Origin of the sequence: Paraburkholderia sp. GAS32, from assembly GCF_050434225.1 — a bacterium.
GTDB lineage: Bacteria > Pseudomonadota > Gammaproteobacteria > Burkholderiales > Burkholderiaceae > Paraburkholderia > Paraburkholderia madseniana.
This window is the reverse complement of sequence record NZ_JBNPVS010000028.1, coordinates 56,900-113,300: the sequence shown is the minus strand read 5'-3', so window position 1 is coordinate 113,300 and position 56,401 is coordinate 56,900. Positions and strand designations below refer to the sequence as shown.

The 56,401-nt window shown below is 61.3% G+C and carries 53 protein-coding genes (2 of these 53 cut by a window edge); 25 read left to right on the top strand and 28 right to left on the bottom strand.

Features of this window, described 5'->3' with window-relative positions; genetic code table 11:
• The 5 genes from P3T25_RS29525 to P3T25_RS29505 all read left to right on the top strand — a co-directional run.
• A protein-coding gene (locus tag P3T25_RS29525) for a RidA family protein (RefSeq protein WP_429360394.1) crosses the window boundary here: on the top strand, window positions 1-23 show its 3' end. 373 nt of this gene lie to the left of the window's left edge; 23 of the gene's 396 nt are visible here — the last part of the coding sequence; its start codon lies off the left edge, out of view; it ends in the stop codon at window positions 21-23.
• Between the two features lie 76 nt (window positions 24-99).
• Window positions 100-1,740, top strand: a complete 1,641-nt coding sequence (locus P3T25_RS29520; protein WP_429360392.1) for an AMP-binding protein — start codon at window positions 100-102, stop codon at window positions 1,738-1,740.
• A 165-nt stretch (window positions 1,741-1,905) separates the two neighbouring features.
• Window positions 1,906-2,583 (top strand): glutathione S-transferase family protein, encoded by a 678-nt coding sequence (locus P3T25_RS29515; RefSeq protein ID WP_429360390.1) that lies wholly within the window; start codon window positions 1,906-1,908, stop codon window positions 2,581-2,583.
• Between the two features lie 209 nt (window positions 2,584-2,792).
• Window positions 2,793-4,301: a DHA2 family efflux MFS transporter permease subunit gene (locus tag P3T25_RS29510; RefSeq protein WP_429360388.1), complete on the top strand. Its 1,509-nt coding sequence runs from the start codon at window positions 2,793-2,795 to the stop codon at window positions 4,299-4,301.
• A 123-nt stretch (window positions 4,302-4,424) separates the two neighbouring features.
• Window positions 4,425-5,258, top strand: coding sequence for an AraC family transcriptional regulator (locus P3T25_RS29505; RefSeq protein WP_429360386.1), 834 nt, complete (start codon window positions 4,425-4,427; stop codon window positions 5,256-5,258).
• Between the two features lie 29 nt (window positions 5,259-5,287).
• On the opposite strand, the gene msrA is transcribed toward P3T25_RS29505, so the two are convergent.
• On the bottom strand, window positions 5,288-6,028 hold the full coding sequence (msrA, locus tag P3T25_RS29500; RefSeq protein ID WP_429360384.1) for a peptide-methionine (S)-S-oxide reductase MsrA: 741 nt from the start codon (window positions 6,026-6,028) through the stop codon (window positions 5,288-5,290).
• A gap of 48 nt (window positions 6,029-6,076) precedes the next feature.
• Window positions 6,077-7,939 (bottom strand): cytochrome c biogenesis protein DipZ, encoded by a 1,863-nt coding sequence (locus tag P3T25_RS29495; RefSeq protein ID WP_429360382.1) that lies wholly within the window; start codon window positions 7,937-7,939, stop codon window positions 6,077-6,079.
• 242 nt (window positions 7,940-8,181) lie between these two features.
• Here P3T25_RS29495 and P3T25_RS29490 point away from each other — a divergent pair, with 242 nt between their 5' ends.
• From P3T25_RS29490 to P3T25_RS29475, 4 genes are all read left to right on the top strand, one after another.
• Window positions 8,182-8,937: a response regulator transcription factor gene (locus P3T25_RS29490; RefSeq protein ID WP_154561096.1), complete on the top strand. Its 756-nt coding sequence runs from the start codon at window positions 8,182-8,184 to the stop codon at window positions 8,935-8,937.
• On the top strand, window positions 8,934-10,427 hold the full coding sequence (locus P3T25_RS29485) for a sensor histidine kinase (protein ID WP_168435732.1): 1,494 nt from the start codon (window positions 8,934-8,936) through the stop codon (window positions 10,425-10,427). Before P3T25_RS29490 ends, P3T25_RS29485 begins: the two co-directional genes overlap by 4 nt.
• A gap of 369 nt (window positions 10,428-10,796) precedes the next feature.
• Window positions 10,797-11,453: a peroxiredoxin gene (locus P3T25_RS29480; protein WP_154561098.1), complete on the top strand. Its 657-nt coding sequence runs from the start codon at window positions 10,797-10,799 to the stop codon at window positions 11,451-11,453.
• Window positions 11,454-11,646: 193 nt separating this feature from the next.
• Window positions 11,647-12,717: a rhodanese-like domain-containing protein gene (locus tag P3T25_RS29475; protein ID WP_429360424.1), complete on the top strand. Its 1,071-nt coding sequence runs from the start codon at window positions 11,647-11,649 to the stop codon at window positions 12,715-12,717.
• Window positions 12,718-12,778: 61 nt separating this feature from the next.
• Here the strand turns inward: P3T25_RS29475 and P3T25_RS29470 are convergent, their stop codons facing one another.
• Window positions 12,779-14,014 carry an NADH:flavin oxidoreductase/NADH oxidase family protein gene (locus P3T25_RS29470; RefSeq protein ID WP_429360378.1) on the bottom strand — a complete coding sequence of 412 codons (1,236 nt, stop codon included), beginning with the start codon at window positions 14,012-14,014 and terminating at the stop codon, window positions 12,779-12,781.
• A gap of 70 nt (window positions 14,015-14,084) precedes the next feature.
• Here P3T25_RS29470 and P3T25_RS29465 point away from each other — a divergent pair, with 70 nt between their 5' ends.
• Complete coding sequence (locus tag P3T25_RS29465) at window positions 14,085-14,522, top strand: MerR family transcriptional regulator (RefSeq protein ID WP_154561100.1); 438 nt, start codon at window positions 14,085-14,087, stop codon at window positions 14,520-14,522.
• Window positions 14,523-14,552: 30 nt separating this feature from the next.
• Here P3T25_RS29465 and P3T25_RS29460 read toward each other — a convergent pair whose 3' ends face one another.
• Complete coding sequence (locus P3T25_RS29460) at window positions 14,553-14,975, bottom strand: hypothetical protein (protein ID WP_429360376.1); 423 nt, start codon at window positions 14,973-14,975, stop codon at window positions 14,553-14,555.
• A gap of 292 nt (window positions 14,976-15,267) precedes the next feature.
• Here P3T25_RS29460 and P3T25_RS29455 point away from each other — a divergent pair, with 292 nt between their 5' ends.
• The gene (locus tag P3T25_RS29455; protein ID WP_429360374.1) at window positions 15,268-16,935 is read left to right on the top strand and encodes an alkaline phosphatase family protein; all 1,668 of its coding nucleotides are present in this window, start codon (window positions 15,268-15,270) and stop codon (window positions 16,933-16,935) included.
• Window positions 16,936-17,014: 79 nt separating this feature from the next.
• On the opposite strand, the gene P3T25_RS29450 is transcribed toward P3T25_RS29455, so the two are convergent.
• From P3T25_RS29450 to P3T25_RS29440, 3 genes are all read right to left on the bottom strand, one after another.
• The gene (locus P3T25_RS29450; protein ID WP_154561106.1) at window positions 17,015-17,218 is read right to left on the bottom strand and encodes a hypothetical protein; all 204 of its coding nucleotides are present in this window, start codon (window positions 17,216-17,218) and stop codon (window positions 17,015-17,017) included.
• Between the two features lie 64 nt (window positions 17,219-17,282).
• A complete protein-coding gene (locus P3T25_RS29445) occupies window positions 17,283-17,615 on the bottom strand; it encodes a hypothetical protein (protein WP_233464891.1) in 333 nt (110 codons plus the stop codon).
• A gap of 118 nt (window positions 17,616-17,733) precedes the next feature.
• Window positions 17,734-18,477, bottom strand: a complete 744-nt coding sequence (locus P3T25_RS29440) for an SDR family oxidoreductase (protein ID WP_429360372.1) — start codon at window positions 18,475-18,477, stop codon at window positions 17,734-17,736.
• Window positions 18,478-18,577: 100 nt separating this feature from the next.
• Here P3T25_RS29440 and P3T25_RS29435 point away from each other — a divergent pair, with 100 nt between their 5' ends.
• Window positions 18,578-19,495, top strand: coding sequence for a cupin domain-containing protein (locus P3T25_RS29435; RefSeq protein ID WP_429360370.1), 918 nt, complete (start codon window positions 18,578-18,580; stop codon window positions 19,493-19,495).
• A gap of 218 nt (window positions 19,496-19,713) precedes the next feature.
• Window positions 19,714-20,751 (top strand): methyl-accepting chemotaxis protein, encoded by a 1,038-nt coding sequence (locus P3T25_RS29430; RefSeq protein WP_301717647.1) that lies wholly within the window; start codon window positions 19,714-19,716, stop codon window positions 20,749-20,751.
• A gap of 70 nt (window positions 20,752-20,821) precedes the next feature.
• Here P3T25_RS29430 and P3T25_RS29425 read toward each other — a convergent pair whose 3' ends face one another.
• Window positions 20,822-21,586 carry an SDR family oxidoreductase gene (locus P3T25_RS29425; RefSeq protein WP_429360368.1) on the bottom strand — a complete coding sequence of 255 codons (765 nt, stop codon included), beginning with the start codon at window positions 21,584-21,586 and terminating at the stop codon, window positions 20,822-20,824.
• Window positions 21,587-21,725: 139 nt separating this feature from the next.
• On the opposite strand from P3T25_RS29425, the gene P3T25_RS29420 reads away from it, so the two are divergent.
• Entirely contained in the window at window positions 21,726-22,643 is a 918-nt protein-coding gene (locus P3T25_RS29420) for a LysR family transcriptional regulator (RefSeq protein ID WP_266240688.1), read from the top strand.
• Between the two features lie 118 nt (window positions 22,644-22,761).
• Here P3T25_RS29420 and P3T25_RS29415 read toward each other — a convergent pair whose 3' ends face one another.
• Together P3T25_RS29415 and P3T25_RS29410 are read right to left on the bottom strand one after the other, a co-directional pair.
• A complete protein-coding gene (locus P3T25_RS29415) occupies window positions 22,762-23,517 on the bottom strand; it encodes an SDR family oxidoreductase (RefSeq protein WP_429360365.1) in 756 nt (251 codons plus the stop codon).
• Window positions 23,518-23,565: 48 nt separating this feature from the next.
• The gene (locus P3T25_RS29410) at window positions 23,566-23,967 is read right to left on the bottom strand and encodes a nuclear transport factor 2 family protein (RefSeq protein WP_429360363.1); all 402 of its coding nucleotides are present in this window, start codon (window positions 23,965-23,967) and stop codon (window positions 23,566-23,568) included.
• 228 nt (window positions 23,968-24,195) lie between these two features.
• Here P3T25_RS29410 and P3T25_RS29405 point away from each other — a divergent pair, with 228 nt between their 5' ends.
• The gene (locus P3T25_RS29405) at window positions 24,196-24,834 is read left to right on the top strand and encodes a TetR/AcrR family transcriptional regulator (protein WP_429360422.1); all 639 of its coding nucleotides are present in this window, start codon (window positions 24,196-24,198) and stop codon (window positions 24,832-24,834) included.
• An 82-nt stretch (window positions 24,835-24,916) separates the two neighbouring features.
• On the opposite strand, the gene P3T25_RS29400 is transcribed toward P3T25_RS29405, so the two are convergent.
• Complete coding sequence (locus P3T25_RS29400; RefSeq protein WP_429360361.1) at window positions 24,917-25,579, bottom strand: FMN-binding negative transcriptional regulator; 663 nt, start codon at window positions 25,577-25,579, stop codon at window positions 24,917-24,919.
• A gap of 140 nt (window positions 25,580-25,719) precedes the next feature.
• Between P3T25_RS29400 and P3T25_RS29395 the strand changes: the two genes are divergently transcribed.
• The gene (locus tag P3T25_RS29395; RefSeq protein WP_429360359.1) at window positions 25,720-27,243 is read left to right on the top strand and encodes a PLP-dependent aminotransferase family protein; all 1,524 of its coding nucleotides are present in this window, start codon (window positions 25,720-25,722) and stop codon (window positions 27,241-27,243) included.
• A 100-nt stretch (window positions 27,244-27,343) separates the two neighbouring features.
• Here the strand turns inward: P3T25_RS29395 and P3T25_RS29390 are convergent, their stop codons facing one another.
• A complete protein-coding gene (locus P3T25_RS29390; protein ID WP_429360357.1) occupies window positions 27,344-28,129 on the bottom strand; it encodes an alpha/beta fold hydrolase in 786 nt (261 codons plus the stop codon).
• A gap of 98 nt (window positions 28,130-28,227) precedes the next feature.
• Here P3T25_RS29390 and P3T25_RS29385 point away from each other — a divergent pair, with 98 nt between their 5' ends.
• Window positions 28,228-29,973 (top strand): winged helix-turn-helix domain-containing tetratricopeptide repeat protein, encoded by a 1,746-nt coding sequence (locus tag P3T25_RS29385; protein WP_429360355.1) that lies wholly within the window; start codon window positions 28,228-28,230, stop codon window positions 29,971-29,973.
• 15 nt (window positions 29,974-29,988) lie between these two features.
• Here P3T25_RS29385 and P3T25_RS29380 read toward each other — a convergent pair whose 3' ends face one another.
• From P3T25_RS29380 to P3T25_RS29370, 3 genes are read right to left on the bottom strand one after another with little or no spacing between them, the layout of a single operon-like run.
• Window positions 29,989-31,458 carry an efflux transporter outer membrane subunit gene (locus P3T25_RS29380; RefSeq protein ID WP_429360420.1) on the bottom strand — a complete coding sequence of 490 codons (1,470 nt, stop codon included), beginning with the start codon at window positions 31,456-31,458 and terminating at the stop codon, window positions 29,989-29,991.
• Between the two features lie 17 nt (window positions 31,459-31,475).
• Window positions 31,476-33,086, bottom strand: a complete 1,611-nt coding sequence (locus tag P3T25_RS29375; RefSeq protein WP_429360418.1) for an MDR family MFS transporter — start codon at window positions 33,084-33,086, stop codon at window positions 31,476-31,478.
• The gene (locus P3T25_RS29370) at window positions 33,079-34,221 is read right to left on the bottom strand and encodes an HlyD family secretion protein (RefSeq protein ID WP_266259809.1); all 1,143 of its coding nucleotides are present in this window, start codon (window positions 34,219-34,221) and stop codon (window positions 33,079-33,081) included. The genes P3T25_RS29375 and P3T25_RS29370 overlap by 8 nt, the downstream gene beginning before the upstream one ends.
• Window positions 34,222-34,330: 109 nt before the next feature.
• On the opposite strand from P3T25_RS29370, the gene P3T25_RS29365 reads away from it, so the two are divergent.
• Together P3T25_RS29365 and P3T25_RS29360 are read left to right on the top strand one after the other, a co-directional pair.
• Window positions 34,331-35,101, top strand: a complete 771-nt coding sequence (locus P3T25_RS29365; RefSeq protein ID WP_429360353.1) for a CerR family C-terminal domain-containing protein — start codon at window positions 34,331-34,333, stop codon at window positions 35,099-35,101.
• A 93-nt stretch (window positions 35,102-35,194) separates the two neighbouring features.
• Window positions 35,195-35,596, top strand: a complete 402-nt coding sequence (locus P3T25_RS29360; protein ID WP_154561132.1) for a hypothetical protein — start codon at window positions 35,195-35,197, stop codon at window positions 35,594-35,596.
• A 94-nt stretch (window positions 35,597-35,690) separates the two neighbouring features.
• Here P3T25_RS29360 and P3T25_RS29355 read toward each other — a convergent pair whose 3' ends face one another.
• Both P3T25_RS29355 and dctA read right to left on the bottom strand, forming a co-directional pair.
• Window positions 35,691-36,062 (bottom strand): hypothetical protein, encoded by a 372-nt coding sequence (locus tag P3T25_RS29355; protein ID WP_054033757.1) that lies wholly within the window; start codon window positions 36,060-36,062, stop codon window positions 35,691-35,693.
• 472 nt (window positions 36,063-36,534) lie between these two features.
• Complete coding sequence (gene dctA, locus P3T25_RS29350; RefSeq protein ID WP_429360351.1) at window positions 36,535-37,890, bottom strand: C4-dicarboxylate transporter DctA; 1,356 nt, start codon at window positions 37,888-37,890, stop codon at window positions 36,535-36,537.
• Between dctA and P3T25_RS29345 the strand changes: the two genes are divergently transcribed.
• The gene (locus tag P3T25_RS29345; protein WP_429360349.1) at window positions 37,889-38,050 is read left to right on the top strand and encodes a hypothetical protein; all 162 of its coding nucleotides are present in this window, start codon (window positions 37,889-37,891) and stop codon (window positions 38,048-38,050) included. The two genes, dctA and P3T25_RS29345, sit on opposite strands and share 2 nt — an antisense overlap.
• A 4-nt stretch (window positions 38,051-38,054) precedes the next feature.
• Here P3T25_RS29345 and P3T25_RS29340 read toward each other — a convergent pair whose 3' ends face one another.
• Window positions 38,055-39,221, bottom strand: a complete 1,167-nt coding sequence (locus P3T25_RS29340; protein ID WP_429360347.1) for a mandelate racemase/muconate lactonizing enzyme family protein — start codon at window positions 39,219-39,221, stop codon at window positions 38,055-38,057.
• 130 nt (window positions 39,222-39,351) lie between these two features.
• Here P3T25_RS29340 and P3T25_RS29335 point away from each other — a divergent pair, with 130 nt between their 5' ends.
• The gene (locus tag P3T25_RS29335; RefSeq protein ID WP_429360345.1) at window positions 39,352-40,311 is read left to right on the top strand and encodes a LysR family transcriptional regulator; all 960 of its coding nucleotides are present in this window, start codon (window positions 39,352-39,354) and stop codon (window positions 40,309-40,311) included.
• A 1-nt stretch (window position 40,312) separates the two neighbouring features.
• Here P3T25_RS29335 and P3T25_RS29330 read toward each other — a convergent pair whose 3' ends face one another.
• Entirely contained in the window at window positions 40,313-41,212 is a 900-nt protein-coding gene (locus tag P3T25_RS29330; protein ID WP_429360343.1) for a LysR substrate-binding domain-containing protein, read from the bottom strand.
• Between the two features lie 121 nt (window positions 41,213-41,333).
• Between P3T25_RS29330 and P3T25_RS29325 the strand changes: the two genes are divergently transcribed.
• Both P3T25_RS29325 and P3T25_RS29320 read left to right on the top strand, forming a co-directional pair.
• The gene (locus tag P3T25_RS29325) at window positions 41,334-42,116 is read left to right on the top strand and encodes a glucose 1-dehydrogenase (RefSeq protein ID WP_429360341.1); all 783 of its coding nucleotides are present in this window, start codon (window positions 41,334-41,336) and stop codon (window positions 42,114-42,116) included.
• A gap of 225 nt (window positions 42,117-42,341) precedes the next feature.
• Window positions 42,342-43,082 carry a response regulator gene (locus P3T25_RS29320; RefSeq protein ID WP_429360339.1) on the top strand — a complete coding sequence of 247 codons (741 nt, stop codon included), beginning with the start codon at window positions 42,342-42,344 and terminating at the stop codon, window positions 43,080-43,082.
• 93 nt (window positions 43,083-43,175) lie between these two features.
• On the opposite strand, the gene P3T25_RS29315 is transcribed toward P3T25_RS29320, so the two are convergent.
• The 9 genes from P3T25_RS29315 to P3T25_RS29275 form a co-directional block, all read right to left on the bottom strand.
• Complete coding sequence (locus P3T25_RS29315; protein ID WP_429360337.1) at window positions 43,176-43,769, bottom strand: LutC/YkgG family protein; 594 nt, start codon at window positions 43,767-43,769, stop codon at window positions 43,176-43,178.
• Window positions 43,766-45,142 (bottom strand): lactate utilization protein B, encoded by a 1,377-nt coding sequence (locus P3T25_RS29310; protein ID WP_171928147.1) that lies wholly within the window; start codon window positions 45,140-45,142, stop codon window positions 43,766-43,768. The genes P3T25_RS29315 and P3T25_RS29310 overlap by 4 nt, the downstream gene beginning before the upstream one ends.
• Window positions 45,139-45,882 carry a (Fe-S)-binding protein gene (locus P3T25_RS29305; protein WP_429360335.1) on the bottom strand — a complete coding sequence of 248 codons (744 nt, stop codon included), beginning with the start codon at window positions 45,880-45,882 and terminating at the stop codon, window positions 45,139-45,141. Before P3T25_RS29305 ends, P3T25_RS29310 begins: the two co-directional genes overlap by 4 nt.
• 149 nt (window positions 45,883-46,031) lie before the next feature.
• Window positions 46,032-47,018 carry a cytochrome d ubiquinol oxidase subunit II gene (gene cydB, locus P3T25_RS29300; RefSeq protein WP_429360333.1) on the bottom strand — a complete coding sequence of 329 codons (987 nt, stop codon included), beginning with the start codon at window positions 47,016-47,018 and terminating at the stop codon, window positions 46,032-46,034.
• A 16-nt stretch (window positions 47,019-47,034) separates the two neighbouring features.
• Window positions 47,035-48,426 (bottom strand): cytochrome ubiquinol oxidase subunit I, encoded by a 1,392-nt coding sequence (locus P3T25_RS29295; RefSeq protein ID WP_429360331.1) that lies wholly within the window; start codon window positions 48,424-48,426, stop codon window positions 47,035-47,037.
• Between the two features lie 9 nt (window positions 48,427-48,435).
• Window positions 48,436-50,172, bottom strand: a complete 1,737-nt coding sequence (poxB, locus tag P3T25_RS29290) for a ubiquinone-dependent pyruvate dehydrogenase (protein ID WP_429360329.1) — start codon at window positions 50,170-50,172, stop codon at window positions 48,436-48,438.
• A 133-nt stretch (window positions 50,173-50,305) separates the two neighbouring features.
• On the bottom strand, window positions 50,306-51,235 hold the full coding sequence (locus P3T25_RS29285; protein ID WP_429360327.1) for a LysR family transcriptional regulator: 930 nt from the start codon (window positions 51,233-51,235) through the stop codon (window positions 50,306-50,308).
• 136 nt (window positions 51,236-51,371) lie between these two features.
• Window positions 51,372-53,849 (bottom strand): ATP-binding protein, encoded by a 2,478-nt coding sequence (locus P3T25_RS29280; protein ID WP_429360325.1) that lies wholly within the window; start codon window positions 53,847-53,849, stop codon window positions 51,372-51,374.
• Between the two features lie 11 nt (window positions 53,850-53,860).
• Window positions 53,861-54,256 (bottom strand): response regulator, encoded by a 396-nt coding sequence (locus P3T25_RS29275; protein WP_171929396.1) that lies wholly within the window; start codon window positions 54,254-54,256, stop codon window positions 53,861-53,863.
• 387 nt (window positions 54,257-54,643) lie between these two features.
• On the opposite strand from P3T25_RS29275, the gene P3T25_RS29270 reads away from it, so the two are divergent.
• Both P3T25_RS29270 and P3T25_RS29265 read left to right on the top strand, forming a co-directional pair.
• The gene (locus P3T25_RS29270; RefSeq protein WP_233469127.1) at window positions 54,644-55,423 is read left to right on the top strand and encodes a YoaK family protein; all 780 of its coding nucleotides are present in this window, start codon (window positions 54,644-54,646) and stop codon (window positions 55,421-55,423) included.
• Between the two features lie 442 nt (window positions 55,424-55,865).
• Window positions 55,866-56,401, top strand: the 5' portion of a protein-coding gene (locus P3T25_RS29265; RefSeq protein WP_429360322.1) for a hypothetical protein. It continues 64 nt past the right edge of the window; only the first 536 of its 600 coding nucleotides appear in the window; its start codon is at window positions 55,866-55,868; the stop codon falls past the right edge of the window.

Here is a 56,401-nt window from a genome sequence, read left to right as displayed (position 1 = left end):
CCACGGCAGTGATTCCGCAGTAAGCACACGAAACACGCAATAGCCAGCCACCAAGCCAACCGAAGCGCATTCAGCCGGCTCAACGCCCGGGAGACCATGATGGAACCGTCAGCACACGTCGATACCTTCGCGCGCGACAATCTTCCGCCGCAGGATCAATGGCCTGTCTTTCTGCTCGACAACCCGGACGTTGCTTACCCGGCGCGCCTCAATTGCGCGACGGAATTGCTCGACAGAACGATCGAAGCGGGACATCGCGACCGTCCGGCGATCTGGTCGGACGTGGATGGAAAACCGCAGGCGACCACTTACGGCGGGTTGCTCGCCTTGGTGAATCGCAGCGCGCACGTGCTGGTCGATGAGATGGGTTTGCAGCCTGGCAACCGCGTGCTGTTACGCGGACCGAACACCTTGCACATGGCAGTGACGGCGCTCGCGGCGCTGAAAGCCGGCCTCGTCGTGGTGCCCACCATGCCGCTGCTGCGTGCGAAAGAACTCAAGCAGATCATCGACAAGGCGCAAGTCAACGCCGCGCTATGCGACGCACGCCTGACCGCCGAACTCGCACGCTGCAACGATCCCAAGGACGAGTTCTACTGTGCGGGTTTGAAACAAACGCGCCTGTTTCACGATGATTCCGCCGATTCGCTCGACACCCTCGCGATCAACAAGCCGGGCCACTTCGCCGCCTGCGATACCGCCGCTGACGACGTCTGCCTGATCGCCTTCACCAGCGGCACGACGGGCGCACCGAAGGGTTGCATGCACTTTCATCGCGACGTCCTGGCGATGTGCGATCTGTTTCCGCGTCATGTTCTGAAACCTTCACCGAGCGATGTGTTTTGCGGCACGCCGCCGCTCGCCTTCACATTCGGCCTCGGTGGTTTGCTGTGCTTTCCGCTGCGAGTGGGCGCGTCGACGGTGCTGATCGAGAAGCTCACGCCCGAGACCTTGCTGCAAACCGTCGAGCGCTTTCACACGACGATCATGTTCACCGCGCCGACGTTCTATCGGCAGATGGCGCCGCTCGTTGCGCATCACGACGTTTCAAGCTTGAAGAAAACGGTCTCGGCGGGAGAGGCGTTGCCGGATTCGACGCGCAGGCTATGGCACGACGCAAGCGGCATCGAGATGATCGACGGGATCGGTGGCACGGAGCTGATCCATATTTTCATCTCGGCGCAAGGCGACGCGATCCGCCCGCATGCCATCGGCCGCGCGGTGCCGGGTTACGTCGTGCAGGCCGTGGACGACGCCATGCAACCGGTCCCGGCTGGCACAATCGGCAAACTCGCGGTGCGCGGGCCGACGGGCTGCCGCTATCTCGCCGACGAACGGCAAGCGAAGTTCGTTCGCGACGGCTGGAATCTTCCCGGTGACTCGGTCTATCTCGACGAAGACGGTTACGTGTTCTATCAGGCCCGCGCCGACGATATGATCGTCTCCGCCGGCTACAACATCTCCGGCCCGGAAGTGGAAAGCGTGTTGATGCAACACGACGCGGTGGCCGAATGCGGCGTGATCGGCGTACCCGACGAGACGCGCGGACAGATCGTCAAGGCCTTCGTGGTGCTGAACCCAGGTTATACGCCTGACGACCAAATGGTCGCGCAACTGCAGGATTTCGTTAAAAATAGCGTGGCGCCGTATAAATACCCACGCGTCATCGCTTTCATCGACTCGCTGCCGCGCACCGAAACCGGCAAGATCAAACGCTTTGAATTGCGTACGCTCGGGTAGCCCCTCATGTAGTCCCTCTTTCCTCGGCAACTATGTTGCATGGGATCGGAGTAAGAGACGCACCGCATGGCTCGCCCCTTTCGTCAAAGGGGCGAGCAAATAGAGCCCCGCCTCGGCACAACGCCCCTATGATGTGACGCTTCACCGGCCAACCTCCTTCGACCCATGCTGATCGTCCATCATCTGAACAACTCCCGCTCGCAACGCGTGTTGTGGCTGCTCGAAGAACTCGGCGTGCCATACGAAATCAAGCGCTACGAGCGCGATCCGAAAACGATGCTGGCGCCGCCCGAGTTGCGTGCGGTGCATCCGCTCGGCAAGTCGCCCGTCATTACGGACGACGGCCAGACCCTCGCCGAATCCGGCGCAATCATCGAGTATCTGGTCGACAAGTACGGTCAAGGCCGCTTCGCGCCCGCAGCGGGCACGCCCGAGCGGCTGCGCTACACCTACTGGATGCACTATGCGGAAGGCTCGGCGATGCCGCCGCTGCTGCTGAAACTGATCGCCCTGCGCATCGCCAGCGCGCCGATGCCGTTCTTCGCCAAGCCGATCGCCCGCAAGATCGCGTGGACGCTGCAATCGAGCTTCCTCGATCCGCAGTTGAAACTGCACCTCGGTTTCATCAATAAGGAATTGAGCGCGACCGGCTGGTTCGTCGGCAACGATTTCACGGCGGCTGACGTTCAGATGAGCTTTCCGCTCGAAGCCGCCACCGCGCGCGGCGGCATGGAAGGGCAGATTCCCGCCGTCGTCGATTTCCTGAAACGCATTCACGCACGGCCCGCCTATCAGCGAGCGTTGGAGCGCGGCGGCAAGTACGAACTGCTGGGCGGCGATTAATGGGCAACCCCGCCCAGGAATTCGTAGTTGTGGCTTAAAACTCGCGGGTGCTAGACTAAAAATCCCCATTGCCATCAACGGGTTGCCGACCGGGCTTCGACTTCGTGCCGAGCGGCGGAACGTCCGGCATTCGATTGCATCCGCTGGTGCCCGCTTGAGCCTGCTTGAGCCCGCTTCCGCTCGATAGACCACGGCAAAGGAGCCCCTGCATGACCCATTTCATCCACGGCAACAAACGCTGGTTGGCGCTGATCGTTCTGTGCCTCGGCGTGCTCATGATCGTGCTCGATACGACGATCGTGAACGTTGCCTTGCCGTCGATCGCCGCGGACCTCGGCTTTAGCGAAACCTCGCTGGTGTGGGTGGTCAACGCGTACATGCTCACCTTCGGCGGCTGCCTGCTGCTGGGCGGACGGCTGGGCGATCTCTACGGCCACCGCAAGCTGTTTCTCGGCGGCATCACGCTGTTCACGCTGGCGTCGCTCGCGTGCGGCCTGGCGAATTCGCAAATCCTGCTGGTGTGCGCGCGTGCTGTGCAGGGTTTGGGCGGCGCAGTCGTCTCCGCTGTTTCGCTGTCGCTGATCATGAATCTGTTCACCGAAGCGGGCGAACGCGCCAAAGCGATGGGTATCTACGGTTTCGTCTGCGCGGGTGGCGGCAGCATCGGCGTGTTGCTCGGCGGTCTGCTGACCAACCTGCTCAGCTGGCACTGGATCTTTCTGGTCAACCTGCCGATTGGCATCGCTGTCTACGCGCTGTGCGTCGCGCTCCTGCCATCGGCACGCGGCCATGCTCATGGCGAACGGCTCGACGTGGCCGGTGCGGTCACAGTCACCGCTTCGCTGATGCTGGCCGTGTACGCAGTCGTAAATGGCAACGAAGCGGGCTGGACCTCGGCACAGACGCTCGGTCTGCTGTTCGCCGCGCTCGCGCTGCTGGCCGTGTTTCTCGTGATCGAAGCGCGCGTGCAGCATCCGTTGATGCCGCTCGGTCTGTTCCGCCTGCGCAATGTCGCGACCGCGAACGTGGTCGGCGTACTGTGGGCAGCGGCAATGTTCGCGTGGTTCTTCATCTCCGCGTTGTATCTGCAGCGCGTGCTCGGCTACCGGCCCTTGCAGGTCGGGCTCGCGTTTTTGCCGGCCAATCTGATCATGGCGTTCTTTTCACTGGGCCTGTCGGCACGCGCGGTGATGCGCTTCGGTCTGCGCGCGCCGCTTGCCGTCGGGTTGCTGGTCGCGGCGGTTGGCCTTGCGCTGTTTGCACGCGCGCCCGTCAATGGCAGCTTCGTGCTCGACGTGCTGCCCGGCATGATCCTGCTCGGCTTCGGCGCGGGCATCGCATTTAATCCCTTGCTGCTGGCCGCCATGAGCGACGTCGATCCGAGCGACTCGGGTCTCGCGTCCGGGATCGTCAATACGTCGTTCATGATGGGTGGCGCACTCGGTCTCGCCGTGCTCGCGAGTCTCGCGGCAGCGCGCAGTGACGCGATGCAGGCTTCTGAAAACGCGGTGACGGCGCTCAATAGCGGCTACCACGTGGCGTTCCTGTTCGGTGCGATTTTCGCGGCAGCGGCGGGTGTATTGGGCGGTTTGCTGCTGCGCCCGGGGCAACCCGGTGGCGCGAACGCGAACGCGCACGCGGATGCACACGGTGACGGCGGGTCCGCTGCAGCGCAGTCGCGTGGTGCCAGCAACGCGGCAGCGACCGAAAACTACTGACCTCTCCGACCTGAAACAAGGTCGATCGCGGTCAAGAACGCGCCCACCGCAAAACCGCAAGCGCGATCAAATGCGCCGCATCGCGCCTGGCTATGCTGGCTTCATGCTGACGTGAGAGCCGAAATGAACCCCGTTGGAAAAGCGCTCTGGTTTATCGAAAGCCACTTTGCTCGCGAGTTGACACTCGACGACATCGCCAACTGTGGATGCGTGTCGCGCTTTCACCTGGCGCGCGCTTTCGAAGCGGCCACGGGGCTTTCGGTGATGCGCTATGTTCGCGCGCGCCGCTTGAGCGAAGCGGCACGGTGTCTCGCCGACGGTGCACCCGATATTCTGACGGTCGCCATCGACGCCGGTTACGGTTCTCACGAAGCATTCACGCGTGCGTTTCGCGAGCAATTCGGACTGACGCCCGAAGCGCTACGCGCGCGTGGTCACCTCGACAACATCGCCATCGTGGAGCCGATCAAAATGGACGAAACCCTTCTCACGCATCTCGAACCGCCGCGTTTCGAAGACGGCAAACCGTTTCTCGTCGCGGGCCTGAGCGAGCGCTATACAAGCGAAACCTGCGCCGCGATTCCTTCGCAGTGGCAGCGCTTTGGCGAATACTTCGGCAGAGTGCCGGGCCAGGTCGGCAACGTGGCGTATGGCGTCTGCTACAACGCCGACGACGCCGGCAACGTCGACTATTTGTGCGGCGTCGAAGTCAGCGACTTTTCGGCATTGCCTGCCGAACTGAGCCGCTTGCGCATTTCCCCGCAGCGCTACGCGGTGTTCAACCACCGCGAGCATATCTCGACCATACGGCGCACCTGGAACACGATCTGGAATCAGTGGCTGCCGGCATCGGGACATATTCCCGCCGATGCGCCCAACTTCGAGCGCTATGACGAGAAGTTCGATCCGGTCAGCGGCATGGGTGGGCTCGAAATCTGGCTACCGTTGAAGGCTTGATTCGAGGGTTGAGCGGCTCGCTCGAGAAACTAGCCGCTCACTTTGAGCAGCACAGGATCGTTGCGATACAGATCGGGAAACATACGCTTCAGTCCACTCACCTTCGGCAGATCGTTAATCACGATGTACGGGTAGTCAGGATGGAGCGCGAGGAAATTCTGGTGATAGCTTTCTGCCGGATAGAAACCCTTGAAATCTTCCACGCGCGTGACGATTGGCCCTGAAAATACGTGCGCCTTGTCGAGCTGCGCAATATACGATTGCGCGACGCTACGCTGCTCAGGATTGGCCGGAAAGATCGCCGAGCGGTATTGCGTGCCGTGGTCGGGGCCCTGGTAGTTCAGCTCGGTGGGGTCGTGTGCAACCGAGAAGAAAATCTGCAGCAAACGTCCGTACGTTATCTGCGTCGGGTCATAGGTGACCTGCACCGATTCCGCGTGCCCAGTATCGCCCTCGCTGACGGTTTCATATTGCGCAGTGCCAGCGGCACCGCCCGTGTATCCCGAGGCGACCTGCTTCACACCGCGCACGTGTTCGAACACGCCCTGAACGCCCCAGAAGCAACCGCCCGCGAACACAGCGGTTTCGCTATGCATCGAGCCGACGCTCTCGTCATGGGCAGGCGGCGGAATCTTCGTCAATGCTTCGGCTGAGTTCGCGATGCGCTGCGCGGCGAAGACGCCCGCCGCAATGGCGACGCAACCCGCGAGCCGGAAAAACGACGAACGCCTGCGCTGGGAAACCTTGCTGCTAGTAGAAGTTGTTTGCATGATTTTCAGTCTTTCAAGGAGTGGTTGAGTCACGCCGTCAGGCTCAGCTTAGCCAAACGTAAAGGCAAACGCTTGCACGCCTGGATCCAGAAACTCGATCGAGAACGTGTGATCCGCAACATCGCCGGTCTGCCGCACGAGTTGGTAAAGACGCTGCTCGGTGACGGTGCCGGCACCGTCGGCGGCGACGTCTGTTCCGTGCGCAGCGCCCGGTGCGGCACCATCCACGCTTACGCGGAAGCGAACTGGCTTGCCGTCCTTGCCCGGACCGAGCACCAGATGCAGATCACGCGCATGGAAGCGATAGACGATGCGTCCGGACGCCGCGGCGAGCGTCGCTTGTTCGGCACCCACATTCCACACACCGGCCAGCCCCCAATCGTTGACGGCGGGCTGTGACGGCACCGTATAGGTGTGAACCTTGTCCTCCGCCGCGCCGCCGGGCGACACGAAATTCTCGGCACGCTCGTATCCGATATAGGTTTCCGGCGACTGCATGTCGGCGCTGTCGGCCGCTGCCTGCACGCCTTGCACGCCCGTGCCGGTGATGCCGAGTGCGACCTTCGACGCATTCGCGTGCCCTGCCTCGGTCAGCAATTCCTGAATCACCTTTTCCGATTCCGCATAGTCGCCTTCGCCGAAGTGGTGATAGCGAATCTGCCCTTTACCATCGACGAAATAATGGGCCGGCCAGTACTGATTGTTCAGTGCACGCCAGATCGCGTAGTTGTTGTCGATCGCGACGGGATAGTCCACGCCGAGATCGTGGACAGCCTTCTTCACGTTGTCGATATTGCGTTCGAACGCGAATTCCGGTGCATGCACGCCAATGACGACGAGCCCCTGGTCCTTGTACTTCTGCGCCCATGCTTTCACGTAGGGCAGCGAACGCAGGCAGTTGATGCACGAGTATGTCCAGAAATCGACCAGCACAACTTTGCCGCGCAGGTCCTGAACCGTCAGCGGCGGTGAATTCAGCCACTGGACGGCGCCGTTCAAGGTCGGCAGCACACCTTCGACGGGCAACGCAGCCGCGCCGTCTGATGCGCCTTGCGAAGCACGCATCATCGCGCCGGCGTCGCTTGCATCGGCAGCAGGGTTGGCCGTCATCACGGCATCGCTGCCCGATGCATTGGCCGGCGCATTGGTCTTGTTACCCGCCGCCACCGGATTGGTCGGCGTCGCGCCGGGCGACAGCTTGTCGACCAGTTTCTGTTCAAGGCCACCGGTAGCGATGGTCGATACACGCGCCAGCACGCCGGTGTCGAGCCCGAACGCAATCGCCACCACGCCGCCTAGCATCGCCGCGCCGATCCCGCGGCGGATCCATTCGCCCGCGCCCAGAGAGCGCTTCATCGCCGTGAACACCCGGCCGCCGATCAGCAGCGCCACCGCGAGCGAAGTCGCCGCGCCGGCCGCATAGGCCACCAGCAACAGCGTGGTGCCGACGCTCGCGCCCCGCAATGCCGCGCCGGTCAGCACCAGGCCGAGAATCGGACCGGCGCACGGCGCCCACAGCAAACCGGTGGCGATGCCCAGCAGAAAGGACGATCCCGCGCGAACCTGCTGACCGTCGCCCTGCGCGAAATTCGACAGGCGATTGCCGGCGCTCACCAGCGGGCGCATCAGATGGTCCGCGAAACGCGGCAGCAGCAGCGTCAGTCCGAAGACGGCGAGCAAGATGATTGCGAGCCAGCGGCCATACTGGTTAGCCTGCGTGACCCAGCCCCCCCCCACGGCGGCGAGGGTCGCGACGATGGCGAAGGTCAGCGCCATGCCGGCCAGCAATGGCAGCCCGCTGCGCACGAAGGGCTGATCGGCGCGCGCGAAGACAAAGGGCAGCACCGGCAGGATGCACGGACTGAGGATCGTCAGAGCGCCGCCAAGATAGGCAAGAACGATGAGTAGCATGTCGGTTCCGGGCGATGTTGTAAGTCAGTTAGGGTAGTTACACGGCTTGGGTACGCTGCAAATCAGCGGAAAGTGCCCACATCCTAGGGCGCGAGGGGTGTCAAAGTCCTCACGAAAAGTTAAATTAAATGTGATAACTCGCCGCCCGGAAATTTTGCACAATGGCGCAACGGCCCGTTTTTGCGGGCGCCCTGTCTTTCCACCGCTTTGAACCACGCCCTTACCCGCGGCTAAAGCCCTCCATGGACCCACTGAAGCGCATCCTGATCGTTGAAGACGACGTCGACATCGCCAACGTGCTGAGCCTTCATCTGCGCGACGAGCGCTACGAAGTCGTGCACAGCGCCGACGGCAGCGAAGGGCTGCGTCTGCTGGAGCAAGGCGGCTGGGACGCGCTGATCCTCGACCTGATGCTGCCCGGCGTCGACGGCCTGGAAATCTGCCGGCGCGCCCGCGCGATGACGCGCTATACGCCGATCATCATCACCAGCGCGCGGTCGAGCGAAGTGCACCGGATCCTCGGCCTCGAACTCGGCGCCGACGACTACCTGGCCAAGCCGTTCTCGGTGCTCGAACTGGTTGCGCGCGTCAAAGCCTTGCTGCGGCGCGTCGAAGCCATGGCGAAAGACTCGCGCATCGACGCGGGCAGTCTGCAACTCGCCGGACTCACGATCGATCCGCTAACGCGCGAGGCGACAGTCGACGGCAAGCCGATTGAACTGACGCCGCGTGAATTCGACCTGCTGTATTTCTTCGCGCAGCATCCAGGCAAAGTGTTCTCGCGGATGGACCTGCTCAATGCCGTGTGGGGCTATCAGCACGAAGGCTACGAACACACCGTCAACACCCACATCAACCGCCTGCGCGCGAAGATCGAGACCGACCCCGCCCAGCCCGAGCGCATCCTGACCGTCTGGGGGCGCGGCTACAAGCTGGCCATGCCCGGCAATCCAGGCGACGGGCCCACGCCCGCCGGCGCACCTCAGGACGCGCCGTGAACCTGACACTGACCCAGCGGCTCTCGCTCGTCTTCTCCGCACTACTGCTGGCGTGCTGCGGCGCATCGGCGTGGCTGCAGATCCGCTCGAGCGACCTGCACGAAAAAGAAGTCGTGCAGCGCCTGTCGAAGGATCTCGCCAACCATATCGCGCATCGCACTACGCTGATGGACGCGAACGGCCTGCGGCCCGACGCGGTGCGCCAACTGTTCGGCCAGTTGATGATGGTGAATCCGAGCGTCGAGGTGTACCTGCTCGACAACCAGGGGCGCATCGAGGGCGACGACGCCCCCGCGGGCCACGTCAAGCGCGCTCAGGTGGATCTCGCGCCCGTCCGGCAATTTATCGCCGGGGAGGCGTTGCCGATCCTCGGCGACGACCCGCGCAGCGTCGACGGGAGAAAAGTGTTTAGCGCCGCGCCGCTGCAATTGAACGGGCAGCCGCCGTCCGGCTATATCTACGTGGTCCTGCTCGGCGAGGAACACGACGCGCTCGCCGCACGCGTGGCCGCCAGCTCGGTGCTGCGTACCACGCTCTGGTCGATGGCGCTGGTCGCGCTGCTGGGATTGCTTGCGGGTTTGACGGCATTCGGCCTGATCACGCGGCCGCTACGCCGCCTCACCGACGCCATGCGCCGTTTCGATGCCGACGGCGAGCCGGACACCCAGCCCGCAGTGCCACGCTCGTCGCCCGCTGGAAGGCGCGACGAAATCGGCGTACTCGAAGCGACGTTCGCGCAGATGGCCAACCGCATCGGCGACCAGTGGCGCGCGCTGACGCGCCAGGATCAGCAGCGGCGCGAGCTGATCGCCAATATTTCGCACGACCTGCGCACGCCGCTGACCTCGCTGCACGGCTACCTCGAGACGCTGTCACTCAAAGCCGAGACGCTCGGCGAAACGGAGCGCAAACGCTATCTGGCGATTGCGCTCGCACAGAGCGTCAAGGTCGGGCGGCTCGCGCAGGCACTATTCGAACTGGCCCGGCTCGAACACGGCAACGTGCAACCCGCACTCGAGCCGTTCTCGCTGGTCGATCTGGTCCAGGACGTCTTCCAAAAATTCGAGTTGCCGGCCGAGGCGCGGCAGATCCAGTTGCGCGCCGACTTCCCTCCTCGTCTGCCGGCGGTCTACGCCGACCTGGGGATGATCGAGCGCGTGCTGACGAACCTGCTCGACAACGCGATCCGCCACACGCCCGCCGGCGGGTCGATCGATGTCGATCTCGCGCACAAGGACGGCAAGGTATCGGTCACGGTCAGCGACACCGGTCCCGGCATTCCAGCGGAGCAGCGCGAAGGTCTGTTCGAACGTCCGTTCAGTTCAGGTGGCGCGCATCGCGGCGGCGGACTCGGTCTGCTGATCGTGCAGCGCATGCTGCAGTTGCATCACAGCCAGATACGCCTGCTCGAACGTGAGGGAACGGGCACGGCATTCTGTTTCGAGCTGCCGACCACCGAAAAGCCGGCTGTCGCCGGCATCCCACTCTGACCGATCGTTTGCCGTTTGATCTGAATACGGCCCGAATCAACGTGCGAGTTCTCCTTCTTCGGCGTGCACGTGAACTTCCCACCGCAACTGCGGATTCGCCCTACAACCTGCCTACAGGGACAGTCTTTTTTGTTCTACGCTATAGGTGCGACCCGCAGCGCATCCCGATGTCTGTCCCACATCCCGGCTATTCGAGAGCGTCTCTGTATCTGCTGCGCCCGCAGACGGTCCTCCGGCACGATACGGTGCAACCGGCCGGAGGGTAGTCTCTAGTCAGACCAATTGCCACTCAACACCCAGGCAGCCCGGGGGACGTCACGCCGGCCGCGGCACGGGTACCTTGGTGCACCCAACCTATGGAGACTGATGATGTCGATTCGACTTGGAGAAAACGCTCCCGATTTCACTGCGGAAACCACCGAAGGAACGATCCGTTTTCACGAATGGATCGGTGACCATTGGGCGATCCTGTTTTCGCATCCGAAGGATTTCACCCCGGTTTGCACCACGGAACTCGGCTACCTGGCGGGTCTCAAGCCAGAATTCGATAAGCGCAACACGAAAATTATCGGGCTCAGCATCGATCCCGTCGGCGACCACAAGGAGTGGGTCAAGGATATCGCGGAGACGCAGGGCCACGCGGTCAACTACCCGTTGATCGGCGACCCGGACCTGACGGTCGCGAAGCTCTACGACATGATTCATCCCGAGGCGAGCGGCGCCGGCCCACGCACCGCGGTGGACAACGCGACCGTACGCTCGGTGTTTCTCATCGGGCCTGACAAGAAGGTCAAAGCCACGCTCGTCTATCCAATGAGTGCAGGCCGCAATTTCGACGAAGTGTTGCGGCTGCTCGATGCCCTGCAACTCAACGCGAAACACACGGTGGCGACGCCGGTGAACTGGAAACCGGGCGAAGACGTGATCATTCCAACGTCCGTTTCCAACGATGCCGCGATGCAAAAATATCCGCAGGGTTTCAAAACCGTGAAGCCTTACCTGCGATACGTTGAGCAACCGAAGTAAAGCGCTCATTGATTGGAGCGACGGGCGCCGGATAGTGTGAAGTCCGGCGGCCAATGCGAGTCCGGGTGCATCCACGTACCCGGCCCGCTGAACGGGGTGGGCCCAATTCGACTGCCTGCAGGACGGTATGGCGACGTTCCATGGGCCGCGATCCTTAACCGCTCGCAAAAGCGGGCCGCGGAGTGAAATCGTGTTGATCTTCCGGCAGCTATTCGATCAGCAATCGTCGACCTACACGTATCTTCTTGCCGATAGCGCAACGCGAGAGGCCGTATTGGTCGATCCGGTATTCGAACAGGTGCGCCGGGATACCGCCCTGATCGAAGAGCTTGGATTGCATCTGCTTTACACAATCGATACCCACGTCCACGCCGATCACGTAACCGGTGCATGGATGCTGAATCGCCGCACAGGTAGCCGGATTGCGATCTCGGCTGCGAGCGGCGCCGAAGGCGCGGACCGCTATCTGAGCCACGGCGACAAGGTCGAGTTCGGCGCGAGGTACCTGGGCATACGCGCGACACCGGGCCATACCGATGGATGCATCACACTCGTACTCGACAACGAGACCATGGCGTTTACCGGCGACTGCCTGTTGATCAGAGGCACGGGCCGCACGGATTTCCAGCGCGGTGACGCGCACGCCATGTTTCGCGCGATCCACAACCACATTTTTACGCTACCCGCCGCGTGCCTGCTTTACCCGGCCCACGACTATCGCGGTTTGACGGTCACCAGTGTGGACGAGGAGCGGCGCTTCAATCCACGTCTTGGCGGCGAACTGTGTGAAGACGATTTCGCCGGATACATGACGAACCTGCGCCTGGCGCATCCGAAGCAGATCGATGTGGCGGTGCCCGCGAACCTGAAATGCGGCCTGGCCGCGAGCTACCCCGCGCAGATGGCGGAGCCCGATTGGGCGCCACTGACGTGCAGCTTTGCAGGCATTTGGGAAATCAATGCCCAGTGGCTCGAGGAAAATCTGCGTGCGGTCGAGATCGTCGACGTGCGCGAGCCCGACGAGTTCAACGGACCGTTGGGGCGCATCCCCCTTGCCACGCTCATTCCATTGGGTGAGCTCGCCGGGCGCGCCGCTGAACTCACGAAGGAGCGCCCGATCGTGACTGTCTGCCGGGCCGGCGGACGGTCGGCACAAGCCACGATCATGCTGCGACAGGCCGGATTCGAGCAGGTTGCCAACCTTCCCGGCGGCATGCTGCGCTGGCGTGCGGAAGGCCGCGTCGTCGAAAACGACAGCATGTGACGGAATCGTCAATCGTCGGCTGATGGCTAACCATCGTCCACGCCGCGTCCGATTTGACGCTTCATGCGTGCTCCTGCTTCCATTGCCGATAACGCCGCGTCAGCCGGCGCGTGCGCAGTTGATCGATGATCAACGTCAAGACCGCGGAATACCGGGCAGGCGCCGTGCGTCCCGTGCCGAGCGAACGCAGGCGGCGTTTGACGAGTGCCATGCGCGCGAGTGCCGCGAGCGCCCGGTCGCGCCACTCGACCGGCTGAATGTGCGCCCCAAGATCGGCGCCCGCTTGCCAGCGTGCGGGCAGATCGGGCATCACGGCGAGCGCCGTGGCCATGCCGACGACGGCAACGCCACTGTTCAGCACCTGCTCGGCCACCGCGCGGCGCCGGATGCCGCCGGTGGTCATGACAGGCATCGTGGCGACGCTGGCCAGATCCTTGGCGAATTCGAGGAAATAGGCTTCGCGCGCGAGGGTGCGCCCGTCGGCAGTGTCGCCCTGCATCGCGGGGCTTTCGTAGCTGCCCCCGGATAGCTCGACCAGGTCTACCGACAGGTCATTCAGCCACAGCACGACTTGCCGGGCGTCCTCTTCCGAAAAGCCACCGTGCTGAAAGTCAGCGGAGTTCAGTTTGACCGCCACGCAAAAACCCGGTGAAACCCTTGCGCGTACAGCACGCACCACGTCCAGCAACAGGCGGGCACGGTTGGCAAGATCGCCTCCCCAACGGTCGGCGCGGCGATTGGTCAGCGGCGAAAGGAACTGCGAGATCAAATAGCCATGTGCGGCGTGAATTTCCACGCCCGTAAACCCCGCCTGCTCGGCAGCGTGCGCCGTCGCGACAAAGCGGCCGATGGTCTCGCTGATCTCGTCCTCGCTCATGGCGCTCGGCTGCGCGAACAGCTTGCTGTGTTTGCCGAGCGCCATCGGGACAGCCGAAGGCGCCCACGCCGTGCCGCCCATTGCCGCCAGCACTTGCCGGCCCGGATGATTGATCTGCATCCACACCTGGGCACCACGGCTGCGGGCCGCTTGTGACCATTGCTTGAATGGTGCAAGGGGCGTATTGGCCTCAAGCACGATCCCGCCTGGCCCGGTCAGCGCCCGGCCGTCGATCATCACGTTGCCCGTGACGATAAGACCTGCGCCACCTTCGGCCCACGAACGGTATAGCCGATGGATCGTCTCGCCGGGCAGTTGCCCCGCGTCGGCAAGATTCTCTTCCATCGCCGCTTTGGCTAGACGGTTGGGCAGCCAACTGCCGTTGGGCAACTGCACGGGTGTGAACAGCGATGTAGTCATGGCGGAGTCAGCATCCAAAATGAGCGATGCCGCTATACTAAGATTCAAGTCAACTTGAAGGTCAAGCGTTATGAGAATCGGCGAACTCGCGGAAAAAACCGGCCTCGCACCATCTGCCATCCGCTTTTACGAGCAGAGCGGCTTGCTGCCCGAGCCGGAGCGCAGCGCCAACGGTTATCGCGTCTACTCTGACCAGGCCATTGGGCGCCTGCGCATGGTGCAGTTGGCGCAGACTCTGGGCTTTCCGCTCGACAGATTGCGTGAGGCCTTCGCTGGTGACGAGGTTTACCCGAAAGAGGATTTGCTGCACAAACTCGATACGCGGCTCGACGAGATCGAGCAACTCATGACTGCCCTGCGTACGCAGCGCAAGACGCTACGCACGCTTCGCACCACGCTCAGCGAAGCGTGGGCTGCAGGAAATTGTGTCGACGGCGTGGAGTTGGCCAATCAGCTCCTGGCACAGCAGCAGGAACCGTCGCGCCGGTCAAAAACCCGACGCGAATAAAGAAGACCGCGCGCGCAGCGCGATCGAAGCTTATTTGAACGGAGCCTTTTCCGGTTCGGCTGCGTACTTGTCGCGGATCGCGTTCACGCAGTGGGTGAAGCGCGTGCGGAAACCGACGGGATCGGTGCTCGGCGGTGTGAGTCCGTCCGAAGTCACGCTCCATCCGTCGGACGTACGGGTGACATCAAGATCGAAGGAAGGACCCGGCTCGTCCTCCAGAATCACCGTCTCGCGCACATCGCGGCCCCCGGCGCGGATGATCGCCATGCATCCCTGATGGAGCCGGCCCAGAGCATGCGTGTTGCCGCTGCCCGGCGCGGGGTTATCGGGCGCTGCGCCGTACATCCGCAACGATTCGAATTGGGGCGGCGTCCCGGTGGTAACGAATGCGGCGTCGGCCTCGGATATCCCGTCACTACAGCCGGTTACCAAGATGGAGATTGCAGCCAACATGACGCCGGCGGAAGCGCGTCGGAGACTCGATATGGCGTAGCGTGGCATGGTTGGTCTTGGAATTTATAGTACGTAGCGTAAGCGTGATTTTAGGGCAAGTGGGCGTTCGCCGGACCATGCAATGCTTAAGGAAACCTTAGGCAATACAAACTATTACGTGATTTTCTCATCGTTGCACAAATCGTTAGTGCGTTATGGAATCGAAAGCGTCGATTCATCCAGGCGACTCAATTCCACTGCACATTCAGTCTCCGATTACCAAATGTTTCGCAGCAACCAAAAAGGACGAGAGATGACGACGATCAGGAGATGGAAGCGTACACAAAGCGCCATTGGCGTAAGCGTTGCGTTGCTTGCTGGACTGTACTCGCTGGGCGCTGCGGCGGACGATGAACACGATCACGAGCACGAGTCGGTGAAACATGTGCTGCTGATCAGCTTCGACGGTTTGCATGAGCAGGACGTCGCCCGCTGTATCGGTTCGAATGCGTGCCCCAATCTTGCGTTGCTGGCCAAGTCGGGGACGACCTACACCAACGCGCACACGCCTGGCCTTTCGGATTCGTTCCCGGGCCTCGCAGCGCTCGTCACTGGCGGCTCCCCCAAATCCGCGGGCCTGTTCTACGACGTATCGTATGACCGCACGCTCTACGCGCCGTCCGATAGCAATTGCACCGGCAAGCAAGGCTGGAATGTCGTATTCGACGAGACCACGGGCATCGATGGCGAGAACGGCGGCCCACTGACAAATCTCAACGGTGGCGGCGCGTTCAATCCTCAGGCCATCCCGAATGCGCTGGTCAATGGCGTCTGTACGCCCGTCTATCCGCACAACTACGTGAAGACCAACACGATCTTCGAAGTGGTCAAAGGCAACGTGAAACACGCTCGCACCGCCTGGGCGGACAAACATGCGTGGGGCTACGACTGGCTCAATGGACCGTCCGGCGCAGGCGTCGACGATCTGTCGCGCACCGAGATCAATTCGATTGATCCGGTGACCCACACGAACTACACCGACCTCTACATGCACACGGAACAGTTCGACAATTTCCATGTGCAGTCGCTGATCAATCAAATTGACGGCATGGATTCGACGGGCAAATCCACCGCCGACGTGCCCACGTTGTTTGGAGCCAACTTCCAGACCTTGAGCGTCGCCCAGAAGGCAACGGTGGCGACGGGCGGCGGCTATCTGGATGCGAGCTTCACGCCAGGTCCGCAGGTAACCGGCGCGATTGCTTATCTGGACAACGCCTTGGGTCGCATCGTGTCCGAACTCAAACAGCACAACCTTTATTCGTCGACGGCGATCATCGTCACTGCGAAGCATGGGCAGTCTCCGACCGATCATTCGAAGCTGATCAAGAACGGCGACACGCTCTCCAAGCTGCTTGAAGCAAACAACTATCTGGATCCGACCGGCAACTTCGGGCAGAACAATACGACGAGCGGCAACCTGAATGACGGATCGGGACTGGTCAATACGGGTTTCGTCCAGACCGATGACGTCGGCCTGATCTGGTTGCGCGATCAAAGCCAACTGCCGGCGGTCGTGAAGACGTTGAAAGCCAACCTGAGCTGCAACGCACCCGGCATTTGTGCGGACGGCCCGCAGGCGTACATTCTGTCCGGCTCGCAACTGGCCGACCGGTTTGGCGATCCGGCACGCGGACGCACACCTGACATCATCGTCCAGCCGAACCCGGGGGTCATCTATACCTCGAGTAAGGCGAAAGACGAAGAGCACGGCGGCAACGCTCCCGACGACAGCCATCTCGGTCTCGTGATCTACGTGCCTCACGCCCATCACGCTGGTCGGACCAACGACGAGCGTGTGTCGACCACGCAGGTCGCGCCGACGATCCTGCGGTTGCTCGACCTGAAACCTGAACTGCTGCACTCGGTCGCTATTGAAGGAACGCGTGCGCTGCCGGGCTTCGAGCGCGAGCACTTTTAAGCGAATGGATGCGCGTGCGCGGCTAGTGCCGCGCACGCGCCTGACCGACGCGACGCACTTCGCCTACAACGCTGTTTTTTCAATTGCTCGAGGTCGTTTCTGACGGCGTCGCCGGGGACGTAGACAGCACCTTGATCGACTCCCAACGCGGATGCAGGAGCCGCAACATAGCGAGAATCGCGCTCTTGGTATCCTCTGACACGGTTAGCAGGTCGCTTCCTGTCTGAACCGCTTTCTTGCCGTGTTGGCAATACTGATACTCCACGCGAACCGTTACTGACATGATTACGATTTCCTTCCTGTTAAGACTGATCTTTCACGAGTGATCGACGGTTGAACGCTTTCAGTCAGTCCCGGTTCGATTCGATTCGATTGACGAATCCGCAATCCAGCAAGATCTGACACAAGGCTTCTGGCGAGCAGGATGAACCCGCCACTTCGCTCATCCGTGCGAGAACATCAGAGAACGAAGCGAGAACGCGCCAACTGTCATAGTAAGCATGCAGTTGCGGCACGACCTCATTGCCCAGTTTTTCCCAGCGCACGGAAAGCATGCCGACCGTTCCGCCGCCTTCCACCCGGTAGAGACCGAAGGTAACGGCCGAGACAACGGCCATCACCCGGCAATAGGAAGCCGGGTTCACATAGAATTCACGCCGAAGACGCTCATCGTTGTTCATCGCCGTTCTCCCCCGAGTTTTTACGGTTGTAACCCGTATAACGGCGCGCAGACGTCGAAGCTTGAGTCTCGCAGGGCGTTATGGTCCGCAGCGACCCGGTTAAAGGCCGCGCTCCGATTCAGCGTGATCCCGCCAACGCCACGGCGTCAGCGCCGGCAGCAAGGCGAACCGGGCACGACGGGTCGTTCGCCGCACGCCACACCGCTTCCGCCACATCCAGCGCCCGGGTGACCGCAGTCGACTTCGCCCATTCCGCGAAAACACTTTGCGCGAGGCCGGCGTAGGCATCGGGGATAGCACCCTGCATCCGCGGCTGCGCGTTTTCACCGAAGCGCGTCTCCGGTGCCCGCCCCGGCAGTACCAGGCTCACTCGCACATTGAATGGCTGGAGTTCGAGCTGAAGAGACTCCGTGAACGCGTTCACCGCCGCCTTGCTCGCGGTGTAGACGGCAAGCAGGGAGAGCGGCCTCAACGTCGCGCTCGACGTGACGTTCACGATGACACCGGCCTTCCGTTGCCTGAACTGAGGCAGCACCGCCTGCGTCATCGCGATCGTACCGAGGGTGTTCGTCTCGAAGATCTCGCGGACAGTTTCCATCGAAGTGCCTTCGAGGGCACCCAGCACGCCAATCCCTGCGTTGTTGACCAGGACATCGATCGGCCCGGCGGCCTCCACTGCATGACGCACGCTGTCCGGATCGGTGACGTCGAGCGCGAGCACGCGTAGACGCTCGGAGCGCGGCAGAACGTCCTCGCGCGGCGTGCGCATCGTGGCGATGACCTTCCAGTCACGATCGAGGAAGTACCGGGCAATTTCGAGGCCGAACCCGGACGAGCATCCGGTGATCAGGACGGTTTTCATGGGGAGACTCCTGAAGGTGGTTTGCGGTACAGGAACGATACGTCGCCGCAGCCGGACTTGCTACAATCAGGAGTCCACGTTTCGTTTGCAGGAGTCCGGCATGGTTGATCCGCTTGCCGAGGTGGTCACGTTGCTCCAACCGGGCGCCCCGTTCTCGAAATTCGTCAGCGGCGCAGGCCCCTGGGGCGTTCGCCGCTCGGAGGCCGGGCGGCCCTTCTACTGTGTGATCCTTGAAGGGTCGTGCCGTCTCGCGGTCGACGGGCACGAGCCAATCACCCTCCAGGAGGGTGACTTTGTGCTGATTCCCTCAGCGTATGGCTTCTCGATGTCGAGTCTCGACCCGGCGACACCGGAAGACTTCGACACCGCGCCCGTCGCGCTGCCTCAAGGCGGGTTCAGACTCGGCGTTCAAAGCGGGCCGCCTGATGTTCGATCGCTGATTGGCTATTGCGTCTTTGGTTCGCCTGATGCGGCCTTGCTGGTTTCGCTTCTCCCGCAACTCGTGCACGTTCGCGGCGAGAAGAGGTTGGCCACCCTCGTGCAGCTCGTGGGCGAAGAATCGCGCGAGCAGCGGCCCGCGCGCGATGTCGTCCTGGCACGCCTGCTGGAAGTTCTCCTCATCGAAGCCCTCCGATCCACGGCGGGGACCGCCGCGTCGCCGGGCCTCCTGCGCGGGCTTGCCGACGAACGCCTCGCAGTCGCGATACGACGAATGCACGAAAATCCGACCCGTCCGTGGGCGGTTGCGCAGTTGGCGAAAGAGGCCTCCCTCTCCCGCTCGGCGTTCTTCGAACGATTCAACCGCGCAGTGGGGGTGGCGCCGATGGAGTATCTGCTCGGCTGGCGTATGGCCTTGGCCAAGAAGCTGCTGCGGCAGAAAGAGGGTGGCGTCGCCGAAGTTGCGGAACGCGTCGGCTACAGCTCCGCAAGCGCGTTCAGCGTGGCGTTCACCCGCTTTGTCGGATTGCCTCCAACGCGGTATGCGCGGGAGTTTCAGACACCCGCACAAACCACTTGATAGTCCGTCGACAAACGAGTGCTGCCTGCCTATGCCGTCTCTCACGGTAATGCACGTAGCGGGTGCGCCGCCGGTCATCGCAAATCATGCCTGCACCATGACATCATCACCAAACGTTTGCGGTGTGCACGACAGCGCACACGAAGCCCATGGAATCAACCCGGCCCAATGCTTGCTTTTATGTAGCCACAACATTTCCACGCCACCGGGACCAGGCCATGTCGAATCCGCTCGAAATCGTCGAACTGACGCATCACGTCAAGAAGCTCGCGACGGGGAAAATTTCCGATATCAACGACATCAATCGCGAGACCACCTTCCTCGCACTCAACGCATTGATCGAAGCGGCACGTGCGGGCAATGCGGGCCGTGGCTTCGCGGTCGTGGCAAACCAGGTCAAGCACGTGTCCGCGCGGATCGGCGAAATCACCACGGTGCTCAATCGCGAACTCGCCGGCTCGCTGACCAAGCTGACCGATCTCGGCGACAGCATGATCGAACGGCTGCGCTCGCACGAAGGCCAGCGTTGCGCCGATCTCGCGCTGAACATGATCGACGTGATCGACCGCAATCTGTACGAACGCTCATGTGACGTGCGCTGGTGGGCCACCGACTCCGCGGTGGTCGACTGCCTCGCCCATCAGAGTGCCGAAGCGCGGGCGTATGCGTCGCGCCGTCTGTCGGTGATTCTCGATAGCTATACCGTGTACCGCGATTTATGGATCATCGACGCCGCGGGCAATGTGGTCGCGAACGGCCGGCCCGATACGTATGCGGTGCACGATCGCAATGTCGCCGACGCCAGCTGGTTTCGCGATGCAATGAAGACGCCTTCCGGCGCGGACTTTGTTGCGGGCGATATCGAGGCGCTGCCGCTTCTGAAACACGCGCACGTCGCAACCTATGCGACAGCGATCCGCGAAAACGGCGCGGTCGACGGCAAGCCGCTTGGTGCGCTGGTGATCTTTTTCGATTGGGCGCCGCAAGCGTCGGCAGTCGTTAAAGGCGTGCGGCTCACGGCGGAAGAATGGCGGCGCACGCGCTGCATGATCGTCAGCGCGTCGCACCGCGTGATTGCGAGCTCGGACGACAAAGGCGTGCTCGACGAACAGTTCCGTCTGAATACCGACGGCCGTCCAGCAGGTTTTTATCAACTGACTGACGGCCGCACCGTGTCGTTCGCCGCCACCCCAGGCTATGAAAGTTATCGCGGCCTGGGGTGGTACGGCGTGATCGTGCAGTCGCCTCCGGCTTAAGTCAGTTGCCTTGACCGCCTCGTGATCTCTTCAAACAAGGCGTCCCGAACACCGGACGCCATCAAGAGATTCACGTACGCGTAATCGATGCGCCGCCATCGACCAGCGAAGCAGTACCGGTCACGAAGGACGAGTCATCGGACGCGAGATAAAGCACCGAACGGGCGAGTTCTTCCGGCCGTGCGACGCGCTTGAGCGCATGCAACCCGGTCACGAAGGCTTGCGACTCGGCGGTGTCGTTCATGTCGCGATACATCGGTGTGTCCACGGCACCAGGCAGAATGGCGTTGACGCGCACACCTTGCGGGCCATATTCGGCAGCAAGCGCTTGCGTCAGCCCAATCAAGCCGGCCTTGCTCGCAGCGTATGCCGCGGTGCCCGGGAAGGCGAATGAGTAGCCAACGAACGTCGACGTGAAGATGACCGACCCACTACCGTGCTTCACCATCTCGGGGATCTGGTGCTTCGCACCCAAAAAGGCGCTCGTCAGATTCGTCGCCAAAGCAGCCGACCAGCCGGCTTCCGACACGCCCGAGGTCGGGCCCATTTCGCCCAGCGTGCCGGCGTTGTTATAGGCGATGTCGAGCCGGCCGAAGCGACTGACGGCGAGCGCGACCAGCGCTTTCGCGAAGTCCTCTGACTGCACGTCGCCCGCCAGAAACGCGGCCTCACCGCCTTCGCTGGCAATCTCGGCCGCGAGCGTTTCAAGTTCAGCTTCGCGGCGCGCCGCGATCACGACTTTTGCGCCTTCCGCGGCGAACAGTTTTGCGGCGGCACGGCCAATTCCCGCGCTTGCACCGGTCACGATGGCGACTTTTCCTGATAAGCGTTGCATGTTCAATCTCCTGCTGCAGTGTGTTGACCAGTGCCCAGTGCCTTGGTCCGTGAGAAGCAATATAGGCTTCAGTCACTATTGCAGGAAGGCTCAAAACATGGGTATATCATTCAGTGTTTATGAATGATCGGGAAAAGACATGGACCGGCTGCGTGCTTATGAAGTCTTCGTGACCGTGGTGAGCCGCGGCAGCTTCACGCGCGCCGCCGATGCGCTCGAGACATCGCCCGCCAACGTGACCCGCTACGTGAATGAGCTGGAAGCGCACCTCGGCACACGTCTGCTGAATCGCACCTCACGCAGGCTTTCGCTGACCGAGGGCGGCGAAACCCTTTACGCCCGCTGCAAATCTATCCTCGACGACGTCGCCGAAACGGAGGGGCTTGTGTCATCGGCCTCAGTCGAACCGCGTGGCCGACTGCGCATCAATGCGCCCGTGAGCTTTGGCATTCTGCATCTGGCGCCGCTATGGCCTGAGTTCATGCGGAAATATCCCGGCGTGGAACTCGACGTCGCGCTGATTGATCGCGTCGTCGATATCGTCGAGGAAGGCTACGACCTCGCCATCCGCATCTCACGCGCCGGTTCGACCAGCCACGCAGCCCGTAAGCTGGCGACATCGAGAAATATCCTGTGTGCGTCGCCAGACTACCTGGCGCGTTGCGGATACCCTGCAGCGCCCGCCGACTTGATCGAGCATCAATGCATCGGCTACTCGTACGCCGCCACCGGCGACGAGTGGCAACTGATGGACAGTGAGCACAAGGCTCACACCGTGAAGGTCAACTGTCACATGCATACCAACAATGGCGATACGGCACGTGCGGCCGCGCTCGCCGGGCAAGGCGTGATCTGGCAACCCACCTTTCTTATCGGTAACGACCTGCGCGCCGGCAAGCTTGTTCAGGTGTTGCCTGACTATCGCTTGCCTGACATCGACGTACTCGCCTTGTACCCAAGTCGTCGGCATCTGAGTGCCAAGATACGCGCGGTGGTCGATTTCCTCGTCGATGCGTTCGGCGGCGTGCCGCCGTGGGATCGGGATAGCGGAGGCTAAGCGGGTGTCACGCCGCCTCCGCTCACGATTTGCCACTGCCCGGCGCGCCTGAACCTCGATGCTACCGCCACCGGATACGCGTCGACGTGCCTGCGATGCGTATCCGGCAAGCAGTCAATCACCCACCGAACACTTCCATCATCTGCGCATTAAAGCTATTGACGAAGGCGTGCTCACCGGGTCCCGGGTTCGCGCGGAACGCCTTCGCCCCTTCGACCAGAACTTCTTCCGCGTCCGTTCCGAGGACAGCGATCGTTTCGTCGATGAAGGCGTCAAGCGGCATCGCCTGTTCGGCCTCTCGGCTATTCATGAGGTCCGTGCGCACCCAGGGCGGTGCGATCTCAAGCACGCGAACCTTCGTGTTCCGCAGCATGAAGCGTTGCGAGAGAACGTACGAATGCAGCGCCGCCTTGGTCGACGAATACACTGACGTCGCGGCCAACGGAACGAAAGCGAGGACCGAGCTCGTATAGGCGACGACAGCGTCGTTCCGGGTCTTGAGATGATCGAGCAGCGCCGATGTCATGCGGATCGGCCCGATGAGGTTGGTCGTGATGGTGGATACCAGCAGCGCGTCGTCGATGTGGCCGCCCGCCTGGTCGGGCTCCATGATCCCGGCGTTGTTGATCAGCACGTTGAGGTCGGGATAGTCCGCGATCAGTTGCGCCGCTACCTTCTCGATGCTGGCCGGGTCGGCAATGTCGAGCTCGATTGCAGACATGCCGGGATTCGCTGCCACCACCTCGTCGAGGTGGCCGCGCCGGCGGCCGCTGATGATGACCTTGTTGCCGCGCTTGTGGAGCGCCTCGGCAAGCCCGCGGCCAATGCCCGAACCGCCGCCCGTGATGAAGATCGTGTTTCCGGTGAGTTTCATGATCGTATTCCTGATGAAGTTGATTTGCTGTAGATGAGGTTGGCGTGGTCAGGCAGGGAAGCGGTCGCCGAACATCGGCAAGCCGCTCACGGATTCGGACCGGGTCGCTTCGTCCTGAAGCACGTCCCAGTGCTCGGCGAGCTTGCCGTTTTCAAAGCGGACGACGTCGGCTGCGATCCACGCAGCGGGCCGGCCGATCCCAGTGAAACGGCCATGCGCGATGACGTAATCGCCCTCGGCCACGATCAGCTGGTTCTCATAGCGCGCGGTGTCGGGCAGCGTGCGAACCAGGTTGAACAGGCCGTCGCGTCCCGGCGCGATATGGGCGCTATGCTGAATGTAGCGGTCCGACCACAAGCGCTCAGCCGCCGCGTAGTCGCGCTTGTTGAACAGGGTCTCGAATGCTTCCAGCACGAGCGCCTTGTTCTGTTCAGGGGTTGTCTTCGTCATGTTGAGGTCCTCTTTCAAGAGTGAGGTGACGACGCACTCACGCGTCGCATAACCGTTGTGCCTCCTGCTGCCTGGACATACAGGTAAAGAAGGCTATACTCAAGACAATTGTGAATGACATTGTCATTGAAATGGATTGTGGGTGCCCGCCCCAGCAATGTCAATGTCGATCACCATTGTATTTTTTGATGGGTCTTATTGGGCCGCTATCGGCCAAAGGGAGGGAAAGTGGGTGTTTCCAGGCAGCAGGCGGTCGAAAACCGGCACGCGATCGTGGCAGCGGCTGAGAAGCTGTTTCGCGAGCGCGGCGTCGATGCGGTCGGTCTCGCGGAGCTGATGAAAGCGGCGGGCTTTACGCAGGGCGGTTTCTACAACCACTTCAAATCAAAAGACGCGCTGGTCGCCGCGGTGATGGAAAAGGCGATGGAAGAAGGGGGAGAGGCTTATGCCGCCCTGATCGACGGCGCGAGGTCATCTGGCGCTGACCCGGTCAAGTACAACATTGAGTGGTACCTGTCTCCGGAGCATCGCGCGAATATCGAGGCCGGTTGCCCCTGGTCGGGTTTTGTAGGCGATGCCCGCCGATTCGACGACGTCGCGCGCGGCTCTTACGCAGAGGGGCTCGCGGTGAACCTCGACCGATTCGCCAAGGTCATCGAAGAGACCGAGGGGATCAGCGAAGGCGGCCGCAGCAAGGCGATCACTTTGTTCAGCCAGATGGTCGGTGCGCTGCTGCTTTCGCGTGCTGTTGCAGGCGTTGATCCGGCGCTCGCAGATGAAATTCTTGACGAGGGTCGCCAGCATCTCCTCGCTGCGGTGGACACGCAGTCTGAAATTCAATCGCGGGGACGTTCGCGCCGACGGTAGCCCAATGTGTCGTTCGGCGGTGTGTATGGAGCTTTACCGAGACTCACCGCTGTTCCATGCTCGTCGCGATTTTTCATGAGCGTCAGGCGGGGGAATCGCCCGCTTTTGCGGCGGCCTTTATCGCGGCGTACTCAAGCATGGCTCCGCCGATCACGTTTTCTCCCCGTTCGTTGAGGGCAGCGCCGGCCCCTTGTATATCCCGCACCTCCTTGTTCTGGCTGAGCTTGATCTTCCCGACCAACCGAGTGATTTCGATCTCGACTCCGACGATCGCCTTGAGCATCGTATCGATGTAGTCGCTGGCGCTGTCCGTCATCTTCCACGGCTGGGGCTGGGAGGCTTCATGGGTCCGCGTGAGACGGGCGACCAGCCCTCGAACATAGCGTTCGTCATCGCGGATGGTCACCCGGCCATGAGCGTGGACCACCCTGTAGTTCCATGTCGGCACCTGCTTGTGAAACTCGTGCTTGCTCGGATACCAGGTGGGCGAGATGTAGGCGTCGCCCGCGCGAAACACGACCAGTACCTCGTCCCCGTTGGCCACGTCCTGCCAGACCGGATTTGCGCGAGCCACGTGAGCATGAAGGACACCACATGCGCCTTCGCCGGCTTTCAGATCAAACGGAATGTGGTTGGCGTCCAGACCGCTTTTGCCATGCGTGAACAGCGTGCCGAACGGATTCTCTGTGATCAGCGAGTGCAGCACCTCGGTGCGCGGTTCATCAAAATGAGTGGGTACGTACATAGGGGCTCCGTGATGAGTGCAGCGATGCGCTAACCCTCATTGCAGGCAACGCCGGTGCGGCAGGCCTGCAAAGAATTGTGGCGGCAAACTGGTTTATATTGTAGAACCAGTTTGGATCATTTTCTTTGGACCAGAAAGCCATGGCTCGCAAACCGAAAGCGGTGGAAGTTCCGTCGATCGGCATGCTGGATCGCGCCGCGGGCCATTTGGGTCGTCAGCTCGCGCAGGCACTGCGCGACGCCGTTCGCCGTGGTGACCTCAAACCCGGCGAGGTGCTCCCCTCCACGCGCACCTTAGCTGCGTCGTTGCATGTTGCGCGGGGAACCGTCGTCGAGGCATTCGAGCAACTGATCGCCGAAGGCTTTCTGCAATCGCAGCCTGGCTCCGACACGCGCGTGGCGCAATCGTTGACGCTCCCCGCCGATCCCCGAGCGCGGTCCTCATCCGTTGAAACTGCCCCGCTTCCAGAACGCGCCCGTCTGTTCGCCCAGGTTGCACGTCAATTTTCTGCCGTACCGCAGGCACCTTTCGCAGTTTCGGTACCCATTGGCCCTGCCGCTCCGGACGATGTCTGGCGCCGGCTCGGCAACCGGCTACGCGCCCGCGGACCCGGCGCTCCGGCTGGGTATGGCGACCCACAAGGGGCGCTGGCGCTGCGCGAAGCGGTGGCCGACTACGTCAGGAAATCGCGCTCGGTTCGTTGCGAGGCGGACCAGGTGATCGTCACGAGCGGCACACAGCAAGGCCTTTACCTGTCATGCCAGGTGCTGCTCGACGGCGACGCGTCGGCGTGGGTAGAGGACCCGGCGTATAGGGGCATTACGGCCATTCTGGAAAGCACCGGTCGCCCGGAGCGCATGATCCGGGTGCCTGTCGACGCGGAGGGCCTCAACGTCGATGAGGGTATCAAGCTGGGCCCGCACGCGCGGGTGGCGTTCGTCACATCGTCGCACCAGTATCCGCTGGGAATGCCATTGAGCATGGCGAGACGCAACGCGCTGTTGGCGTGGGCCCGCGCGAACAACGCCTGGGTGGTCGAAGACGACTACGACAGCGAATTGCGTTATGCGGGACATCCGTTTCCGTCGCTCCAGGGGCTGGACCCTAACCGGGTGGTCTATCTCGGCACCTTTAGCAAGATCCTGTTTCCGTCATTGCGGCTCGGCTATGCCGTTGTCCCGGAGAACCTCGTGGAGGCCTTCTGCGGCGCGCGCGTGCTCATGGACCGCAATCCCCCAAACGCAGATCAGCATGTACTGGCGGCCTTCATCGCGGAAGGCCATCTGGATCGTCACATCCGGCGTATTCGTGGCGTCTATGCGGACCGCCGCGCGTGCATCATCGAGACGCTCGAGCGACTGCTGCCGAAAGAGGTCGCCTGGTTGCAGCCGAGCGATCAGGGCATGCACCTCGTGCTCTGGCTTGGAGGGGGCGTCGACGACAGGTTAGTGGCGTCGTTAGCGGCCGAAAGTGGCGTTGCAGTACGAGCGGTGTCACCCATGTATTCCGAAGGAAAAGGCCCGATGGGTTTGATACTGGGTCTCGGCGGTTTCAGCGACGCCGAAATTGAAATTGCCACTCAACGTCTCGCCACGAGTATTGAAGCTGCGGCCAAAGCGGCACGCCGTGCGAATCCGCAGGGGAGAAAGGCGAGGACCGGATGATCGCGCCGGAACGCTTGGCGTGGACGCGACCTGTAAGACACGCTTGGCACAACGCCCTTCAAGGCTCAGCTCGAAGGGCGTTGTGCGCTTTGCGCGGTGGCTAGTTTTTCGAAGCAGCGGCCTGCTCGATGAGGGCCGCGACAGCAGCAGGCCTCGACTCATAGATGGCATGGCTGCCCGGCGTTTCGACTACCGTGGCACCGGCGCGCCTAGACATCGCGCGTTGAGCGTCCGGGGGAATCATCCTGTCGTCCTTGGTGACCAGGTACCAACTCGGCTTCGTATGCCAGGCAGCCGAGGTGACTTCACCCATGTAGGCGTCCACGCCCCACGGCACCTGGGCATTCGCCAGGAAAGAAGCGCGTTCGGCTTTCACGTCGCCGGCGAAGGACGCGACGAACTTCGTCTTGTCCAGCATCAGGAAGCCATTTACCGGCGGCAGGATCGGCGGAATCGCAGCACCAGGAGGCGGATTGGACGTCAGTGTTTTAACCGATTCGCCGTTGTCCGGGGCGAACGCCGCGATGTAGACCAGGCGCGAGACTTTGGGGTCGTTGCCGGCCTCCGAGATCACCGCTCCTCCGTACGAATGCCCTACGAGGACCACCGGGCCTTCCTGCGCGTCCACCACGGCTTTCGTCGCAGCCACGTCATTGGCAAGTGACGTCGTGGAGTTTTGAACGATGCTGACATTGAAGCCCTTGGCCTTCAGCAGCTTGTATACCGCTTCCCACCCACCACCGTCGACGAAGCCGCCGTGGACCAGCACGACGTTGTTGACGCGCTCGGCAAAGGCAGGGCTTGGCACCATGACGCCGATAGTCAGCGACGTAAAACCCAGCATGCCAAGAATGGAGCGCCAGGAGGGGAAAGAATTGGGTCGCATCTGATACCTCATTTGTAAAGTGTGATGGAGGTGTGTGCTCGTCGGGCGTTACCGCTGTCCAAGGTGAATCGCATGGCCAGATTTCGAGGGTGCGGGCGATGGTAGGATTGTTGTTTCGTCTGCCCCTCCTTTTGTGCGGCGGCCATTTTTCCGCGGCGGCCAACCTTGAACCAAGGGGCCGCAGCGTAGAGCAGTATTGCGACAGCACGCGCTGGCGTATTGAAGGGTTGCCGAATAAAGTCCGAATAATTCCCAAATCCGTTGCAATGCGGAATCCTATGCAGAGACAGCGTCACACCTTCGGTCCGTTCTTACTTAATCTCGACAATGGGACGCTGCAGCGGAAGGGGGAGCGCGTGGCGCTTGGGCGCCGAGGCATCCTGCTGTTGGCCGCTCTGCTCAACCGGCAGGGCGAGATCGTCACCAAAGCGGAGCTCATGGACGCGGCCTGGCCTGGGACTGCTGTCGAGGAGAGCAATCTTTCGGTTCAGATCGCCCTACTGCGAAAGGCAGTTGGCCTCGCGCCCGATGGCGAGGCGTGGATCACCACCATTCCGCGCATTGGATATTGTTTTAAGGACTCGATTACTACGTCCGAAGAAGATGTCGACCAGCCTTCACCCAAGCCATCGCTGGCGATCCTCCCGTTCACCAATCTCAGCAACGATCCCGATCAGGACTTCTTCGCCGACGGGCTGGCGGACGAGATCATCACGACGTTATCGAAGATTCCGGGTCTGATTGTGATCGCCCGAAGCTCCAGCTTTGCCTACAAGGGCATGCCCATGGATGTGCGGCGCATCGCAAGCGAGCTCGGCGTCCACTACGTCGTCGAAGGGAGTATTCCGAAAAGCGGCGACCGCATCCGTGTGGTCGCACAATTGAATGATGGGGTGAGCGGTTGCCATTTGTGGGCCGAACGATACGACCGGGAACTGCATGACATGTTCGCGGTACAGGACGAGGTCGCTCGAAAGATCGTTGCTGAGCTTAGCGCCGCATTGCGCCCGGTTGAGGTCGCCCTATGCCCTGGTCCTGGTGTTGCATCCGGCGGAACGACGCATATGGAAGCCTACCAGTGCTTCCTGCGAGGCCGGGCGATGCAGCGGGGCGCGACGCAGAATGTTGCCGTCTTCGAGCGAACGAGCGACCTGTTCCGGCAGGCGATCGCGCTCGATCCCGACTATCCGGCCCCCTACGCGGCGCTAAGCATGGCCCTCGCCCAGGCCTATTACAACCGTTGGACTGACGACCCCGAACGCTCGCTTGCGGAAGCCGACGAGCTGGTCGACAAAGCGATCGAGCGCGATTCAGGCGAGCCCTTTGCGCACGGCGTGGCCGCATTGGTCGCAATGTACCGGAAAGACTTTAGCCGCTGGGCTCTCGAAGTCAACGAAGCGCTCTCGCTCAATCCGAACTTCGCCCCGGCACTGTCTCTCCGGGCAACGCTGAACATCTATTCGGGGCAACCGCGGGTGGCGATTCGCGATCTGGAGCGGGCCATGCGGCTCGATCCTTTTTTCACCCAGGGCTATCTGCACCATCTCGGCGTGGCCCATATCGTTGCCGGCGACTATGACACAGCCGTAGCGATCCTGCGGGAGCGCATTCTGCTTGTTCCCCAGACAGACATGAGCCGGGCCTATCTCGCTTCGGCACTTGGGAACCTTGGCTATCTCGACGAAGCGCGTAGCGTCTGGGACGAACTCATCGCCATCAACCCGGCCTACTCGTTCGTCGACCTCCTCGCTCGCATGCCATTCAGGAATCCGGATGATCTGGCCCGCATCACGAAGGGTCTGGACAGAGCCGGATTGCTTACCTCCGCCAACACGGCCCCCTGAGACAGCGTCCGCCCGCTAGCCTTGCTGCGCTTGCCAGCCGATACCGAGACTTTTCTGCAGCGACACAAAGTCCTTGAGCAACTCGGCCTGTCCCGCGACGACACTCTGCTGCGAGGTGAATTCTTCGCGCTGCGTGTCAAGCAGATCGATCAGCGTGGCGACACCGGCGGAATAGCGCTGCCGCATCAGCGTGGCCGAGTGGCTTGCTGATGTTTCCACCTTTTGCAACGTGACGACATGCTCGCGCTGATGCCCATAGCGCGAGAGCGACGAGTTCGCGTCCTGCAGCGCGCCGAGCACGGCCTTCGTATAACGCGCCTCGGCTTCGTCACGCGATGCCTCGGCAGCGTGCACGCTGCCCAGTGTGCGACCAAAATCGAACGCGTTCCATTGCAGATACGGCGCGGCAATCCAGCTGAAATTGCTCTTGCGCACGAGGTGACCCGGATCACCCGCGCTGAAGCCGATATCACCGAGCAACGTCACCTTCGGGAAAAAATCCGCGATGTGTTCGCCAATCTGCGCATTGCTCGACGCAAGCCGCCGCTCCGCTGCACGAATGTCGGGACGCTGCTGCAACATCACCGACGGATCGCCGATCGCCACCGTCCCTGGCAACGCCGGCAGCGGCCGCGTGCCCGCGAGCTGTTGGTCCAGCGCGCCGGGCTCACGGCCGGTCAGCACGGCGAGGCGGTCGAGCGAATCGGTCAGTTGCGCGTCAAGCGGAATCAACGTCGCGCGCGTGTTTTCAACCTGCGTGGTCAGGCGTTCCACATCGATGTCTGCTGCCGTGCCGCGCTCCCGGCGCTGCTGCGTGAGCGTCAACATCTTCTGTTCGGTCTCTGCCTGACGCTGCGCGAGTTCAAGCCGCGTCTGCTGGTCGCGCAGTTCGATGTAGGCCTGCGCAACTTCTGCCGCGAGCGACACCTGGGTGTCCGCGAGATCGGCGTCGACGGCGTCCGCATCTGCGGACGCCGCTTCGATGGCGCGCCGCGTGCCGCCAAACAGATCGATTTCCCACGTAGCGTCGAAGCCCGCGGTATAGAGCTGCAACGGGCCGCGACCCGACGACGCTGTACTGCTGCCTGACGAGCTTCCGGAGCTGAGCGAACTCAGATCAGGCGAGCGCAAGCGCAGCGCGGCAGCATCGCCAGAGATTTTCGGCAATTCGTTCGTACGTTGCGTCTGCAGTTGCGAACGCGATTCCCGTAACCGGGCCTGCGCAATATGCACGTCGGGACTATGTGCAAAGGCGGCGGCGATGAGATCGTTCAACTGCGGATCGTTGAATACGAGCCACCACTGGTTCGGCGCGGGCGTCGCCGTCGTACCGGAGGCTGGCGCACGCACGAAGGTCGCGCTGCTGCGGGCGTCCTGCGCAACCGGCGGTGCGCCGTGATAATCCGGGCCGACCGTGCAACCCGACAAAGCGGACAGAAGCACGGCGGCGGCCAGCGCGATAGACGAGGGACGGTTAAACATCATGGTGTGATGAAAAGACATTAGTGTCCGGCGGAAGAAGGCGGCGGTGCGTTCCGGCTGGGTGTTTTCAGAAGCAGCGCAAGCGGAATGCAGGCGATCAGCGCGATGCCGAGCAGATAGAAGGTTTCCGAATAGGTCATCACGATGGCCTGCTGCTGGATCTGCGCGCCGAGTTGCCCGAGCGCGCGCATCTGCGAGTACGCCATGTCGCCCGTATGGGCGAACCAGTTCGCTGCGTTCGCCGCCAGGCTCTCCTGGCCGATCAGCGAATTTGCACTGACGGACTCGCGGATTATCGCGGTATGAAAGGTCGTGCGCCGGTCGATCACGGTACCGATGATCGCAAGGCCGATCGACCCGCCGAGGTTGCGCGCCATGTTGTAGAGACCGGCGGCGTCGCCGGAATCTTCGCGCGACACGGCCGCCATCGACGCCTGATTGAGCGGCATCATCGCGAGCATCTGTGCGGTGCCGCGTATCAGTTGCGACCAGATGAAATCGTGCCCGACGCTCTGTGCCGTCAACTCAATGTCGATCATGCAACTGATCGCGTACAACACCAGCCCGGTGATCACCAGCACGCGGAAGTCGACTTTGCCAAGCAGCCGCGGCAGGATCGGCATGATCATGAAAGCGGGCAGCCCGGAAAGCAGCATGATCGCGCCGGACTGTTCGGCGTTGTAGCCCGCGACCACCCCGAGAAACTGCGGCAGCAGATACGACACGCCATAGAGCGCTGCGCCGACCGCGGACACGATCACGATCACGCTGGCGTAATTCGGGTTGCGCATCAGACTCAGGCGCACGATCGGCTTCTTCGCGGTCATTTGCGAGGCGGCGATCAGGATCATGCCGAAGACCGACACGCAGGTGAGCATCACGATCATCGACGATTCGAACCAACGCTCGCGCTGACCTTCCTCGAGCACGACCGTGAGCGAACTGAGGCCGATCGCGAGACCCACGATGCCGAGCCAGTCCGCCTTGAAAAACGCCTCCCAGTGCGGCCGGTCTGACGGCAGGCCAACGATCAACAGGGTCATCAGCGCAAGGCAGATCGGCAGATTCATGAAGAAGCACCAGCTCCAGCTAATGTTCTCCGCGAGCCAGCCACCGACAACCGGTCCAAGCAGCGGCCCGAGCAACACGATCAAGCCGAACATGGTCATGCCGACCGGCATCTGCGATAGCGGCAGGCGCGTGCGGATGATGGTCTGCGCCGTCGGAATCAGCGCGCCACCCGTGAAGCCCTGGCCGATGCGACCGGCGATCATCATGGGCAACGTGTGTGACCAGCCGCACATCATCGAGAACGCAATGAAAAGTGCCGAATTCGTCAGCAGGAAATTGCGCAGGCCGAACACGCGCGTAAGCCATGCCGCCAGCGGAATCATCACGATTTCCGACATCAGATAGCCAGTCGAAATCCAGGTGCCTTCCGTACCGGTGGCGCCGATTTCGCCCTGGATCTGCGGCAGCGCGGAGTTCGTGATCGAGATGTCGAGCGTCGCCATCAGGGCACCGAGCGCGCCTGCGGCGACGGCGATCCAGTCGCCGACGCTGGCACGCTCTTCCCCACGCGGTGCGGCTAGCGCCGCGGAGGCGGGAGTTGCGGTTCCCGATTCAGCCACGATGGTTCTCGCTATCGATGCGTGCGTCACGATCACGCGCTGAACGCGTGTCGACATCCACGGTCACCGACAGCCCCGGCAAGAGCACGCTGCGCGTCTCCGTGCCCGTGTCGATCCGAATCCGCACGGGCACCCGCTGCACGATCTTGGTGAAGTTGCCGGTGGCATTTTCCGGCGGCAGCAGCGCGAATTGCGAGCCCGTGCCGGGCGAGAAACTGTCGATCACGCCGTGCAGCGTATGACCGGGCAACGCGTCGACGTGCATTTCCACAGGCTGACCGATGCGCATCCCGCCCACCTGCGTTTCCTTGAAGTTCGCCAGCAAATAGGTACTTTGGACCGGCACGACCGTGAGCATCCGCGTGCCGGGTTGCACGTACTGACCCACACGCACGGTGCGATCGCCGACCTTGCCGCCGAGGACACTGCGCACCACGGTGTTGTCGAGATCGAGTTGCGATTGCTGCGCGCTGGCCTGGGCGGCTTCGAGCTGCGCGCGCGCCTGCGCGAGCTGCGCGGTGGCCGAACCAATCTGCGAGCGTGCTGCCTCGACCGCCGCCGCATTCGCGGCGAGCGTGGCATTCGCCTGATCGCGGCTACTGGTCAATTCCGCCAACCGTTCGCTGCTTTCAGCGCCGGTGGCGACGAGCGGCGCGTAGCGGCGCACTTCGTCACTCGCATGCTGCGCGCTCACGCGCGCCACCTGTTGCTGCGCCTGGGCCTGCGCAATGTTGGATTGCTGCTGTTTGATGTCGGCCTGCGCGCGTTCGATGTCGGCCTTGCGCGCATCGATCGTGGCCCGCGCCTGGTCGAGCGCGACCTGATACTGGCGGGCGTCGAGATGGACAAGCGGATCACCAGGCTTCACGACCTGGTTGTCCGCGACGTAAACTTCCGTAACGTAGCCGGCGATCTTGGGCGCCACGGTGACGCTGTCGGCCTGCAGATAGGCGTCGTCGGTGCTTTCGATGAAGCGGCCCACGGTCCACCAGCGGGCGAGCCAGACGGCGCCGACGATCAGCGCGACGACGCCGAGCGCGATCAGCACCGTGCGCCGGCTGGGACGCCTCGCGCCTGCTGCGGGCGAATCATTGGCGGGTATCGGGCGGGAGGGAGAGCCTGCGGTCGCTGACATCGTATCGGTCCAATTGTTTCCACGTGGCACAATTATTCCAGTTGATCAAATTGTGTCAAGTGATATATTTCTTACGAATTCCCGCAATACGCGTAATGGAGAAAGAGGCATGAGCACCGCAAAGAAGCTGCGCCGCTCGCCGGAGGGCGGCTATGCACGCGGCGACGAAACGCGGCACCGGATCATCGAGGCGGCGATCGAACAGTTCGGCGAACATGGTTTCGAGGGCGCGTCGACACGCGACATCGCGGCCCGCGCCGGCGTCAACGCGCCCGCGCTCCAGTACTACTTCGAGAATAAGGAAGGGGTGTATCGCGCATGTGTCGAGATGCTCGCCGACGACGCATGGGAGACATTCGGCCCGGCCATCGAACACGCGCAGGAAGCGCTGCGCGAAAACGCCGACACGCCGGCGTTGATCGACGCCTTCATCGGTATTCAGACAGCGATCGCGCACGGCGCTTTCGTCAAGGCAAGCAAGCCCGGCCGGCGGATGTTCTTCGCGCGCGAACAGGCGGGACACGAACCTCAAAGTGCCATGCAGATTTTCGGCTGCCGGATCCGCCAGCCGCTCAACGACGTCAGCGTGGCGCTAGTGGCGCGAATTTCCGGGCGTGCAGCCGACGATCCGGTCATCTTGATCCGCACCTTCAGCCTGCATGGGCAACTGGTCATTTTTCACCTCGCGCATCCGTCCAAGCTGTCGATGCTCGGCTGGAAGAGCATTGACGCCGAGAAGGCGGAACTGCTCACGTCGACCGTCCGCGATCAGACTCGCACGCTGCTCGAGCATTGGAGCCGGGAACGTGACGAGGGGCTCACACCCCCCGCGCAAACCACGCAAACCACGGGTAAAGGAAAGCCGCGCAAGCAGCAGTGATCTCACGCCGGCGCACGCATCAACGCTTTCGGACCTGTTGGGCAAGATGCCATTACAATCCAGCACTTCGAACCGACAACGGTAATTTGCGCCATGAGATATCCCCTTGCATTGACACTCGCCGCGGTCATTGCAACCGCAAGCACGATCGCGACCGCCCAGACATCCGGTGGCAGCGACGCGCCCAAACTGCAGTGTGCCATCGGGTATCTCACCGGCGTCGGTGGATCGGCGCAGAGCTTTCGTGAATACCTTGCGACCCCCGACCGGGACAAATATCGCTACGTTGCTGACAACCCGATTCAATGCAAGGTCTCCGACGAAGGTCGCGCGTCGGCCTGTACCGGCGTGACATACCTTCGGAATGAAAAAGTCAGCGTGTATGACGACGTCGACAACGCGACGATAGCCGTGGTTGCGCGCGTGGAACTCGAGCACGGGACCTACCCCGTGATCATCGTTGTGCGACGGCAGGATGTGAAGTGCGAGGAGTGAGTGCTGTCTAGCGCGTCATTGATGATCGCCGGTTGGGTGCGAGCAACAACCCCGCCGGCGAAGGGACGATTACGACTCGAAGACGCCGTTGTGATCAACGGCGTTTCATCTTGATCACGCGCGAAATCTGACCCAGCGTAAATCCGGTGTTCTGCACGTATTTGGCGTAGTCGAGCGGAGCAGTGAACGATTCATCGGTGACGTACTCGCCCATGTAACGGAAGCGGTCCGTTGCTGTTCGGACAAAAACAGGAAGCGGCTCGGTCTGTCGCGCGAGCGTCCGGCCGGCTGCACGTGCAGCGGCGCTGCTATCGCAGACGATCACATCCGGCGCATAGGGGTTGAGGTCCTGACGCAATCGCGCAGCGACGACCTTGCCGCCCTTCGTAGGCAAGAATGCCTGCTTGCATCCTCCCGTCACCCTGTGGATGTCTTCCCGGGAATACTCTTTTCCAATTTCAAACATGATTTTTCTCCGAAGAATGACGCCTGGCTGTGAAGCAGCGGCGTCAAGCGGAGCGATGATATCGAGCTGTATCTAAAGCCGTTGTATAAAGCACGGGCTTCTTGATAAAGAAGGTATGTGGGTCGAGTGGAATGGCGAGACGTGCGCTTAGATATGCTGAATTTACGGTACACACCCCTCGGTTTTATAAATTCGTTATACCGTCGATAACAGAATCTCGAGGTCACAGAGCGAGGGGCTACATGATTCGGCCGGGATCACCCTCTCTGTCTCCGCAGTCTTGCTGTTCGCGTTTCTTCGTAGACGGTTGCCGCAAGCGCTTGTAGGAACACGCCGAGGTGTTTTGGGGGCGAAGATCGCACGACGTGCATGGATCGGCCATACGCCAAGGATGTGTTTCTACGAGTGCTTGCGTCAGCGTTGCGCTACTCGCGGCGAAGGAACCTGCTCAGCATCAAGTTGCCTCGACGATTCAATGCGTGTCGGGCCGAATAACAGCGTCTTTCGGAGGCGTCCGATCCGCCGGCGTCTCGTCGGCGGACTCCAACGCATCGATGCTCATGTCGGTACGGTTGAGCAGCGCGCGTGCCTTGTTCATATCGAGCGCCCCCTCCCATCGAGCGACGACAATAGTCGCTACGCCGTTGCCGATCAGGTTCGTGACGGCACGAGCTTCGTTGAGGAAGCGATCGACGCCTAGCAGCAGCACCAGTCCAGACACGGGGATTTTGTGCATCGAGGCCAGCGTGGCAGCCAGCGCGACGAATCCGGCTCCGGCCACACCCGCAGACCCTTTGGATGTCAGCAGCAACACACCGAGGAGCAGCAACTGATCGCCGATCGTCAAGTGGATATTCATCGCTTGCGCAACGAACATTGAGGCCATGGTCAGGTAGATCGCCGTGCCATCGGCGTTAAAGGTATAGCCCGTAGGCAGCACCATCCCGACCACGGGGCGTGAACACCCCAGCTTCTCCATTTTGATGAGCATCTGCGGGAGCACCGCTTCAGTCGAAGCGGTACCGAGAGTAATGAAGATCTCGTCCTTGATGTAGCGGAGAAACTTCCACAGCGACAGTCCGCTCATCCGCATGACAAAACCAAGCACAACGACCACGAAGAAGATCGAGGTCAGGTAGAGGCACAGCATCAGTTGGCCGAACGATGCGAGCGTGCCAATTCCGTACTTCGCGATGGTAAACGCCATGCCGCCAAAGGCACCGATGGGCGCGACATACATCACGATTCGCACGACGCCGAACATGCCCTGAAGGAACATGTCGAGCATGTCGACGACCGGCGCAGTGCGGGGACCAAGCCTGGCGAGAGAGATGGCGAGCAGAAGCGAAAAGAAGATGATGGGCAGGATATCTCCATTTGCGAACGCTCCGACAATGCTGTTCGGAACAATGCTCATGAAGAACTCAAGCATGCCGTGCTGCTGTGCCGCATGGGTGTAGCTGGAAATGGCCGAACTGTCGATATGCGCGGGGTCAATGTTCATACCACTGCCCGGCTTGATGACGTTCACGATTACAAGGCCAACAGCAAGCGCAATCGTCGATGCAATTTCAAAGTAAACAACCGCCTTGACGCCAACGCGACCGGCCGCATGAAGGTCGTTCATGCGGGCAATGCCGACGACAACAGACGCGAAAATGATCGGCGCAAGCAGCATCCGGATCAGCTTGATGAACAGATCTCCGAGAGGTTTGAGCTGAGAACCGATGTCAGGATAGAAATGGCCGACGAGGACGCCGGCAACAATGCCAATCAGAACCTGTACGTAGAGCTTGGAAAGAGATTTTCCGATCTTTGAAACCCGCATGACTGTCTCCTATGCGTGGCATCTTTTAATGAAATTCAGCACCAGCCGCCGCAGCGGGATCTACCGCTGCGGCGAGCACGGACTGATTTCGCGTGCGTTCCTTTTGTCTATTTTTATGAACGCTACGCCGACGCTTTTGTCGGCGCGTTTTGCCGTTTGAGGGCTTATGCGGACAGCTTTTGCATTTCGGCGAAAAGATCCGCTTTTCCTTCGAAGCCGATGCCGGGCAGATCGGGCATGGTGATGAAGCCGTTCTCCACCTTCACGCCGTCGGGGAAGCCGCCATAAGGCTGGAACAGGTCCGGATAAGATTCATTGCCACCCAGACCGAGTCCGGCCGCGATGTTCAACGACATCTGGTGTCCGCCGTGCGGAATACAGCGGCTCGGCGACCAGCCGTGTTGACGCAGCATGTCGAGCGTGCGCAGATACTCGACCAGGCCATAGCTGAGCGCGCAGTCGAACTGCAACCAGTCGCGATCCGGACGCATGCCGCCGTAACGGATCAGGTTGCGTGCGTCTTGCATCGAGAACAGGTCTTCGCCAGTCGCCATCGGCTTGTCGTAGTAGTTGCGCAGCGTAGCCTGCAATTCGTAGTCGAGCGGGTCGCCCGGTTCTTCGTACCAGAACAGGTCGTATTGGGAAAGCGCCTTCGCGTACTGGATCGCGGTGTCAAGGTCGAAGCGGCCATTGGCATCGACAGCGAGTTTCTGACCGTCGCCGAGTACGCTCAGGATCGAGTCGATGCGGCGCAGGTCTTCATCGAGCGAAGCGCCGCCGATCTTCTTCTTCACAATCGTATAGCCTCGGTCGATGTAGCTGCGCATTTCGTCTTTCAGCTTCTCGTGGTCCTGGCCTGGGTAGTAGTAACCGCCAGCCGCGTACACGAAGATCTTGCGATCGGGCTGGCCATCGCCGTAGCGGTCGGCCAGTAACTGGAACAGCGGCTTGCCTTCGATCTTCGCCACCGCGTCCCAGATCGCCATATCGATCGTGCCGATCGCGACCGAGCGCTCGCCGTGACCGCCCGGCTTTTCGTTCGTGAACATGGTCGCCCAGATCTTGTGCGGATCGAGGTTGTCTCCGGCATCGTTGACGAGCGTGGCGGGATCGGCTTCGAGAATGCGCGGAATGAAGCGCTCGCGCATCAGCTTGCCCTGGCCGTAGCGGCCGTTGGAATTGAAGCCATAACCCACGACCGGTTTTCCGTCCCGGATGACATCCGTCACCACGGCGACGAGACTCAGCGTCATCTTGCTGAAGTCAATGTAGGCATTCCGGATCGGGGAGCTGATCGGAACAGTTTTTTCGCGGATTTCAACGATTCTCATGACGGTGTCTCCTGAGTTTTGGGCACGTTTTGCATGCGTCCGGCTGCAATGGAAACTAGCTTATCCGCGAAAGGAGGGATTAGAATTCACTTGGATTCATTTCATTTTTTACTTTTGGTGAACAACTGAAGTGACGACTGACTCAGCATCCGACTTCGAGTTTTTCATCCTCCTCGCCAGACTCAAAAGCCTGTCGGGAGCGGCGCGGGCGCTCGATCTCACCCCGCCGGCCGCGACCAAACGCCTGGGGCTGATGGAACAAAGACTGGGGGCGCGGTTAGTCAACCGGACAACGCGGAGTGTCAGCCTGACGCCCGAGGGCGAGACTTACCTGCGCTACGCGACACAGATCGTCGGGCAAGTCCGGCAGATGGAGGACGAGATATCGGGGGCTCGATCCGATCCCCACGGACTGCTACGCGTCAATGCGACGCTCGGCTTCGGGCGCACGACCATCGCGCCGGTTGTGTCCGAATTCGCGAAGCGTTTTCCCAACGTGGAGATCCAGTTTGAGGTGACCGACCGGCCCATCGATCTGGTGGAGGAGGCGTTCGATATGGCGATTCGTTTTGGCGAACTCCCTGACAGCCGGCTTAGCGCCCGGCGCATCATGAGCAATCGTCGCTTTCTTTGCGCCTCCCCGAAATACCTCGAGCGTTTCGGGACACCGGAGCGCGTAGAGGATCTCATTCGGCACCGTTGCATCATTCATCGTCAGAACGATGATGCCTATGGCGTGTGGCGGTATATGCAGGGGGACCACACCGAAGCGTTGAAAGTCAAAGGCGCGCTATCGAGCAACGACGGCGATATTGTGCTGCGGTGGGCACTCGACGGGCATGGGATATTGATTCGTTCCGAATGGGATCTGGCGAAATACGTCCAAAGTGGGCGGCTCAAACTGGTCTTGCCGGAAACGGTGCTGCCCTCAGCCGACCTCTTCGTCTACTATCCGAGCCAGCGAAACCAGACGGCCCGCGCCCGCGCATTCATTGACTTTCTGATCGATCGCTTTCAAGCGCCGTTTATACCGGTCGAAACTGGTGCTTCGATCTACGATCAAAAAAAGAAAGCGGGCCGCAAGTCATAAGTCACGCAGACGCGAACAATGCAGCGGCCCAATCCGCAAACACCCTCACCTTGGTGCTATATCGTCGGCTAGGCGGATACGCGATATAGACCTCAAGCGGATCCGGCCGCCATCGTGTGAGAATGGGTACAAGTTTCTTCTGCTTGATGAACGGGCGAGCCATGAAGTCCAACGTGTGGACGATCCCCAAACCGGCCAGTGCAGTTGCAATGTGTGAATTGCTCTCGCTGACAAGAACGTCATTGCGTACGCGGCCAAGCGTGATCGTCTCCTCGTCCCTGCAAAACATAAGGGGCTGCGTCACGCCCGTACTGGCGGAAAAATATCCCGCAACAGGCAGGTTGTTATCCACGATTTCCTGAGGATGTTTCGGTGTGCCGTACTTCGCGAGATACGCGGGACTCGCACATGTGGTCCACGCAAGCTTCCCGATCGGATGCGTCACGAGATCCGGATCGTCGGCTGTACTTCGAATTGCACAGTCTATGTTTTCCGCGACAAGATCCGCGGTACGGTCAGTGACGCTTAGTTGAACCTGTATGTCCGGATAACGCTCGAGAAAGGTCGGCAACGCGGGAATGAGAATGCCGCTTGCAGTCGATCCGCCAGCATCGACTCTCAGCACTCCACGCGGGCTCGCCTCCTCCCGACCCAGCGTAGCCTCAATGTCATCGAGTTCGCTGAGGAGTTGCCGAGTGCGCTCATAGTAAGCAGCGCCATAGGTCGTCACGCTGACGCGCCGCGTATTTCGCTCCAGAAGTTTTACGCCAAGATGCGCTTCCAGTGACTGGACCCATTTGCTCGCCGTGGCATTGGGCATATTCAGAGAAAGGGCAGCCCGCCCGAAGCCTCCTGTCTCGACAACGCGAACAAAAATACGGATGGCCTGCAGATGGTCCATGGATCTACCTCGTCGATTATCCACTCATGTGAATAGACAAACCATAATATACATATTTATCTGCATGGGTGTTTAAACTAAGCTGGGCTCATTAATCCACAGATGAACCAGGAGTCCTGAAATGACAACGTCCCTCTACGACAACATCCATTCGACCAAGCATGCGGGAAAGGTGGCGCTCGTAACCGGCGGCAGCACCGGAATCGGCCTCGCTACCGCCAAGCGCCTCGCTCGCGAAGGTGCAACGGTGTTTATCACCGGTAGACGCCAGGCGGAATTAGACACGGCGATATCTGAAATCGGGCACGGGGCGCGCGCGATTCGCGGCGACATTTCGTCGGCCGCAGACCTTAAGAGAGTCGTCGACGCGGTGTCTGCGGAACATCAACGGATAGATATCCTCTTTGCCAATGCGGGCGGCGGAGAGTTCACCCCGCTTGGAGCGATCACCGAAGCACAATTCGACAAGTACTTCGACATCAACGTGAAAGGCACCTTGCTAACCGTGCAGAGCGCATTGCCGCTCATGCGGGCCGGCAGCGCCATCGTGATTACAGGATCGATCACATCGGTACAAGGTGTACCGGCATTCGGTGTCTACGCCGCCACCAAGGCTGCATTGCGCTCCTTCGCACGCACTTGGGCATCGGATCTCAAAGGTCGCGACATCCGCGTCAATGTGGTCGCGCCTGGTGTCGTCGTCACGCCTGCGTACAAGACCGAACTCAAGCTGACCGACGAACAGATCGAAGCCTATTGCAAGGAGGTTGCCGAAACGACACCGCTTGGCCGTGTCGGCAGCACCGATGAAATCGCCAAGGCGGTTTCCTTTCTCGCCTCCGACGATGCCAGCTATATCACCGGGATAGAACTGTTCGTTGATGGTGGACGCGTGCAAGTCTGATTTTTTCAGCGCCGGATCGATGGCCGCTCGCCCTTAGCAGGCAGCACCCATTTTTAACGCACGGGCTCGTGATGCTGACGGACTATCGCTCGGCCCGGTCCGCGACGGGTTCTGTGCTCGCGTCAATCCGTCGCTATAATGTGCCATCCGCCGGGCGATCGCTAGTCCGCCGCACGTGGCAGCACGACAGCGCCGCGTTCCCGCTTTGCAACGAGGCTTCAGGTGATGAGCGAGCCTAATCTTCCACATGTGCTTGCAGTGGACGACGATCCAGCCATTCGCGATCTCATTTGCGAGTATCTGACGGACAACGACTTAAAGGTGACCGTCGCCGCCGACGGCCAGGAAATGACCGCCGCGTTGGCGGAATACGCGATCGACCTGGTCGTCCTCGATCTGCGGATGCCGGGCGAGGATGGGATGAAAATCGCGCGTCGGCTACGCGAGCAGTCATCGCTGCCCATCATCGTTGTATCAGGCCGCCTCGACGAGGCCGACCGCGTCATGGCACTCGAACTCGGCGCCGACGACTACCTGACCAAACCATTTAGCCCGCGCGAACTGCTGGCTCGCATCCGCACGGTGTTGCGGCGCACAGCGGCCACGCAGTCGCTGACAGGACGTCAGGTCGACGCGCGCGCGTACCGCTTCGCCGGATGGGAACTGAATATCGGCACGCGCCGGCTGACATCGCCGGACGGCAAGCGCGTCGAGCTGACCAATGGCGAGTTCTGCCTGCTCAACGCGTTTCTCGCTTCTCCGGGCCGGATTCTCACGCGCGAGCAGCTACTCGAAGCGAGCCGGCTTTACGACGACGTGTACGACCGGTCGATCGATGTCCAGATTCTCCGGCTGCGCCGCAAGATTGAAGAGGATCCATCGCATCCTGCCTACATCAAGACCGAACGCGGTGCCGGCTACATCTTCGCAGCGAGCGTCGACAAACTGAGCGCAGCGGCCTCATAAGCGCCGTCCTGCCGCCACAACCGCTGGGCTTTGCGCGCACCGCCGGATCAACGTTCATATGAAGACGAGAGCATCCACGCGCGCCAGCATCCGTCAGCCTGCCCCACGCGCCACCGGAATCACCGTTAAAGACCGAATCCCCTGTGCCCCGCGAATCAGGACACCCTCGATGTCAGCGGTCGCCGAAGGTCCGCTCATCAGTACCGCATAATTCACAGCAAAGAAGTCGGACCGGTGATACGCATGGTGCAGATTACCGACAATGTCGGCTGGATCCAGCAACGCAACGAGGTGTTGTGATAGATAGCCAAGCGCATTGACCTGATACTGCGCTTCGCTGAGCCAGATCGACCCGGTTTCGGCGACCGCAAACAGCGGCCGGACGATGCCGACATCGACATCGTTCAGTTCGTGCGGATCGCGGACCGGTTCGATGCGTCGGGTACCCGCCACTTCGGGCACGGCCGAGCAGATCACTTTCGCGTCCGGAAAGCGCGCGCGGATCTGCGCTTCGAGATCACCGTCCGCGGACCTGTCCGCCCAGATGCCACCCATGCTGGCGAACGTTTCCTTGAATTTTTCCAGTGCCGGTGGCAGGCCGGCATCGAACATGGGCACGTCGGGTAGCGTGGCCGGCGTGCGCTGCGCGCTGCGCAGACTTGCGAGAATGGCGTTTCGGCTGCTCATTTTGCTTTCCTGTTTTTCAGGTACCAGTCGCGGAAGGTTTGCTCGGGCGCATCCGGCACTTCCCGTTGCTTGCCCCACGCATTAAAGGGGTTGTAGATGAAGGCACGCGGCAACTTCGCAACAGCGGTGTCCGCTGCCTTGATCGCCGCGCGGTACAGTGCCGGCTCGGCCAGCACTTTCCCCGCGACTTTCATTGCCTGCGTCTTCACGAACGGCAGCTCATGCTGCTCGGCAACAATCTGGCGCCACTTGTAGATCTGTTCGTGGATGTTGATCTTGACCGGGCAAACGTTCGTGCAGCTACCGTTCATTGTCGAAGCAAACGGCAGCGCGCTGTATTTTTTCAGATCGAAGGTCGGATTGATAATCGCACCGATCGGCCCGGAGTAAACTCCGCCGTAACTCAGGCCGCTGCTGCGCCGGTAAACCGGACACGTATTCATACAGGCGCCGCAGCGGATGCACTTCAGGGAGTACCAGAAGTCGTCCATTGCAAGCCGTGCGGAGCGGCCGTTGTCGACCAGCACGAAGTGCATTTCGCCGCCTCTGCGCGGGCCGCGGAAGTGCGATGTGTACTGCGTGATCGGCGAGCCGAGTGCGCTGCGCGACAGCATGCGAATGAATACCCCGAGGTGCTCGAGCTTCGGAATCACCTTCTCGATGCCGATCGATGCAATATGCAGCGACGGCACGTTTGCACTGAGATCGGCATTGCCTTCGTTCGTACACACCGTGATACCGCCTGTTTCCGCGACCGCGAAATTGCAGCCGGTCATCCCGGCTTCGGCGTTCAGGATCAGCGGCCGGGTCGCATCGCGCTGCGCTTCGGCAAGGTAATGCACGTCGTCGTTGTCCGGGTCGGTTCCGAGTGTCTTCGCAAACACTCTGGAGACGTCCGATGCAAGCTTATGAACCGCCGGCACGACGATATGCGCGGGGCGCTGGTGATCGAGCTGCTGGATCCGTTCGCCCAGGTCGGTTTCCACGACCGTGATGCCGCGCGGTTCGAGGTACTCGCGCATTCCGCATTCTTCCGTCAGCATCGACTTGCTTTTGACGAGCGTCTTCGCGCCGTGGCTTTCGAGAATCTCGTGCACGATGCGATTGTGCTCTTCCGCATCCTTCGCCCAGTGCACGATCACGCCGTTGTTCGTCGCGTTGCGCTCGAATTCTTCGAGGTAGTCGGCGAGGTGCGTCAGCGTATGTTCCTTGATCCCTGATGCAAGCGAGCGTAATTGTTCCCATTCTTCGATGCCGTGCGCGGCCTCGTCCCGCAAGGTGCGCAGGGTCCACAGGCGTTTGTCGTGGAACTCGATGTGCTTTTCGTCGGCGATAAATTCGCGCGACGCCTTTACGTGGTCGACACGTTTCATGAGCGGGCTCCATTGAGAATCTGGGCGATATGGATAAACTTCAGATCAAGGCCGAGCCGTTCCGAGCAGCCTTTCTGGTGCATCAGGCACGACGAATCGGCAGATACGATGTATTCGGCGCCGGCCTGCTTGTGATCGCGCACCTTGTCCTGGCCCATCCGCGCAGAGACGGGTTCCTCAGTCACGCAGAACGTGCCGCCGAATCCGCAGCATTCGTCAGGCCGGGCAGGCATAACGAACTCGATTCCCTTGACTTTCTTCAGCAGCGATAGCGGTTTCGAGAAGAACGGCTCCTCAATCTCCGACATCTTCGCGGTGCGCAACGATCGCAGCGTTCCGCAACTGTTATGCAGCCCGACCTTATGGGGAAACTCGGCCCACGGAAGTGCGTCGACCTTTAGCACGTCGTGCAGAAACTCGACTAACTCGTAGGTATTGGCACGCACTGCCCTGCTTTGCGCTGTCGATTCGACGGCCGTCATATGATCGCGCACGTGGTGCACGCAGCTCCCGCTCGGCGCCACGATGTAGTCGTAGCCGGAGAAGTTCTTGACGAACAGCGCTTCAGTGGCAGCAGCGTCTTTCTCGCAACCGCTATTGCCCATCGGCTGTCCGCAGCAGGTCTGTTCGAGTGGAAAGTCGACATCACAACCAAAACGCTCGAGAAGCTCGAGTGTTGCGACGCTGACGTCCGGAAAGAAGGCGTCGATAAAACATGGAACGAACAAGGCGACTTTCATGGTGTCTCCGGTGGCGGGATGAATTCCAGTGGGATGAAGCGGCTGAACTCGTCTTGTGCTCAAGTTTCCTGGCCTGCGGTTGCCGCCAGATTGCAAATCACACAGGTTGAGTTACATCCGTAATCCGGCGCGGCGCTTCCATCCGCGTGTCAGTAGTGTCCTGAAGTCAGGTCGACCTTGCCCTTGAAGACGTGATAACTGTAGGCCGTATAGCCCAGCATCAACGGGTAGATGAACAGACCCTCTCCCCAGAACATGAAGGCCAGGCTGGCATGCGGACTCGCGGCGGCTGCCACAGTGAGCGAGAACGGGACCATGTACGGCCAGAACGAGATAGCCAGCATCGCGTACGCGCAGATGAACAGCAGCACGATCATGAGGAACGGCTGGTCGTCGCGGCGCCGTCTGACGCCCGTTAGAGTGCCTACGATGGCGCAGAGCGCGATCAACGGCACAAGGAAAAGATAGGGGCGATCGAGCCAGCGGTGCATGATCGCGAGGTTTTCATGAAGTGCATGAAAGAACAGCACGATCAGCAGAACGAGCACCACCAGAAGCAAGGGTGCAATCGCACGATACGCAGCGTCGCGCGCGTCTGCCTCGCATTTCCTGACAACCCAGCTCGCACCGAGCAGAGCGTAGCCGGCGCATAACGCCACACCGCACAGTGCCGAGAAACTGCTGCACCACGTCATGACGTCGCCAGTAAAGCGGCCGTTGACGACCGGCAGCCCTTTGACCAGCGCGCCGACCATTGCGCCCTGCATGAAGGCGGCGACGAGCGAACCCAATACGAAGCCAACGTCCCAGATCGCCCGCGTACGGCGAGCCCTGCCACGGAACTCGAAGGCGACGCCGCGAAAGATCAGGCCGGCGAGCATCAGCATCACAGGCACATAGAAGGCGGAGACCAGCAACGAGTAGGCGACGGAGAAGGCCCCCCACAACACGACGCCGGCTACGATCAGCCACGTCTCGTTGCCGTCCCACAGCGGCGACACGGCAGCCAGCATATGGCGCCGTCGCGTTTCGTCCCGGGTCAGGCCGAACAGCATGCCGACACCGAGGTCGAAACCGTCGAGCAACACGTACAGCAAGATGCTAAAGGCGAGTATCAGCGACCAGTAGAGGATCATTTGAGCGTCTCCCAGATCATTTGACCGTCGACGACAGATCCGTCGCCACTGAAAGCGGACGGTTCGGCAAGGCAGCAGGCGGCGTGTGCAGCAGATCTTCGGCAGGTCCTCCTTTGAGCAGCCTGTAAATGTAGAACGTGCCAAAGGCAAAGATGAAGACGTAGGTCGCACAGAAGACCAGCAACGAACCCGCGGCTGCGCGCGGCGTCAGGAACGGCGTAAGCGCGTCAGCGGTGCGCAGCAGCCCATAGACGGTCCACGGTTGCCGTCCCACCTCCGCGGTAAACCAGCCGGTGAGCGTCGCGATGAAAGGCAGCGGAAAGCACAGGAATACCGTCCACAGCAGCGCGCGCCGCTGCAGCAGGCGCTCCTTGAGCGATAGCAAGGTGCCGCCCCACGCAACGAGCAGCATGATGAGACCGCACCCCACCATGACCCGGAATGCAAAGAATGGAATGACGATCGGCGGACGCTCGCTGCGTGGGAAGTCGGTGAGACCGACCTCTTTCGAATCGAGCGTCATCGACCCAATCAGACTACCCAGCACCGGCACCGAAATCGCATAGTCGTTCTTTTCGTGGGCGGCATCGGGCCACGCAAGCAGAACTTCGGATGCGGGTTGTTCGTCGTGCCAGCGCGCCTCGATCGTTGCAAACTTGATGGGCTGATAGCGGTGCACATAATCACCGACCAGATGTCCGAATAGCAGTTGCACCGGTACGAGGATCGCCGCGAGCAGAAGACCCATGCGCAGCATGATGCGTGCTTCGGCTGGACACATCCTGCGCAGCGTGTACCACGCACCGGTTGCGGCCACACAAAACGCCCCAGTAACATAAGCCGCCAGCAACATATGAGGAAACCGTACCCAGACAACCGGGCTGAAGATGATCTTCAACCAGTCGTCCGGCACGTAGACGCCACCCTGGATGATGTAGCCCACCGGATACTGCATCCAGCTGTTGTTCACCATGATCCAGAACGCCGAGAGCGTCGTGCCGAGCGCGACCATCGCGGTGGAAAACAGGTAGAAGCCCGGCCTCACCCTGCTCTTGCCGAACAGCAGCACGCCGAAAAACGACGCCTCCAGCATGAAGGCCGTAAAAGTCTCATAGGACAACAGCGGCCCCTGAATCGGCCCCGAAAGCCGCGAGAGTTCGCTCCAGTTCGTGCCGAACTCGAAAGCCAGCACGATCCCGGAGACCACGCCCATGCCAAATGCGATCCCGAAGATCTTCAGCCAGAAGTCGAATACCCGGCGGTACGCGGGCCGCCCGGTGATCAGATGCAGCGCTTCGAGTACCGTCAGCCACGCCGCCAGTCCGATCGTGAACGACGGGAAGACGATGTGGAACGATACGGTGAAGGCGAATTGCAGTCTCGACAGCATGAGTGCGGTGGTGTCCATTTCACTCCCCTAGCGCCACAGGTTGGTTTGCGCGAGATCGATCACCTGGTCCGCTTGTCCGTTCAGGATTGCCTTGACCATATAAAGCGAGAACCCCTTTGCCATTTCGAGGTTGACCGCGGGGGGCATCGCCAGCTCCATCCGGTTGACAACCGCGTCGATCAACACCGGACCGTTGTGGTCGAACGCCGCGGCGATGCCGGGCTCGACATCGTCTGGCTTTTCAAGGCGGATACCGCGGATACCCACGGCTTCGGCCATCGCGGCGAAATTCGGGTTGTTCAGCTCGGTGCCGATCGGCACGAACGACGTGGACTTCTGTTCGAGTTCGATGAAGCCGAGCGCGCCGTTGTTGAAGACCACCACCTTGACCGGCAGGCCGAGTTGCGCAAGGCTCAGGAAATCGCCCATCAGCATCGCGAAACCGCCGTCGCCCGACATGGAGATCACCTGGCGGTGGGGAAAGGCCGCCTGTGCGCCGATCGCCTGCGCCATGGCGTTGGCCATCGAGCCGTGCCAGAACGACCCTATCAGCCGGCGCTTACCGTTCATCGCGAGGTAGCGCGCGCCCCATACCGTCGGTAAGCCAACATCGCAGGTAAACACCGCGTCTTCCGTTGCATGGTCACTGATGGCTTTGGCAACCTGCTGCGGATGGATCAACGACTTCCTGGCACTGCTCTGCGCCAGCGCGTCGAGATCCTTGCGCGCCTTCCGGTAATGCTGCTGCGCCTGCGTAAGATGCGCGGCGTCGGTCTTCTCCTGCAGTTTCGGCATGAGCGCCGTGAGCGTCGCCTTCGCGTCGCCGACAATGCCCAGATCGATCGGCGTGCGGCGCCCGAGATTACCTGGGCGGATGTCGATCTGGACGATGCGCGTGCCCGTTTTGCGAGGATAGAACTGGCTATAGGGAAAGTCCGTTCCCAGCATCAGCAGCAGATCGCAATCGAGCATTGCGTAGTAGCCCGATGAGAATCCGATCAGGCCGGTCATGCCTACGTCGTACGGGTTGTCCCATTCGACGTGCTCCTTGCCGCGCAACGCGTGCACGATCGGTGCCTTGAGCCGCTCGGCCAGCGCCACCACCTCATCATGCGCACCCGCGCAACCCGACCCGCACAACATGGTCACGCGGCCCTGCCCGTTGAGCATCGCGGCCAGCCGGTCAAGATCGGCTTCGGCCGGCGTGACGACTGCCTGCGGCGGCAACAGACCCAAGGCCGAGGGCGGTGGCGCATCAACCGCCTGTTGCAACGCGACGTCGCCCGGGATAACGACCACCGCCACGCCGCGCTTGCCGGTCGCCTCGCGAATCGCGGTCTCGAGCGTGCGCGGCATCTGGTTGACGCTCGAGATCAGTTCGCAGTAGTGGCTGCACTCCTTGAACAACGACTCCGGATGGGTTTCCTGAAAGTAGCCGCTGCCGATTTCCCGAGACGGAATATGCGCGGCGATCGCCAGCACTGGAACCCCCGAGCGATGGCAGTCGAAAAGGCCATTGATCAGATGCAGGTTGCCGGGCCCGCAACTGCCGGCACAGACCGTGAGCGAACCCGTCAGGTGGGCTTCGGCACCCGCGGCGAACGCGGCAACTTCTTCGTGCCGCACGTGGATCCACTCGATCCCGCCGTGACGGCGGATCGCGTCGGTCAAGCCGTTGAGGCTATCGCCAACGATGCCGTACACCCGCTTGACGCCTGCCGCCACCAGTACCTCGACAAACTGCTCCGCTACGGTCATCGACATTGCAATTCTCCAATAAATAAAGATCGACTGATTGCCCGCACGTGCCCGTCTCGACGTCGGTTCGCGACGGAGGATACGTCGGGTCATGTTACGAATCCGTCGGGGGACGGTCCAAGACCAGCTTGTTATGCTTCTATGTCTTTTTTCTTATAGAGTTGGGTGCCGGCGCGCCGGGAATGCTGTCGTGAGGCGCCAGCGTTTTAAGGAATGCATGCAAATGGGGCGTGAGATCGTCATTCCGGAAACTCGCTGTCAGCGTGGTGGTCCGGGACGCGCCGACGCCTTGCAGCGGCCGGTAGACCACATCCGGGCGACGATGGCGCGCAACCGATTCACCGACGAAAGTGACACCAAGTCCACCCCCCGCCAGCGCAATTGCGGTCTGAATCTCATAGGCATGGTGCGCGACGCGGGGCGTCACTCCCGCGTCCAGGTATAACGATTCGATAAAGCGCGAGAAGCGGGCGTTGGGATGCTTCGGATAGAGCACAAGCGGTGACTGCGCCAGCTGCGCAATGCGCACGGCCTTGTTGCCCGCCAGCGGGTGATCGTGGGACAGTGCAATCATCACGCGTTCACGCAGCAGCAGTAGCGAGGAACACCCTGCTGCGGTTTGCGCCTGCCGTCCAATGCCGACGTGGATGCGGTGTTCATGCAGCGCATCTGCCTGTTCTTCGGTGAGCATCTCGAACAGTTTGAGTTCGACATCAGGATGAGTGCGGTCGAAGGCCTTGAGCGCTGTGGGCAACACGCTATACATCGCCGAGCGCGTGAAGCCAATGCCTAGCCAACTCCGTTTGCCACACCCTATCTCACGCGTGGCGAGCGTGGCTCGCTCATAGCTGGCCAGTAGCTGACGCGCCTCGGCACTGAAATAATGCCCCGCTTCCGTCAGCCTCAACGGACGGCCGCTGCGGTCGAACAGTTGTGCACCGAGGCGTTGTTCCAGCAAACTGATCTGCCGGCTCAACGCCGGCTGCGCGACGTGAAGACGTTCTGCAGCGCGGCTGAAATTCAGTTCGTCCGTCAGTATGACGAAGAATTGCAGGTGCCGAAGGTTCATGACTGACAATGCCTCTGGTTCTGGTGAGACCCGGACGAACGAGCTAAAGCACGTTCTCCGCTTCTCAAATCAATAAACTGAAATCACCGCGTCGCGAACTGCTGGCGTAGCTTCCCAGTCCGTAGCCGATCACACATCATCCAGCCCTTTCGTTGTCCCGCTGCGAAAGCGCGCGATTCATCGCCCACGCAAGATCGGCTTGCCGAAGCGGTTTGCGCAGCACATCGGCGATGCCGGCCGCTTTCGCGTCGCGTTCCAGGGCGGCATTGCTATACCCGCTGGCAAGAATTACCGGAACGTCAGGGCGAGCCGCGCGAATGCGTGTGGCCAGTTCGAGTCCCGTGATACCCGGCATGGTCTGATCGGTGATCACCGCATCGAAGCGCTGAGGACTCGCGTTGAACGCTTGCCACGCCGCTTCGCTCGAAACGAAACCGATCGGTTCATAGCCCAGTTCCGCGAGGACTTCTTCGCCGAGAGCGACGAGCGCCTCTTCGTCATCGACGAGCAGCACCGTCTGGCCGTCGCCATGCGGCAAAGCCGCTTCGCGCTGACCAACCGATACGGCCACTGCGTCGATCACCGGCAGATAGACGTCGAAGTGCGTGCCCGCTCCGACGACACTTCGCACGTCCACCGCGCCGCTGTATTCCCGAACGATGCCCTCGACAAGTGAAAGACCCAGCCCCGTGCCTTCGCCGGCTTTGCGCGTGGTAAAGAAAGGATTGAAGATGCGTTCGAGCAGATCGGGGGAAATGCCGACACCACTGTCGCGCACCGTGAGCCGCACGAACTCGCCCGAACCGACAGCGCCGTGCGATAGCGATCGCGGAGTATCGAGGTGCTGCAGCGCCAGTTCGACGCGGAGGGTGCCGCCGTCCGGCATCGCGTGAATCGCATTGCTGCACAGGTTCATGACGACCTGGTGCATATGCGCAGGATCGCCGGCTACGAACGCATCCCGCGCATCGAGTCGAACCTCGAGTTGAACGGTTTCCGGCAGCCGCACCTTCAGGAGTTCAATGGTTTCCATGACCACCGGCTGGAGATGAACCGGCATCCGGGTGGTGATTCCGCTGCGGCTGAAAGTCAGAATTCGCTCGACGAGCGATCGTGCGCGATCGCCGGCATTCAGCACCTGCTCGATATAGCGCCGCTCCGGCGTGCCCTCCCCGATCGCATCCAGGGCGCGCTCGCCATAGCCGAGTATCGCCCCCAGGATGTTGTTGAAGTCGTGAGCGATGCCGCCCGCGAACGTGCCGAGCGCTTCGAGCTTCTGCGACTGCCGGAGCTGACTTTCCAGCTGGCGACGCGCCGCTTCGTCCTCACGGCGTTGCGTCACGTCCTCCACGGTGGCGACGACCACGTCCTCGAGTTGCGGCGATGAACGATCCGGGGACTCCGTCGAGACAGTGAGGCGGGCAACGTTCATATCGGTCCAGACCACATGCCCGTCGCGATGGAGATAGCGCTTCTCGAAACGCAAGCTGTCGTGTTCGCCGCGCATCAACTGGTCGATGAACCGTTGCGTGAGCTCGATGTCGTCGGGATGCGAGATATCCGCAGCCGTCAATTCGGCGAGTTCGGCCGCCGTATACCCGATCATGCGCTGGAATGCGGGATTGGCGCTCAGATAGTAGCCGTGCGGACGCAGCAGCATGATGCCCGCCGGCGCATTCTCGAACACGACTCGCCAGTGTTGCTGGCTGGACTGCAACTGGCGATTGACCCGGGCGAGGCGCCGAACCTGCCTGACGAGCGCGATGGCGAGCACCGCGACGAACAACGAGAGTGCAGCCGCGCCAATCAGTTCATCGATGGTCGACGTGCGCCACGTTGCAAGTGCCACCGCTTCGTCGCGGGTAACCTCAACCCTCAGTGGAAAACCGACTACCGCTCGCTGCGCTAAACGCACGTGCCGCGACGGGTGGTCCGCCGGTTGTCCTTCGAACACGACAACCGGTGTTCCGTCGATGCGCCGCAGGCGGATCGAGGTGCCGGGACCGAGATTGACCTGTTCATAGAAGTTGCGGAAATACTCGTTTTCGACCAGCGCGACCACGACGCCTCTGAACTGACCTTGTGCGTCTTCAAGCCGCCGTGCGAGAGCGAAAGTCGGTCTTCCGTCTGCGAGGCTCACAATGGGCTCGCTGATCGCCCGTGCATCGCCGTGCGCGCGCTGTAGTTGCTGGAAGTACGTTCGGCCTGTGACATTGACGGGTTTTGGCGCCGTTAGCGTTGTCGCGACCCGGTTGCCGGCCGCATCGAAAATCTCGAGTTGACGAATCTGCGGTACACCGTCGATTTCCTGACGCAGAAATGCGCGGGACTCATCGGGCGATAATTGGGTGCGCGCCGGATCGAGCGCCCACACGGAAGTACGGCCAAGGATGAATTCGACGCCCTGCAGCGAGCGCGCAGTCTGTTCCGCGAGCGCGCTCACGAGACTCGACAGCTCGTGGTCGTTGTAGGCGAGCGTGAGCCGGCGGGAGCGCATGATGTCGGTCGCCGCGCCGATCCACAGCAAAACGATCAGCAGACCGCCGCCTAGCGCGATGAGCCGGTATCTGCCCGGCCACGCGAAACTTTGTCTCGCCCGTTCCGTATCGGTCATGTCAAGCCGCCTCATCGAGGTTCATTCATGGACAACGGCGCGAGCAGCGTCTTGATTGACGCGACGAGCTCGTTGCCTCCGAACGGTTTCGCCAGTGCCTGCTCCACTCCAAGTTGCCGGATGGCCGCGTCGGCCATCGCAGGGCCGCCCCTGAAGTAACCGGAAATCGCCACGATCGATGCCTGCGGAAAACGCGCGCGCAGTGCATTGATGGTCTCCATCGAACCGGATTTCGGCACATTCAGATCGACGACGACGACCTTCGCAGAGACCGTTTCGTCAAGACGTCGCGCGTGCGCCGCATTGCACTCGAGGACGCGATATCCGGCATCCCGCAGCGACAACGCAATCAGATCGCGCATGAACGGATCGTCTTCGATTACGAGAATATCTGTTTTGGTTTCCATCGTCCCAATACCCCTTTTCAAGCGACTGCGAGGTGGCGAGGCAAGCTCGCCGCAGCACTGTATGACGTATTAAAGCGGCTGCCCGTCTCGCCACTGTTTCATTGCGCTCGCCCAAAGTTACAAATGAAACGGAGTGAAGCGACCGCCTCATTTCAATTGCAACCGAACCCGTTCATGACTGAAACCCGTAGGTAACGGCCCGTTGATGAAATGCGGTCATCGGACGTCAACGCAACGACCGAAGCCCAGGCAGGCAATACGTGCAATAGATGATCTTCCTGCAGCGCCGGACAAACCACGTCATCTGATATTTATCACGGCGCGGCCCGCAATGCGGCGACCTTGCCGAGCGGACTGCCCAATCCTGAATGCTCTAAAGGAAAGCAAATGAATCTTCGAGAAATGATGCGCTCGATGGACATGGAAGCGGCAAAGGCGCATTTGAATGTGGCAGTGTTGCTGACGTTGTCGGGCGGTTTTCTCGACGCGTTCACCTACCTGGGACACGGCAAGGTCTTCGCCAACTCGATGACCGGCAATATCGTGCTGATGGCAGTCAATCTGGCCGCCGGTGACTGGCACCAGGCGTCGAGACATGTTTCGCCGCTCGTCGGCTTTGCATGCGGAATTCTGGCGGCGCGTCTGTTGCAATTGATGACGCCACGCTGGGTCCGTCAGCCGGCCATCGCTGCACTCATATTCGAAATCGTGTTTCTAGCGGCAGCGGCGCTGAAAGGGCTGCCCGAATTCTGGTTGATACCCGGCATTTCGTTCGTCGCGACGTTGCAAACGATGTTCTTCATGCAGTCCGGAACGGTGACCTATACGTCGGTCATGACCACCGGCAATTTGCGGCGGAGCATCCAGCTATTTTTCGAATCGACGATACCGAAACGCGACCCCGCCGGCTTACGCGAGGCGGTCGTACTCGGCACGATCAGCCTCAGTTTCGCGCTCGGCGCCGTGGTGGGCGGTTTGACTACACGCCGCCTGCACGATGCGGCGTTAGGCGTGCCGGCCACTTTTCTTTTCATTGCGTTGCTCGACATTTTTCGGCGCGTCTTATCAGGCCGCTTGTCAGGCACCACAGCGGACGAGCGCGGCGCCACATCCGGGCCTCGCGGCCAGGTCTCAAACCGCGATCGAGTGTCGGGCCAAGCGCGATAGTTCATCATTCGCACCGCGCAATGCTGAATGCGCCTGCCTTTTGTCCGATCTTCATCTGGCATCTGCGAATAGCGTGGACTACGCTACTTTTTGCTATGCGACTCTAAAGCATGGCTGACCCTCGACGTCACAATTGCGCGGACTTTCGTGCGCCCTTTCCGCACGTGTCTGCCGACACCGGGCGAAAATTGACTGCCTGGTGAAGAGTTTCGCCATTCATTACATTGGCCCACGCATGGGCTTTCTCGCCTCACGCTCGGGAACAGGCGGTCGCACCGACGGCCTCTCGTTCTCTCATCGCTTGCTCGGCAAACGGCGGCAGCCGGTAACACTGCGACCGCTTTTTATTTCATTTGTTTGAATTGGGCGCCTCATCTCGCCAGGCAATAGCCCGCTGCGCGCTGTGATGTTACGTGCCTGGTTCGGTAACAAGGGGATGACCATGAAGATCAAGCATTTAGGCACTTTGTCAGCACTCGCCGTTGTACTTCTCTCGCTCAGTGGCGCCGCGCAGGCCGGCGGCGCCGGCGACCGCGGCGACCGCGGCGGCCTTTGCTCGAACGCAACGCTAAGGGGATCGTTTAGTTTTGTCGGTCACGGTGAGATACTTGGATTGAAGAAATCTGCCGATGGTACGTTTCATCCGTACGCCGCACCGTCGATCCTTGATGACGTCGCCCTGGTGACGTTCGACGGCGCAGGCGGTTTTACGCGCACCGACTTCGGGGTGATCGGCGGTCTGCCGAAAGGGGGGCAGACTACATTTAATCCGAACCAGACCGGAACCTACACGGTGAACTCCGATTGCACCGGCACGATGAAAATCGTCTATATCGCCGGTGGAGCCGTGCCGGCCGGCGTCGAGACTGATCTGAACATCGTCGTCGCTGCCGACGGGACGCTCGTCGAATCCGTTGTCTACAGGGCGGTCACTGTGGCAGGCGCCAGCATGGACGGCCAAGCAGTGTGTCCACCGGA

Bases quoted from the DNA above. Each gene is read 5' to 3' on its own strand.
- dctA (WP_429360351.1), bottom strand. From the start codon at position 37,890: ATGCGGGTTTCAAAGATCGGAAAATCTCTTTCCAAGCTCTACGTACAG.
- P3T25_RS29270 (WP_233469127.1), top strand. From the start codon at position 54,644: ATGAATCTTCGAGAAATGATGCGCTCGATGGACATGGAAGCGGCAAAG.
- P3T25_RS29320 (WP_429360339.1), top strand. From the start codon at position 42,342: ATGAGCGAGCCTAATCTTCCACATGTGCTTGCAGTGGACGACGATCCA.
- P3T25_RS29450 (WP_154561106.1), bottom strand. From the start codon at position 17,218: ATGTCAGTAACGGTTCGCGTGGAGTATCAGTATTGCCAACACGGCAAG.
- P3T25_RS29415 (WP_429360365.1), bottom strand. From the start codon at position 23,517: ATGAAACTCACCGGAAACACGATCTTCATCACGGGCGGCGGTTCGGGC.
- P3T25_RS29315 (WP_429360337.1), bottom strand. From the start codon at position 43,769: ATGAGCAGCCGAAACGCCATTCTCGCAAGTCTGCGCAGCGCGCAGCGC.
- P3T25_RS29330 (WP_429360343.1), bottom strand. From the start codon at position 41,212: ATGGACCATCTGCAGGCCATCCGTATTTTTGTTCGCGTTGTCGAGACA.
- P3T25_RS29400 (WP_429360361.1), bottom strand. From the start codon at position 25,579: ATGTACGTACCCACTCATTTTGATGAACCGCGCACCGAGGTGCTGCAC.
- P3T25_RS29310 (WP_171928147.1), bottom strand. From the start codon at position 45,142: ATGAAACGTGTCGACCACGTAAAGGCGTCGCGCGAATTTATCGCCGAC.
- msrA (WP_429360384.1), bottom strand. From the start codon at position 6,028: ATGCAAACAACTTCTACTAGCAGCAAGGTTTCCCAGCGCAGGCGTTCG.
- P3T25_RS29340 (WP_429360347.1), bottom strand. From the start codon at position 39,221: ATGAGAATCGTTGAAATCCGCGAAAAAACTGTTCCGATCAGCTCCCCG.
- P3T25_RS29480 (WP_154561098.1), top strand. From the start codon at position 10,797: ATGTCGATTCGACTTGGAGAAAACGCTCCCGATTTCACTGCGGAAACC.
- P3T25_RS29370 (WP_266259809.1), bottom strand. From the start codon at position 34,221: ATGTCAGCGACCGCAGGCTCTCCCTCCCGCCCGATACCCGCCAATGAT.
- P3T25_RS29440 (WP_429360372.1), bottom strand. From the start codon at position 18,477: ATGAAAACCGTCCTGATCACCGGATGCTCGTCCGGGTTCGGCCTCGAA.
- P3T25_RS29495 (WP_429360382.1), bottom strand. From the start codon at position 7,939: ATGCTACTCATCGTTCTTGCCTATCTTGGCGGCGCTCTGACGATCCTC.
- P3T25_RS29520 (WP_429360392.1), top strand. From the start codon at position 100: ATGGAACCGTCAGCACACGTCGATACCTTCGCGCGCGACAATCTTCCG.
- P3T25_RS29395 (WP_429360359.1), top strand. From the start codon at position 25,720: ATGGCTCGCAAACCGAAAGCGGTGGAAGTTCCGTCGATCGGCATGCTG.
- P3T25_RS29385 (WP_429360355.1), top strand. From the start codon at position 28,228: ATGGTAGGATTGTTGTTTCGTCTGCCCCTCCTTTTGTGCGGCGGCCAT.
- P3T25_RS29420 (WP_266240688.1), top strand. From the start codon at position 21,726: ATGGACCGGCTGCGTGCTTATGAAGTCTTCGTGACCGTGGTGAGCCGC.
- cydB (WP_429360333.1), bottom strand. From the start codon at position 47,018: ATGATCCTCTACTGGTCGCTGATACTCGCCTTTAGCATCTTGCTGTAC.
- P3T25_RS29505 (WP_429360386.1), top strand. From the start codon at position 4,425: ATGAACCCCGTTGGAAAAGCGCTCTGGTTTATCGAAAGCCACTTTGCT.
- P3T25_RS29285 (WP_429360327.1), bottom strand. From the start codon at position 51,235: ATGAACCTTCGGCACCTGCAATTCTTCGTCATACTGACGGACGAACTG.
- P3T25_RS29515 (WP_429360390.1), top strand. From the start codon at position 1,906: ATGCTGATCGTCCATCATCTGAACAACTCCCGCTCGCAACGCGTGTTG.
- P3T25_RS29280 (WP_429360325.1), bottom strand. From the start codon at position 53,849: ATGACCGATACGGAACGGGCGAGACAAAGTTTCGCGTGGCCGGGCAGA.
- P3T25_RS29305 (WP_429360335.1), bottom strand. From the start codon at position 45,882: ATGAAAGTCGCCTTGTTCGTTCCATGTTTTATCGACGCCTTCTTTCCG.
- P3T25_RS29460 (WP_429360376.1), bottom strand. From the start codon at position 14,975: ATGTTGGCTGCAATCTCCATCTTGGTAACCGGCTGTAGTGACGGGATA.
- P3T25_RS29345 (WP_429360349.1), top strand. From the start codon at position 37,889: ATGACTGTCTCCTATGCGTGGCATCTTTTAATGAAATTCAGCACCAGC.
- P3T25_RS29510 (WP_429360388.1), top strand. From the start codon at position 2,793: ATGACCCATTTCATCCACGGCAACAAACGCTGGTTGGCGCTGATCGTT.
- P3T25_RS29275 (WP_171929396.1), bottom strand. From the start codon at position 54,256: ATGGAAACCAAAACAGATATTCTCGTAATCGAAGACGATCCGTTCATG.
- P3T25_RS29325 (WP_429360341.1), top strand. From the start codon at position 41,334: ATGACAACGTCCCTCTACGACAACATCCATTCGACCAAGCATGCGGGA.
- P3T25_RS29445 (WP_233464891.1), bottom strand. From the start codon at position 17,615: ATGAACAACGATGAGCGTCTTCGGCGTGAATTCTATGTGAACCCGGCT.
- P3T25_RS29465 (WP_154561100.1), top strand. From the start codon at position 14,085: ATGAGAATCGGCGAACTCGCGGAAAAAACCGGCCTCGCACCATCTGCC.
- P3T25_RS29410 (WP_429360363.1), bottom strand. From the start codon at position 23,967: ATGACGAAGACAACCCCTGAACAGAACAAGGCGCTCGTGCTGGAAGCA.
- P3T25_RS29490 (WP_154561096.1), top strand. From the start codon at position 8,182: ATGGACCCACTGAAGCGCATCCTGATCGTTGAAGACGACGTCGACATC.
- P3T25_RS29430 (WP_301717647.1), top strand. From the start codon at position 19,714: ATGTCGAATCCGCTCGAAATCGTCGAACTGACGCATCACGTCAAGAAG.
- P3T25_RS29295 (WP_429360331.1), bottom strand. From the start codon at position 48,426: ATGGACACCACCGCACTCATGCTGTCGAGACTGCAATTCGCCTTCACC.
- P3T25_RS29435 (WP_429360370.1), top strand. From the start codon at position 18,578: ATGGTTGATCCGCTTGCCGAGGTGGTCACGTTGCTCCAACCGGGCGCC.
- P3T25_RS29425 (WP_429360368.1), bottom strand. From the start codon at position 21,586: ATGCAACGCTTATCAGGAAAAGTCGCCATCGTGACCGGTGCAAGCGCG.
- poxB (WP_429360329.1), bottom strand. From the start codon at position 50,172: ATGTCGATGACCGTAGCGGAGCAGTTTGTCGAGGTACTGGTGGCGGCA.
- P3T25_RS29380 (WP_429360420.1), bottom strand. From the start codon at position 31,458: ATGATGTTTAACCGTCCCTCGTCTATCGCGCTGGCCGCCGCCGTGCTT.
- P3T25_RS29390 (WP_429360357.1), bottom strand. From the start codon at position 28,129: ATGCGACCCAATTCTTTCCCCTCCTGGCGCTCCATTCTTGGCATGCTG.
- P3T25_RS29360 (WP_154561132.1), top strand. From the start codon at position 35,195: ATGAGATATCCCCTTGCATTGACACTCGCCGCGGTCATTGCAACCGCA.
- P3T25_RS29470 (WP_429360378.1), bottom strand. From the start codon at position 14,014: ATGACTACATCGCTGTTCACACCCGTGCAGTTGCCCAACGGCAGTTGG.
- P3T25_RS29355 (WP_054033757.1), bottom strand. From the start codon at position 36,062: ATGTTTGAAATTGGAAAAGAGTATTCCCGGGAAGACATCCACAGGGTG.
- P3T25_RS29455 (WP_429360374.1), top strand. From the start codon at position 15,268: ATGACGACGATCAGGAGATGGAAGCGTACACAAAGCGCCATTGGCGTA.
- P3T25_RS29365 (WP_429360353.1), top strand. From the start codon at position 34,331: ATGAGCACCGCAAAGAAGCTGCGCCGCTCGCCGGAGGGCGGCTATGCA.